The organism is Beijerinckia sp. 28-YEA-48 (genome assembly GCF_900104955.1).
In the GTDB taxonomy this organism is placed as follows: Bacteria; Pseudomonadota; Alphaproteobacteria; order Rhizobiales; family Beijerinckiaceae; genus Terripilifer.
On sequence record NZ_FNSI01000001.1, the window covers coordinates 2,445,271 to 2,502,333 of the forward strand.

General features: G+C 61.3%; 50 protein-coding genes and 3 tRNA genes (1 of these 53 only partly in view). 22 read left to right on the forward strand and 31 right to left on the reverse strand.

What is annotated here, in order from left to right; genetic code table 11:
• The 3 genes in view from BLW50_RS11535 to BLW50_RS11545 are tightly spaced (at most 2 nt apart) and all read right to left on the reverse strand, a layout consistent with a single transcriptional unit that may run on beyond the window.
• Window positions 1-55, reverse strand: the 5' portion of a protein-coding gene (locus BLW50_RS11535; protein WP_090702049.1) for an ABC transporter ATP-binding protein. It extends 659 nt beyond the left edge of the window; 55 of the gene's 714 nt are visible here — the first part of the coding sequence; its start codon is at window positions 53-55; its stop codon lies beyond the left edge, outside the window.
• Between the two features lie 2 nt (window positions 56-57).
• Window positions 58-1,080, reverse strand: coding sequence for a branched-chain amino acid ABC transporter permease (locus BLW50_RS11540; protein WP_090702052.1), 1,023 nt, complete (start codon window positions 1,078-1,080; stop codon window positions 58-60).
• 1 nt (window position 1,081) lies between these two features.
• Window positions 1,082-1,951 (reverse strand): branched-chain amino acid ABC transporter permease, encoded by an 870-nt coding sequence (locus tag BLW50_RS11545; protein WP_090702056.1) that lies wholly within the window; start codon window positions 1,949-1,951, stop codon window positions 1,082-1,084.
• Window positions 1,952-2,124: 173 nt separating this feature from the next.
• Between BLW50_RS11545 and BLW50_RS11550 the strand changes: the two genes are divergently transcribed.
• From BLW50_RS11550 to BLW50_RS11560, 3 genes are all read left to right on the forward strand, one after another.
• Window positions 2,125-2,874 (forward strand): FCD domain-containing protein, encoded by a 750-nt coding sequence (locus BLW50_RS11550; RefSeq protein ID WP_090702060.1) that lies wholly within the window; start codon window positions 2,125-2,127, stop codon window positions 2,872-2,874.
• 45 nt (window positions 2,875-2,919) lie between these two features.
• On the forward strand, window positions 2,920-4,197 hold the full coding sequence (locus BLW50_RS11555; RefSeq protein WP_090702064.1) for an amino acid ABC transporter substrate-binding protein: 1,278 nt from the start codon (window positions 2,920-2,922) through the stop codon (window positions 4,195-4,197).
• A 67-nt stretch (window positions 4,198-4,264) separates the two neighbouring features.
• On the forward strand, window positions 4,265-5,326 hold the full coding sequence (locus BLW50_RS11560) for a CDP-6-deoxy-delta-3,4-glucoseen reductase (RefSeq protein WP_090702067.1): 1,062 nt from the start codon (window positions 4,265-4,267) through the stop codon (window positions 5,324-5,326).
• 50 nt (window positions 5,327-5,376) lie between these two features.
• On the opposite strand, the gene BLW50_RS11565 is transcribed toward BLW50_RS11560, so the two are convergent.
• Entirely contained in the window at window positions 5,377-5,598 is a 222-nt protein-coding gene (locus BLW50_RS11565) for a toxin-antitoxin system YwqK family antitoxin (protein ID WP_090702070.1), read from the reverse strand.
• 231 nt (window positions 5,599-5,829) lie between these two features.
• Here BLW50_RS11565 and gnd point away from each other — a divergent pair, with 231 nt between their 5' ends.
• The 3 genes from gnd (at window position 5,830) to pgl (ending at window position 9,712) form a co-directional block, all read left to right on the forward strand.
• The gene (gene gnd / locus BLW50_RS11570; protein ID WP_090702073.1) at window positions 5,830-6,825 is read left to right on the forward strand and encodes a phosphogluconate dehydrogenase (NAD(+)-dependent, decarboxylating); all 996 of its coding nucleotides are present in this window, start codon (window positions 5,830-5,832) and stop codon (window positions 6,823-6,825) included.
• A gap of 82 nt (window positions 6,826-6,907) precedes the next feature.
• The gene (zwf, locus tag BLW50_RS11575; protein WP_090702075.1) at window positions 6,908-8,428 is read left to right on the forward strand and encodes a glucose-6-phosphate dehydrogenase; all 1,521 of its coding nucleotides are present in this window, start codon (window positions 6,908-6,910) and stop codon (window positions 8,426-8,428) included.
• Window positions 8,429-8,440: 12 nt separating this feature from the next.
• Complete coding sequence (gene pgl, locus BLW50_RS31050; protein WP_090702078.1) at window positions 8,441-9,712, forward strand: 6-phosphogluconolactonase; 1,272 nt, start codon at window positions 8,441-8,443, stop codon at window positions 9,710-9,712.
• A gap of 106 nt (window positions 9,713-9,818) precedes the next feature.
• Here pgl and BLW50_RS11585 read toward each other — a convergent pair whose 3' ends face one another.
• From BLW50_RS11585 to BLW50_RS11595, 3 genes are all read right to left on the reverse strand, one after another.
• Window positions 9,819-9,989 carry a Flp family type IVb pilin gene (locus tag BLW50_RS11585; RefSeq protein ID WP_210186069.1) on the reverse strand — a complete coding sequence of 57 codons (171 nt, stop codon included), beginning with the start codon at window positions 9,987-9,989 and terminating at the stop codon, window positions 9,819-9,821.
• 289 nt (window positions 9,990-10,278) lie between these two features.
• Window positions 10,279-10,355, reverse strand: a tRNA-Asp gene (locus BLW50_RS11590).
• Window positions 10,356-10,440: 85 nt separating this feature from the next.
• Window positions 10,441-11,142 (reverse strand): COG3904 family protein, encoded by a 702-nt coding sequence (locus BLW50_RS11595; RefSeq protein WP_139267577.1) that lies wholly within the window; start codon window positions 11,140-11,142, stop codon window positions 10,441-10,443.
• 198 nt (window positions 11,143-11,340) lie between these two features.
• On the opposite strand from BLW50_RS11595, the gene nadC reads away from it, so the two are divergent.
• Window positions 11,341-12,198, forward strand: coding sequence for a carboxylating nicotinate-nucleotide diphosphorylase (nadC, locus tag BLW50_RS11600; RefSeq protein WP_090702088.1), 858 nt, complete (start codon window positions 11,341-11,343; stop codon window positions 12,196-12,198).
• Window positions 12,199-12,205: 7 nt separating this feature from the next.
• On the opposite strand, the gene BLW50_RS11605 is transcribed toward nadC, so the two are convergent.
• The 5 genes from BLW50_RS11605 to BLW50_RS11625 are packed head-to-tail and all read right to left on the reverse strand — an operon-like array spanning window position 12,206 to window position 17,280.
• Window positions 12,206-13,048: an ABC transporter ATP-binding protein gene (locus BLW50_RS11605; protein WP_090709008.1), complete on the reverse strand. Its 843-nt coding sequence runs from the start codon at window positions 13,046-13,048 to the stop codon at window positions 12,206-12,208.
• 10 nt (window positions 13,049-13,058) lie between these two features.
• Window positions 13,059-14,147, reverse strand: coding sequence for an ABC transporter substrate-binding protein (locus BLW50_RS11610; RefSeq protein ID WP_090702092.1), 1,089 nt, complete (start codon window positions 14,145-14,147; stop codon window positions 13,059-13,061).
• Between the two features lie 36 nt (window positions 14,148-14,183).
• Window positions 14,184-15,260, reverse strand: a complete 1,077-nt coding sequence (locus BLW50_RS11615) for an ABC transporter substrate-binding protein (protein ID WP_090702096.1) — start codon at window positions 15,258-15,260, stop codon at window positions 14,184-14,186.
• A gap of 34 nt (window positions 15,261-15,294) precedes the next feature.
• Window positions 15,295-16,149, reverse strand: a complete 855-nt coding sequence (locus BLW50_RS11620) for an ABC transporter permease (RefSeq protein ID WP_090702099.1) — start codon at window positions 16,147-16,149, stop codon at window positions 15,295-15,297.
• A gap of 57 nt (window positions 16,150-16,206) precedes the next feature.
• Complete coding sequence (locus BLW50_RS11625) at window positions 16,207-17,280, reverse strand: ABC transporter substrate-binding protein (RefSeq protein ID WP_090702102.1); 1,074 nt, start codon at window positions 17,278-17,280, stop codon at window positions 16,207-16,209.
• A 153-nt stretch (window positions 17,281-17,433) separates the two neighbouring features.
• On the opposite strand from BLW50_RS11625, the gene BLW50_RS11630 reads away from it, so the two are divergent.
• On the forward strand, window positions 17,434-18,309 hold the full coding sequence (locus BLW50_RS11630) for a type 2 periplasmic-binding domain-containing protein (RefSeq protein WP_170850115.1): 876 nt from the start codon (window positions 17,434-17,436) through the stop codon (window positions 18,307-18,309).
• 18 nt (window positions 18,310-18,327) lie between these two features.
• Here BLW50_RS11630 and BLW50_RS11635 read toward each other — a convergent pair whose 3' ends face one another.
• The 3 genes from BLW50_RS11635 to BLW50_RS11645 are packed head-to-tail and all read right to left on the reverse strand — an operon-like array spanning window position 18,328 to window position 21,000.
• Entirely contained in the window at window positions 18,328-18,840 is a 513-nt protein-coding gene (locus BLW50_RS11635; RefSeq protein WP_090702108.1) for a MarR family winged helix-turn-helix transcriptional regulator, read from the reverse strand.
• A complete protein-coding gene (locus tag BLW50_RS11640) occupies window positions 18,840-20,057 on the reverse strand; it encodes a Gfo/Idh/MocA family oxidoreductase (protein ID WP_090702111.1) in 1,218 nt (405 codons plus the stop codon). Before BLW50_RS11640 ends, BLW50_RS11635 begins: the two co-directional genes overlap by 1 nt.
• Before the next feature lie 7 nt (window positions 20,058-20,064).
• Window positions 20,065-21,000, reverse strand: coding sequence for a PDR/VanB family oxidoreductase (locus BLW50_RS11645; RefSeq protein WP_090702115.1), 936 nt, complete (start codon window positions 20,998-21,000; stop codon window positions 20,065-20,067).
• 229 nt (window positions 21,001-21,229) lie between these two features.
• Between BLW50_RS11645 and BLW50_RS11650 the strand changes: the two genes are divergently transcribed.
• Complete coding sequence (locus BLW50_RS11650; protein WP_090702117.1) at window positions 21,230-22,546, forward strand: Rieske 2Fe-2S domain-containing protein; 1,317 nt, start codon at window positions 21,230-21,232, stop codon at window positions 22,544-22,546.
• A gap of 112 nt (window positions 22,547-22,658) precedes the next feature.
• Window positions 22,659-23,645 carry a substrate-binding domain-containing protein gene (locus BLW50_RS11655; protein ID WP_090702121.1) on the forward strand — a complete coding sequence of 329 codons (987 nt, stop codon included), beginning with the start codon at window positions 22,659-22,661 and terminating at the stop codon, window positions 23,643-23,645.
• Window positions 23,646-23,654: 9 nt separating this feature from the next.
• Here BLW50_RS11655 and BLW50_RS11660 read toward each other — a convergent pair whose 3' ends face one another.
• Window positions 23,655-24,470, reverse strand: a complete 816-nt coding sequence (locus BLW50_RS11660) for an IclR family transcriptional regulator (RefSeq protein WP_090702124.1) — start codon at window positions 24,468-24,470, stop codon at window positions 23,655-23,657.
• 178 nt (window positions 24,471-24,648) lie between these two features.
• On the opposite strand from BLW50_RS11660, the gene BLW50_RS11665 reads away from it, so the two are divergent.
• From BLW50_RS11665 to BLW50_RS11675, 3 genes are all read left to right on the forward strand, one after another.
• Window positions 24,649-25,683: an aromatic ring-hydroxylating dioxygenase subunit alpha gene (locus tag BLW50_RS11665; RefSeq protein WP_090702127.1), complete on the forward strand. Its 1,035-nt coding sequence runs from the start codon at window positions 24,649-24,651 to the stop codon at window positions 25,681-25,683.
• Window positions 25,684-25,769: 86 nt separating this feature from the next.
• Window positions 25,770-26,909 carry a 5-methyltetrahydropteroyltriglutamate--homocysteine S-methyltransferase gene (locus BLW50_RS11670; protein WP_090702131.1) on the forward strand — a complete coding sequence of 380 codons (1,140 nt, stop codon included), beginning with the start codon at window positions 25,770-25,772 and terminating at the stop codon, window positions 26,907-26,909.
• Between the two features lie 139 nt (window positions 26,910-27,048).
• Window positions 27,049-27,681 (forward strand): glutathione S-transferase family protein, encoded by a 633-nt coding sequence (locus BLW50_RS11675; protein WP_090702134.1) that lies wholly within the window; start codon window positions 27,049-27,051, stop codon window positions 27,679-27,681.
• 1 nt (window position 27,682) lies between these two features.
• Here the strand turns inward: BLW50_RS11675 and BLW50_RS11680 are convergent, their stop codons facing one another.
• The gene (locus BLW50_RS11680; RefSeq protein WP_090702137.1) at window positions 27,683-28,297 is read right to left on the reverse strand and encodes a hypothetical protein; all 615 of its coding nucleotides are present in this window, start codon (window positions 28,295-28,297) and stop codon (window positions 27,683-27,685) included.
• A gap of 123 nt (window positions 28,298-28,420) precedes the next feature.
• Between BLW50_RS11680 and BLW50_RS11685 the strand changes: the two genes are divergently transcribed.
• The gene (locus BLW50_RS11685; protein WP_090702140.1) at window positions 28,421-29,893 is read left to right on the forward strand and encodes a benzaldehyde dehydrogenase; all 1,473 of its coding nucleotides are present in this window, start codon (window positions 28,421-28,423) and stop codon (window positions 29,891-29,893) included.
• Between the two features lie 23 nt (window positions 29,894-29,916).
• Here the strand turns inward: BLW50_RS11685 and BLW50_RS11690 are convergent.
• The 7 genes from BLW50_RS11690 to BLW50_RS11720 all read right to left on the reverse strand — a co-directional run bounded on the left by BLW50_RS11690 (window position 29,917) and on the right by BLW50_RS11720 (window position 37,798).
• A tRNA-Val gene (locus BLW50_RS11690) sits at window positions 29,917-29,992 on the reverse strand.
• Between the two features lie 183 nt (window positions 29,993-30,175).
• A complete protein-coding gene (gene lon, locus BLW50_RS11695) occupies window positions 30,176-32,602 on the reverse strand; it encodes an endopeptidase La (protein WP_090702142.1) in 2,427 nt (808 codons plus the stop codon).
• Window positions 32,603-32,914: 312 nt separating this feature from the next.
• Window positions 32,915-34,177, reverse strand: a complete 1,263-nt coding sequence (gene clpX, locus BLW50_RS11700; RefSeq protein WP_090702145.1) for an ATP-dependent Clp protease ATP-binding subunit ClpX — start codon at window positions 34,175-34,177, stop codon at window positions 32,915-32,917.
• 340 nt (window positions 34,178-34,517) lie between these two features.
• A complete protein-coding gene (locus BLW50_RS11705; protein WP_090709011.1) occupies window positions 34,518-35,147 on the reverse strand; it encodes an ATP-dependent Clp protease proteolytic subunit in 630 nt (209 codons plus the stop codon).
• Window positions 35,148-35,298: 151 nt separating this feature from the next.
• Window positions 35,299-36,657 carry a trigger factor gene (gene tig, locus BLW50_RS11710; protein WP_090702147.1) on the reverse strand — a complete coding sequence of 453 codons (1,359 nt, stop codon included), beginning with the start codon at window positions 36,655-36,657 and terminating at the stop codon, window positions 35,299-35,301.
• Window positions 36,658-36,742: 85 nt separating this feature from the next.
• Window positions 36,743-36,827 (reverse strand) — tRNA-Leu (locus tag BLW50_RS11715).
• A 122-nt stretch (window positions 36,828-36,949) separates the two neighbouring features.
• The gene (locus BLW50_RS11720; RefSeq protein WP_170850116.1) at window positions 36,950-37,798 is read right to left on the reverse strand and encodes a TauD/TfdA dioxygenase family protein; all 849 of its coding nucleotides are present in this window, start codon (window positions 37,796-37,798) and stop codon (window positions 36,950-36,952) included.
• A 122-nt stretch (window positions 37,799-37,920) separates the two neighbouring features.
• On the opposite strand from BLW50_RS11720, the gene BLW50_RS11725 reads away from it, so the two are divergent.
• Window positions 37,921-39,333 (forward strand): multicopper oxidase family protein, encoded by a 1,413-nt coding sequence (locus BLW50_RS11725; RefSeq protein WP_090702153.1) that lies wholly within the window; start codon window positions 37,921-37,923, stop codon window positions 39,331-39,333.
• Window positions 39,334-39,371: 38 nt separating this feature from the next.
• Window positions 39,372-39,647 carry a YciI family protein gene (locus tag BLW50_RS11730; RefSeq protein WP_090702157.1) on the forward strand — a complete coding sequence of 92 codons (276 nt, stop codon included), beginning with the start codon at window positions 39,372-39,374 and terminating at the stop codon, window positions 39,645-39,647.
• Here BLW50_RS11730 and BLW50_RS11735 read toward each other — a convergent pair.
• The 3 genes from BLW50_RS11735 to BLW50_RS11745 form a co-directional block, all read right to left on the reverse strand.
• Window positions 39,644-41,149, reverse strand: coding sequence for an NAD(P)H-hydrate dehydratase (locus tag BLW50_RS11735; protein WP_280141535.1), 1,506 nt, complete (start codon window positions 41,147-41,149; stop codon window positions 39,644-39,646). The two genes, BLW50_RS11730 and BLW50_RS11735, sit on opposite strands and share 4 nt — an antisense overlap.
• An 8-nt stretch (window positions 41,150-41,157) precedes the next feature.
• On the reverse strand, window positions 41,158-42,342 hold the full coding sequence (nhaA, locus tag BLW50_RS11740) for a Na+/H+ antiporter NhaA (protein WP_090702160.1): 1,185 nt from the start codon (window positions 42,340-42,342) through the stop codon (window positions 41,158-41,160).
• Between the two features lie 82 nt (window positions 42,343-42,424).
• Window positions 42,425-43,726, reverse strand: coding sequence for a hemolysin family protein (locus tag BLW50_RS11745; RefSeq protein ID WP_090702163.1), 1,302 nt, complete (start codon window positions 43,724-43,726; stop codon window positions 42,425-42,427).
• A 211-nt stretch (window positions 43,727-43,937) separates the two neighbouring features.
• On the opposite strand from BLW50_RS11745, the gene hspQ reads away from it, so the two are divergent.
• Window positions 43,938-44,267, forward strand: a complete 330-nt coding sequence (gene hspQ / locus BLW50_RS11750; protein ID WP_090702167.1) for a heat shock protein HspQ — start codon at window positions 43,938-43,940, stop codon at window positions 44,265-44,267.
• Between the two features lie 101 nt (window positions 44,268-44,368).
• On the opposite strand, the gene BLW50_RS11755 is transcribed toward hspQ, so the two are convergent.
• Window positions 44,369-45,124, reverse strand: a complete 756-nt coding sequence (locus tag BLW50_RS11755; protein WP_090702171.1) for an invasion associated locus B family protein — start codon at window positions 45,122-45,124, stop codon at window positions 44,369-44,371.
• Between the two features lie 262 nt (window positions 45,125-45,386).
• Between BLW50_RS11755 and BLW50_RS11760 the strand changes: the two genes are divergently transcribed.
• The 3 genes from BLW50_RS11760 to BLW50_RS11770 all read left to right on the forward strand — a co-directional run bounded on the left by BLW50_RS11760 (window position 45,387) and on the right by BLW50_RS11770 (window position 49,215).
• Window positions 45,387-47,243, forward strand: coding sequence for an extracellular solute-binding protein (locus tag BLW50_RS11760; protein WP_090702172.1), 1,857 nt, complete (start codon window positions 45,387-45,389; stop codon window positions 47,241-47,243).
• Window positions 47,240-48,373: an AMP-binding protein gene (locus tag BLW50_RS11765; RefSeq protein WP_139267578.1), complete on the forward strand. Its 1,134-nt coding sequence runs from the start codon at window positions 47,240-47,242 to the stop codon at window positions 48,371-48,373. Before BLW50_RS11760 ends, BLW50_RS11765 begins: the two co-directional genes overlap by 4 nt.
• 167 nt (window positions 48,374-48,540) lie before the next feature.
• Entirely contained in the window at window positions 48,541-49,215 is a 675-nt protein-coding gene (locus tag BLW50_RS11770) for a DsbA family oxidoreductase (RefSeq protein ID WP_090709015.1), read from the forward strand.
• A gap of 33 nt (window positions 49,216-49,248) precedes the next feature.
• Here the strand turns inward: BLW50_RS11770 and mfd are convergent, their stop codons facing one another.
• On the reverse strand, window positions 49,249-52,791 hold the full coding sequence (gene mfd, locus BLW50_RS11775) for a transcription-repair coupling factor (RefSeq protein ID WP_090702179.1): 3,543 nt from the start codon (window positions 52,789-52,791) through the stop codon (window positions 49,249-49,251).
• 33 nt (window positions 52,792-52,824) lie between these two features.
• The gene (locus tag BLW50_RS11780; protein ID WP_090709017.1) at window positions 52,825-53,121 is read right to left on the reverse strand and encodes a succinate dehydrogenase assembly factor 2; all 297 of its coding nucleotides are present in this window, start codon (window positions 53,119-53,121) and stop codon (window positions 52,825-52,827) included.
• A gap of 208 nt (window positions 53,122-53,329) precedes the next feature.
• On the opposite strand from BLW50_RS11780, the gene recG reads away from it, so the two are divergent.
• Together recG and BLW50_RS11790 are read left to right on the forward strand one after the other, a co-directional pair.
• Window positions 53,330-55,432, forward strand: a complete 2,103-nt coding sequence (gene recG, locus BLW50_RS11785) for an ATP-dependent DNA helicase RecG (RefSeq protein WP_090702181.1) — start codon at window positions 53,330-53,332, stop codon at window positions 55,430-55,432.
• Between the two features lie 87 nt (window positions 55,433-55,519).
• Window positions 55,520-56,200: an isochorismatase family protein gene (locus BLW50_RS11790; RefSeq protein WP_090702183.1), complete on the forward strand. Its 681-nt coding sequence runs from the start codon at window positions 55,520-55,522 to the stop codon at window positions 56,198-56,200.
• Window positions 56,201-56,235: 35 nt separating this feature from the next.
• On the opposite strand, the gene BLW50_RS11795 is transcribed toward BLW50_RS11790, so the two are convergent.
• Window positions 56,236-56,916, reverse strand: a complete 681-nt coding sequence (locus BLW50_RS11795; RefSeq protein WP_090709019.1) for a DUF502 domain-containing protein — start codon at window positions 56,914-56,916, stop codon at window positions 56,236-56,238.
• Between the last annotated feature and the right edge of the window lie 147 nt (window positions 56,917-57,063).

Here is a 57,063-nt window from a genome sequence, read left to right on the forward strand (position 1 = left end):
CGATGAAGCCGCCGAATTTTTTGGTGATAGCATCGATTTCAAGGAAGGTGGTCATGGCTACCCTCCCTTCGCGATGACGCGCTTGCGTTTCGGCAGCCATCGCTCGAACCAGCCGAGCATGCCGCGAGGCGCCAGCACGACGAAGGCGACGAGAATGACGCCGATCAGCAAAAGGCTTGCCTCGGACGAGATCGTCACCGAAGCGACCTGTTGCAGCGTGCCCAACGACAGACTGCCCAGCAGCGGCCCGAGCCAGCCCGCGGTGCCGCCAACCATAGGCATGGCGATGGCATTGACCGCATAGATCAGACTGAAGGTGGAATTCGGCTCGACATAACCGACGTAATAAGGAAACGGCGCGCCGGCCATGCCCATCAAGGCGCCGCTGATCGTCGTGCAGGCCAGTTTAAGACGCAGGGTCGGCACGCCGGACGCCTCGGCCGCCAGTTCATCGTCGCGGATGCTCGCCAGCCCATAACCGAAAGTCGAGCGCTCGATGCCGCGCGCGACAATGATGCTGATCACGGCGAGCAGCAGCATCAGGCCAAAGAGGTAATGGATGTAATCCATGCCGAAGAGGCTGGTCGTCTGGGGCCGCAGGATGGTGGCGCCGCGCGAGCCGCCGACATAATCCCAATTGACCACCAAGGTTTGCAGCACCACCGCCAGCGCCAGAGTCGCGATGGCGAAGAACACGCCGCGCAGACGCAGGGTCAGATAGCCCATCAACAGGCCGATGACGCCGGCCAAAATGCCCCCGATGAGGATCGCAACCGGAATGGGCAGTGGAAAGATCGCAGCGACGATCTGCGCCACGGCCGGCGAAAAATTATTCTCGCTGTAATTCGGCAGCTTGTGCAGCGCCACGGCGGCGTAGGCGCCAACAGCAAAGAAAGCGCCCGTGCCGAAATTCACATAGCCGCAGTAGCCGCCGAGAATGTTCCAGGCCGTGGCGATAACCACATATTGCAGCACCACATAGCCGGCAAAGAACAGATATTCGTTGCCGAAGGCCAGGAAAGCGGCGAACAGCGCAGCGGCGACGACAAGGGCGATCAAAGAGAAGACAGACATTCGCATGTCAGCGCCCCAACAGGCCACGGGGACGCAAGGTCAGCGTCGCGAGCAAAAAGGTGAAAGAGACCGCCGGCGCCCAGGCGGGGCCATAGTAGGACGACGTCAGGCTTTCGATGACGCCGAGCAGCAGGGCCGCGATCAGCGTGCCGGGCAGACTGCCCATGCCGCCGAGAACGCAGATGGCGAAGACACGGCCGATATATTCGCGGCCGATTGCCGGCTCCACCGGCTGGATCATGATGAGCAGCGCGCCGGCAAGCCCGGCGCTGGCCACCGAAAGCCCGAAGGCGAGCCGCTTGATCCGGCGCGGCCGGATGCTCAGCAGCGAAAGCGCCGAAGGGTCCTGCGAGACGGCGATGATGGCGCGGCCCTGGAACGTGGTCGACAGAAACACCTGCAGGCCGGCGAAAAGCAGCACCGCCACCAGGCTCGGCACCAGCAGGCGCATCGGCAGGTCGACAAAGCCAAGCCGCAGGGTCGAGTTGAGATAACCCGCCTCGACATAACGGAAGTCGACCCCGAAGCTCATGATCAGCACCACTTCGATGATGAACATCAGCCCGAAGAAGAAGGCGAGACCGCTCAGGCCTTCCCGCCCGTGCTGCTCGAAGGCGTGGAAATAGATGTCGTAGAACAGGCAGCCCAGCAGGAAGAACGGGATCATCAACACAAGGCCGCTCAGCAGCGGATCGATGCCGGCGCCCTGGTTGAGAAGATAGGTGGCATAGGAGCCGGCGATGACGAAAGCCGGGTGCGCGATGTTGGCGATGTCGAGAAAACCGAAGGAGATGGAAATCCCGATCGTCACCGCTGCGTAAAAGCAGCCGATCAGCAGCCCCGCGATCAAGGCATTGCTCAGGAACTCGACGCTCATGTGCCGATTGTCTCCCCCCAGGTCGAAACATCTTGCCGGAACGTCGCGCAGTTTCGCGACGCCTTCCCTCCGGAATCGTTAAACTTTGGAATTGATCTTTCAATTTCCAAAATCTGAATTTATGATATTTGAATTCGAAGGGGCGTCAAGCACCGTTCGGTGGGGATAGAAAGATGAAACGCGCGCTGGGGACGGAGGCGATTGGAGACTATCGACGCCCGCCGCCGCGCACGGTCGCCGAACAAGCCTATTGGCTGATCCGCGACGACATTCAGTGGGGACGGCTGGCGCCAGGCTCGCCGCTGCGCTTCGACGAATTGCGCAAACGCTACGACATCGGCATCAGCCCTTTGCGCGAAGCGTTGACGCGATTGGCTGGCGAGCGCCTCGTTACATCTGTCGGGCAAAAAGGCTTCAAGGTCGCAACACTCACCAATGAAGATGTTCTCGACACCACCGCGACCCGGCTGGTGATTGAGCGGGAAGCGTTGCGGCGATCGATCGAAAAAGGCGACGTCCATTGGGAAATGTCGGTTGTCGCGGCCTTTCACGGTCTACTCCACCACTCCCTGCCCTCGCCTGACGACGACGGCGTGAGCTGGCAATATTTCCATCGCGAATTTCACATGGCGCTGATCTCGGCCTGCGGTTCGCGCTGGCAGTTGGAATTCGCAGGCCTGTTGTTCGACCAGGCCGAGCGCTACCGCATCGTGCGCGAACGCATCACACCCGACGATATGCTGGCCCGCGACATCAGGGCCGAACATCAGACGATTTTCGATGCGGTGATGGCGCGCGACGCCGACCGCGCGGTCAAAGCGCTGACCGAACATTATGAAAAAACGGCTCAGGCTGTGGACACTGCGCTCTCGCGCGGTTTCTGCTTCGCCGAGCAAGCAGGGAGCAGCCAGACGAAGAGCTGAACAGATCAGTGCCCGACGAGGCACTGAACAGAGGAGGGAGAGGACATGATTTTGCGAGGCATTGCACGAGCCAACGCTCTTGCCCGGCGCACAGCCAGAGTGCTGTTCGCCGCGGTTGCGATCGCGGGCGCCGCGACCGCCGCCCTGGCTGCCGATCCGATTAAGATCGGTTTCAGCATGGGTCTGACGGGCGCCAACGGCCCCAACGGCAAACAACTCCTCGTGGCGCTCGAAATCTGGCGCGACGACATCAATGCCAAGGGCGGCTTGCTCGGGCGCCCCGTCGAACTGGTCTACTACGATGACCAGACGTCGCCGACGAATGAGGCGCCGATCTACACCAAGCTGATCAACATCGACAAAGTCGATCTCGTGCTTGGTCCTTACGGCACCAATATGATCGCCGCCGCTCTGCCCATTCTGGCGCAACGCAATCTGACCACCATCGGCATTCTCGGCACGGCCGCCAATCACGAGGTCCAATACAAGAATTACTTCTCGATGATTTCGCTGGGCGAGGATCCGATCCGCGAATTCTCGCGTGGCTTCTTCGAAGTGGCGATGGCGCAGAATCCCAAGCCGCAAACCGTAGCGATCGTCGGCGCCGATGCTGAATTTGGCAAGAACTCCACCGATGGCGCCCGCATCAATGCCAAGGCGGCTGGCCTGAAGATTGTCTATGACCAGCGCTATCCACCGACCACGGCCGATCTGACGCCGGTGGTGCGCGCCATCAAGGCGCTCAACCCCGACATCGTCTATGTGGCGTCCTATCCCACCGACACGGTGTTGTTCGTGCGCGCTGCCGCGGAAGCCGGCCTTTCGGCGAAAATGATGGGCGGCGCCATGATCGGTTTGTTGGCGACACCGCTGAAGATGCAGATGGGGCCGTTGATGAACGGCTACGTCAACAATGCCGAAATGTTCGTGCCGGCCCCGAGCTTCAATTTCCCGGGCGTCGATGCGGTACTGAAAGAATATCAGAAGCGGGCGAAGGGCCAGGGCATCGATCCGTTCGGCTATGGCTTCGTGCCCTATGGCTACGCCACCGGCCAGGTTCTGGCCCAAGCGGTTGAAGGCACCAAGTCGCTCGATCACGCCAAGATCGGCGACTATATGCGCACGCAGAACTTCTCGACGGTCGTCGGCGATATCCGCTTCGGCAAGAATGGCGAATGGGCCAAGCCGCGTTCGATCATGACGCAGTGGCGCAATCTCACCGCCAGTTCGCTCGATCAGCTCAACAACCTCAACAACTGGGCGATCGTCTGGCCGCCGGAACATAAATCGGCGGATATTATCTATCCCTATCAGAAGCAATAGCGATCGAGCGGTGCGGGCAAGTCCCGCACCGCCTGTCCCAAAATGCCTTACGAGCGAGCCTTCCGATATGACACACACGATCACATTGCAGCCCAGCGGCCATAGTTTTGAGGTTGAGCCAGGTGAATCGATCCTGCGCGCCGGCCAGGCGGCGGGCTATGCCATTCCCTTCAGCTGTCGTCAGGGCGTGTGCAGCACCTGCCGCGGCAAGATCGTCGAGGGGCAAGTCGATCTCGGCGAGGTGCATCCTGCCTATCTCAGCGAAGCCGACCGCGCCGCCGGCTTCGCGCATCTGTGCCAAGCCAGCGCCCTTTCCGACGTCACCATCGAAATTCGCGAACTCGAAGGCCTTGCCGGCGTCAAGGTGCGCAAGGTGCCCTGCCGGGTCTCGAAGGTCGAGCAAGCGGCCTCCGACGTCACCATCCTGCATCTGCGCCTGCCGATGAATGAGAATATGATGTTCGTTGCCGGCCAGCATATCGAACTCATCCTGCCGGGCGACGTGCGGCGCTGTTATTCGATCGCCAGCAAGCCCAGCGTCGACGGCGTCACCGCCCTCGAACTGCACATCCGCCGCATGCCAGGCGGCTTGTTCACCGATGGCCTGCTGCCCAAACTGAAGGAGCGCGAACTGATGCGCTTCGAGGGACCGCTCGGCACTTTCTCGCTGCGCGAGAATTCGACGAAAGCCATCGTCTTCGTCGCCAGCGGCACTGGGTTTTCCGCCATCAAGGCGATGGCCGAACACGCCTTCGCGCGCGGCATCCACACCAAGCGGCCCATCCATCTCTATTGGGGAGGCCGCATCCGGCAGGATATCTATCACGCCGCTCTGGCGGAAAGCTGGGCGAAGGAATTTCCCGGTTTCCACTTTGTCCCCGTACTCTCGGAAGCGACACCCGCCTGCGCCTGGAGCGGCCGCACCGGTTTCGTCCACAATGCTGTCATGGAAGACTTTCCCACCATGAAGGAGATCGAGGTCTATGCTTGTGGCGCACCGATGATGGTGGAGGCGGCGCGGCGGGATTTCATTCAAGACTGCGGATTGGCGGAAGACAGTTTCTTCGCCGATGCCTTTCTGAGTCAGGCTGATCTCAGCAATCCGGAAGCGACAGCCGCAGCGAGCTGAACGCGTTTTGCATCAAGGCCAGGGTCTGGCAACGTCAGCCCTGTTCCGGCCTATTTCATTGTCGTGACTTTATAGACCGCCCCCTTCTGATCGTAGGTGGTCCACTCACCGATCTGCGCGCCGTTCTCAAAATGGCCGGATCGCAATTTTGTTCCATCCTTTCGGAACCATTCCCAATAGCCAGTCGGAACATCGTCAATCGTCTGGCCTCGCGCCCAGAGACTGCCATCCTTGTGATGTTTCTCGAAAGGCACGCTTTGTCGTTTCGCCATGCTTCTTTCCGTCTGTTCGCCGCGATGATGAAACGCAAGCGTAACCGAGACGAAAATTTCAGTCGATATGCCCCTCAATCTAATGAAAATGCGACTGAATATCGCCGAGGGTCATAGTTGCGACGCGATTGAACCAGTACATTGCGGGTATATTGGCAGGTATCTTGGCGGACACATTCTCGGATATCGTGCTCGGATATCTTGCCTGAACCTCTTGTCATGGAGTCATCGATGCAAATTGGCGTGGTCGGTCTGGGGCGTATGGGCCTCAATATCACGCGCCGGCTGATGAAAGCCGGTCACCAATGCCTTGCCTTCGATGTGAATGCCGAGGCGGTGACGACAGCTCGCGGCGATGGCGCCACCGGTGCGTCGTCGCTCGCCGAACTGGTCAAGTCCTTCGATCAGTCGCCACGCATCATCTGGCTCATGCTGCCAGCCGGCCGCATCACCGATGCCGCCATCGCAACGCTGGCCGAGCTGCTCGCGCCTGGCGATATCATCGTCGACGGCGGCAATACGCATTTCAAGGACGATATCCGCCGCGCCGGCGAACTGGCAAGCAAACGCATCCACTATATCGATTGCGGCACGTCGGGTGGCATCTGGGGCGCGGAGCGCGGCTATTGCCTGATGATCGGCGGCCCTGTCGAAGCCGTCACGCATATGGACCCGATCTTCAGCGCGCTGGCGCCTGGCCCCGGCGATGTCGCGCGGACACGCGGCCGCGCTGGAGAGCCGAGCCAGGCTGAGCGCGGCTATATCCATGCCGGACCGACCGGTGCTGGCCACTTCGTCAAGATGATTCACAACGGCATCGAATATGGCTTGATGCAAGCCTATGCTGAAGGATTCGACATCATGCGCGGCCGAGCTGCGGCGCACCTGCCGGAGGGCCAGCGTTACGATCTCAACCTTCCCGAAATCGCCGAAGTGTGGCGGCGCGGCAGCGTCATCTCTTCTTGGCTGCTTGACCTCAGCGCCTCGGCCCTGCTCACCGATCCGGACCTGAAACGTTTCAGTGGCGAGGTCGAGGATTCCGGCGAAGGACGCTGGACGATCGAGACGGCCATCGAACAGGCGACACCTGCGAACGTTCTCTCCGCTTCGCTCTTCGCGCGCTTCCGCTCGCGGCAGAAATCCTATGCGGACAAACTGCTCTCCGCCATGCGGTTCGGCTTTGGCGGTCATGTGGAAACGAAACCGACCGACGGAAAGGAGGGCTGAAGGCATGAACATATCGCAGCAGCCCATCCAGATACTCGAATCCCCGCCCCGCCGCCGTCCTGTTCAACCCGCTCCCTGCACCATGGTCATTTTCGGGGCGCGGGGCGATCTGACTCACCGCCTTGTCGTTCCAGCCCTCTACAATCTGTTGCGGGCGAAGATGCTGCCCGAAGATTTCCGTCTGATCGGCATCGATCATGGTGAAAACACCACGGAAGGCTGGCGCGGCTCTTTGTTCGAAAAGATCACGAGCATGGCCAACGACAAGGCCGCCGATTTCGAGGCGCACAAGGTCAATGAAGCAGCCTGGACCTTTCTCAGCGAGCGCATGTCCTATCTGCGCGGCGATTTCAACGATCCGGCGCTCTATAAGCAATTGAGCTCGCTGCTACAGACCTGCGAGAACGATGGCCGCACCCAGGGCAATGCGATTTTCTACCTGGCCGTCGCCGACCGTTTCTTCGGCCCCATCATCGATAATCTCGGCGCGGTGGGCCTGGTCAAACAGGCGCGGACCGAGGAAGGCGCACCGAAATGCTGGCGGCGCGTGGTGATCGAGAAGCCATTCGGCCATGATCTCAAGTCAGCTCGCGACCTCAACGAGCGCATCCTGACATCGCTCGAAGAAGATCAGATCTTCCGCATCGATCATTTTCTCGGCAAAGACACGGTGCAGGCCATTACCGCCTTCCGCTTCGCCAATGGCCTGTTCGAGCCTATCTGGAATCGCGACCGGATCGACCATGTCCAAATCACCGTAGCGGAGACGATCGGCGTCGAAGGGCGTGGCCGTTTCTACGAACAGACCGGCGCCTTGCGCGACATGGTGCCCAATCACGTCTTCTCGCTGCTCTCCATGGTGGCGATGGAGGCCCCAACCGGCTTTGACGCCACGTCGATCCGCAACAAGAAAGCCGACGTGTTCGCCGCCATGCCGCCCCTCGATCCGGCTTGCGCCGTGCGCGGCCAATATGGCGTTGGCACCGTGCTCGGCAAAGACGTTGCCGCCTATCGCAACGAACCGAACGTCGATCCGGCATCGGATATCGAGACCTACGTTGCCGTGAAACTCGAGATCGACAATTGGCGCTGGGCCGGCGTGCCGTTCTATTGCCGCACGGGCAAACATCTCTCCCGTCGCAACACCGAAATCGCCATCCAGTTCAAACAGGCGCCCTATCTCGCCTTCCAGGACACGCCGGTGGACGCGCTGCGGCCCAATTGGCTGGTGCTATCGATCGCGCCGGAAGAAGGCATCTCGCTGCAATTCGAGGTCAAGCGTCCCGGGCCCGTGGTCGATCTGTCGGCTGTGCGGATGGAGTTCAGATATGCCGACTGGTTCGCAAAGGAACCCTATGTCGGCTACGAGACCCTGATCTATGATGTGATGATTGGCGACCCGACCTTGTTCATGCGCGCCGACATGGTCGAACATGCTTGGCGGATCGTGCAGCCGGTGATCGACGCCTGGGAGAAGGCCCCACACGATTTTCCCAATTACGATTCGGGCAGCGACGGCCCGGCGGCGGCGGACGAATTGATCGCCCGGAGCGACGGACGCAAATGGCGCCCCGTCGAGCCGCTGAAATCGCCCAAGAGCTAGAGTAAGAGCTAGATGCCAACATCATCACAAGCACCGGCCATCATCGTCGTGATGGGCGTGTCAGGCGTCGGCAAGACGACCATTGGCCAGCTGCTCGCCCAGCGGCTGCACCGCCCGTTTGAAGACGCCGATGCTCTGCACACGCCCGCCAATATCGACAAGATGCGGCGCGGCACGCCGCTCACTGACGACGACCGGCGCGCCTGGCTCGGGCTCGTTGCGCAGAAGATCGAGGCCTGGCAGCGCGACGGACGCGGCGGTGTCATCGCCTGTTCCGCCTTGAAGCACACCTATCGCGAACTGATCAGCCGCGGCCGACAGGATGTGATCTTCGTCTACCTGCATGGCGACAAGGCAACCATCGCTGATCGGCTGGCGGCACGGCAGGGCCATTTCATGCCGGAGCACTTGCTGGCCAGCCAATTCGACGCACTGGAAGAACCGACGCTGGACGAGGACGCGATTTGGGTGCCTGTTTCCGGCACACCGGAGGAGATCGTCACGGCGCTTTTGGCACAGCTCGAAACCCGGCAGAAGGAGGCGCGGATGGCCGCAACGCTTTCCACCACGATCAGTGACGATCCCACGGCCCTGGCGCGGGCGCTGGCCGACTGGTTCGTCCAAACGCTGCGAGACAAATCCGGACGGATTGCGGTGGCGGTGGCTGGCGGATCGACGCCGAAGGCCTTCTACCAATGCCTCGCCGCCCCGCCCTATCAAGCACAAGTGCCATGGTCGCGAGTCCACTGGTTCTTCGGTGACGAGCGGTTCGTCCCGCCCACGAGTGCTTCAAGCAATTATCGGATGTTTGCTGAAGCGATCGCGGCGGAGCGTTTCGTTCCGCCAGAGAATCTCCATGCCATCCCGACAGCCGAAGTGAGCGCCGCGCGGGCCGCGGCACTCTATGAAGAAGAGCTGCGGAGCTTTTACGGCGCCGACCGTCTGAATCCTGACCGTCCGTTTTTCGATGTCACCTTGCTCGGCCTGGGAACCGACGGGCACACGGCATCGCTGTTTCCCGGAAGCACCGCCCTCGACGAGCGGCAGACGTGGGTGCTGCCGAGTGTCGCGCCCGATGGCTCGACCCGGATCACCCTGACGTATCCCCTGCTCGAAAGCAGTGCGCAGACGGCTTTTCTCGTAGCAGGCGCCGAAAAGCAGCCGATCCTGGCTCAGTTTCTGGCAGGCGACCGGGCACTGCCTGCGGCGCGTCTCAGCCCGCACGGCCTTGTGCGGCTCTTTGCGGATCGAGCCGCCTATCCTGGCGGCTCTGCACCGCATTGAGCGGCCTATAGCGCTTTGCCGTTTGATGAAACCATCAAACGGCAAAAAGACGCGTTCAAACAAAGGCTCTAGGCAAAATCGCGTTTCTATCGAAACGCGATTTCCTCTAGGTCGCGTTCAGGTGGTTGGCGATAGCGTTGAACTGAGCGGAGATCTGCGAGCCGGTAAACGTCAGAGCCGTGATGATCGCGACGGCGATCAAGCCGGCAATCAGGCCATATTCGATGGCCGTCGCGCCCGTTTCATTTCGGATAAATTGGAGAATCTTTCCCATCAACACGTCCCCAGTAGGCTGCACCTTCAGCGAGGCGGGATACGTGAGAATACTGGGGTATAAATTCTATAAGAACTTTAAATGAACTCGAAACAACAAGATCAAGTCCTAATACGACAATATTCCTATCTGTTGTGCCGAAGGGACAGGTGCCGCCCTGTTGGGCCGCCAAACGCCCAATTGCTCAGGGTCATCGTCAAACCAAGGGATGAATGGAAACAGGTCACGATCCTGGCCGCTCCGGCGCGCTCAAGCGCCAGATGCAGATCTTTAACCATGCCATTGAAATAAATGGCGAGAGTGACGGGACTCGAACCCGCGACCTTCGGCGTGACAGGCCGACGCTCTAACCAACTGAGCTACACCCCCGCAAACCGTCAGGCGTTGTGCGCCGCTGCGGAGAGCGTCCGGATAGGGCACCACCACATTGATGTCAAGAACGTCTCGCGACTTCTTAGAACTTCTCCGAAGCTAGATGCCAACGGCGGATCTCCGACGGGGTCAGCAGACGGAAAGTTTCCGACGGAGTCTTCTCGGCCGTGTAGACGAGTTCGCGGCTAACACCCATTAAACCCGCGTAATCACCGAGTTTATTGACCATTTCGTCCTGGGCGAAGGTTTTGGTCAGTTTGCTCGTGCCGTCATACTGACCGACACGCTCATAAAGAAACATACGGTGGATACCGACCTTGCTCTGGGGCGGAACAACCCGCTTTTTGGCGCCCATCAGGGCGTAGACGCAGGCAGAATAGCAGCGCCCCGACGCGAATCGCATCTCACCGCCCGCCTCCACCGGCTTGGCGACGACCACCGCGGCACCGGCGCGGCGCAACAGACGACCAAACTCCATCGAGGCCACCACCCGCCCACCGGGCGAATTGATCAGAACCACGGCATAAACATTTTTGCCGAGCTTCTGTGAGCGCAGAAAATCAATAAAATCCCGGGGCGTCTGCTCGACGATCTCGCCCTCGGCGACGATGATCTGCGGGCATTTCACTCCGCAGGTCTGTGGATCGCCCGCCTGGGCGAAACGAAACGACATCGCGGCAGAAGCCGCACCAGTTGTCATAAAAAATCCGCTGGCCACAGCACCGGCCAAGGCGACGATACGCAATACCGACCGACCTACCATCTGCTTCTCCACTCCCGCCATGGATGCTCCGATCCATTTCAACACAAAGGCTACACACTTCCGGTCGGCTTGGCGACGCCTATCCCGACCGGTCGTTAAGGAAGCAAACCGCCTGCCACTCTAGCTCGACAGGGGAACCTCTTACCCTTAAAAGCCGCAGCTGAAGCCATCCTGACTGTCCGGCGAGAAATTGCCAATAAGAGATCGACTGAGGCGTCCATGACCAATTTGTTTCTGAATCCGCTACTTATCGACAAGGTTGTGCGCGCCGCCCTGGAGGAAGATAATGGCCGCGTCGGCGACATCACGTCCCTGGCCTGTATTCCCGAGGGCACCCAGGCCCGCGCCGTCCTGGCGCCGCGCAAGCCCGGCACGATCTCCGGCCTGTCGGTTGCGGAAGCCGCCTTCAAGATCACCGACCCAAGCCTCACCTTCGAATATCTGGCCAAGGACGGCGACGAGATCACCGTGCCGCGCACGCCCGTGGCACGCATCACGGGCGATGCCCGCGCCATTCTCACCGCAGAGCGGACGGCTTTGAATTTCATCTGCCACATGTCCGGCATCGCCACGATGACCGCGAAACTCGTCGCGCTGACCAAGCACACCAAGGCGAAGGTGATCTGCACGCGCAAGACGACGCCGAACCTGCGCGTCTTCCAGAAATACGCCATCCGCTGCGGTGGTGGCATGAACCACCGCTTCGGCCTCGACGATGCCGTGCTGATCAAGGACAACCACATCGCCGTTTGCGGCGGTATCAAGCCGGCGCTGCGCGCCGCCAAAGCCTCCGTCGGTCATATGGTGAAGATCGAAATCGAAGTCGACAACCTCGATCAGCTCAAAGAGGTGATCGAGGAAGGCGCCGACGTGGTGTTGTTGGACAACATGACCCCGGCGCAAATGGCCGAGGGCGTGAAGATGATCGCTGGCCGCATGAAGACCGAAGCCTCCGGCGGCATTTCCGCCGAAACGGCGAAGGCGGTCGCGGAAAGCGGCGTCGATATGCTGTCGTTGGGCGCCCTCACCAATTCGGCGCCGATCCTCGATCTCGGCCTCGACATCGAGATCGGCTGAGCCGACACTAGATTCGGCCAATCGCGACGCTGGCATCCACCACCGGTGCAGACTTCGGCCGCCTCGGGATCATCACATGGGTCGAGGCGCCCATCGCATCGAGGACTTCGCGCCTGATACGCGCGAAGTCGTCGCTGGCGCGATCGCGCGGATAAGGCAGATCGATGGCGATATCGGCGGCGATGCGGCCCGGGTTGGGATGCATGACGATCACCCGCTTGCTCAGATAGATCGCCTCTTCCACATCATGGGTGACGAGAACCATCGTCACCTGCTCGGCTTCCCATATGGTCAGCAGCTCTTCCTGCAGCCTTTGGCGCGTCAATGCGTCAAGGGCGCCGAGCGGTTCATCGAGAAGCAAAACCTCCGGCTTGGTGACAAGCCCGCGCGCGATGGCGGCACGCTGCGCCATGCCGCCTGAGAGCTGGTAGGGAAAGACTTTCTCAAACCCGTTGAGGCCAACGAGATCGAGCAAATCCGCCACCGCCGCGCGTCGCGCCGCGCGCGGCACGTCGGAATTTTCGAGACCCAATTCGATATTGCGCTCGAGCGTCAACCACGGCAACAATCGATGATCCTGGAAGACGATACCGCGCTTCAGGCTCGTCCCGACGATCCGTTCATCATCAAGCTGGATGTCGCCTGCATATTCATCGTCGAGCCCGACGATCAACCGCAGCAAGGTCGACTTGCCGCAGCCGCTCGGGCCGACAATGCTGGTGAATTCGCCGGGCGCGATCGTCAGATCGACATTGTCGAGGACGAGGAGATCCCGCCCGTCGACATCGTACGATTTGCTGACGTGGCGCAACGTCAGCTTGCCAGCCTTAACTGATGGTTCTGCGGCCATTGCTTTGTCCTCAGGCCGCGGCATGTAGATCAGGCTTGGCATGGGCTTCCTCAAGGAAGCTCGCATCGGCCCAATCGGCGAGCGCGAAATCGTTATGTATATAGCCTTCCTGCAGCAGGAAGGCTTTCTGCACATCGACGCCCGCCAGATTGAGCGGCGACAGATTGGGCACGAAGTCGAGATGGCGGGTCACCGCCGCGATATCCTCGGCGCTTGGATAATAGGTGACGCGCGCCAGAATGCTGGCGGCGGCATCGCGATTGGCGTTGGCCCAATGACCGGCGCGCACGGCGGCGCGCAGGAAGGCGACGATGATGTCGCGATTCTTCTTGGCGAAATCGGCGTTGACGGTGATCGCATAGGGGCTATTGGCCACCTGCAAGGTCCAGTCCGGATAGCGCGACAGATCCTCAATCACCTTGAACGCGCCGCTACGTTGCAGCCGCAGGGCCCGCCCTTCGCTGGTATAGACGGCATCAACCCTGCCCTCAGCCAGGGCCTTCACCTCAGGCGTAAAGGCGATCTCGGCGCGGCGCTTGTTGGTCCACAATTCGGAGGGACGACGCGCGCCACCGACAGGCTCTTCATTGATTTCGATATCGACGACGTCAATGTCCCTCCGCGTCAGCCCCGCGAGCCGCAACGCCAGATCCAGGCCACGATGGCCGGTGGCGCGCCACCAATCCACCTTGTCCTTGTTCAGGCTGCGATAGAGGCCGAACCTCTTGCCCGCCAGATCGGCGACGCGATGGATATCGGCGTCCCTATGCACCAGAATGCTGCCGCCATGATGGCCTGCCGTCAGACCGATCAGAAGCGTATCGGTCACATCCGCCCGCGCCGAGATCGAAGGAATATTACCGCCATCGCGGAACAGATGATCAAGCGTATGATTGAAGTGCGGCAACCAGCCGACAGACGGGTCCAGGCCGCGCAGATAGGAAAGCTTGGCGCCGATCCGATGAAACTCTTCTTCGAGCCAACCGAACTCAACCGCGATATGCGAGGCCACGAAGACCGGGCAGATGGTATAATAGGCTTCGCGCGCGCCGACTTTCACACTCTTTGATACAGGCTCGGCGGACAGATGGGCAGTCATGGCAAACTCCACTGCTTGAAAGGGAAATTCTAAATCTCAGCGCAAGGATCGGATGGCTTCTTCGAGATAGCTGGCGTCAGCCCAGGCTGTGACGTCGAAGTCGTTCTTGATGTAGCCACGCTGGAGGAGGAACTCCTTCTCGATCGTCAGGCCAGCGATATTCTGTGGCGACAGATTGGCTTCGAGATCGTAGTGCCGCAGAGCCTTGGCGATTGGCGCGACATCCGGATAGATGGTCGTGCGATGAAAGATCGTGGCGGCAGCATCCGGATTGGCGTTGATCCAACGGCCAGCACGCACCGCGGCGCGCAGGTAAGCGACGATCACATCGCGGTTCTGTTCGGCGAAAGCTCTGGAGACGGTGATGGTGCGGGGCGCATTGGCGATGCGCAATGTCCAATCGGGATAAAGATCAAGATCGTCGATGATCTTGAATTTTCCGGTCCGCTCCAAAAGTTCCGCCGTACCGATCGAATAGTCGTAGATAGCGTCGATGCGCCCCTCAAGCAGAGCCCGCGCTTCAAGCGTGCGCACCTCCGGCTCGTATTCGATCTGCGACCAGATGCCGGCCGGCGTGCGGGCGGGATTCTCGCCGTGCGCATCGCTCTCGGTGATATCGACCCATTCAATATCGTCGCGCCACAAACCATGCAGGGCGAGCACGGCCAGAATGCCGTGTTCCGTCGTGGCGCGGCGATGATCGATCTTGCTCTCTTGCTGGCTGCGATAAATACCGACGCGGCGCCCTTTCAGGTCGGCGACGCGATAGATCGGATCACGCGCCCGCACGATGACCTTGCCGCCAGGCTGCGCCTGGGTAAGGCCGAGCAGGATGGTGTCGTGCAGATCGGCGCGCGCCCACACAGCCGGGCTATTGCCACCGTCGCGGATCAGGCGGTCCGAACCGTGATCATAATGCCATTTCCACGCCGCCGGATCTTGCAACGAACGCAGATATGTAGCGGTCGCGCCGACGCGTTTCAGCTCGTCGTCGATCCACCCCAATTCGAGGGCGACATTGGAAGCGACCAGAACCGGGCAGATTGTGTAAAGCAATTCACGCAGCGGCGTGGCGTTCTTCAGATCATCCGCCAGAGATGTAACAACACCCATGTTGTATTCCTTTTCCAGTTTGTGATTTTCAGGATCAGCCTTCGAAGCCTTGCTTCCAACGCAGCAGATAGCGCTGCAGGTAGTGCATGGATCTATCGATGAAGAAGCCAACGACACCGATGACGACCATGCAGACAAGCAATTGATCGGTCATGAGCAGCGCCTGCGCGCGGAAGATCAGGAAGCCGATCCCCTCCATGCCGCTTAAGCCCTCGGCAACGACAACCAGCGCCCAGGCGAGGCTCGCGCCATAGCGCAGGCCGACGAGAATGCTGGGCATGGCGCCGGGAATGATGACGCGCCGCACGAGCTGGCTGCGCGTCAAGGTCAACACCCGCGCCAGTTCGATGTAATTGCGATCGACCCCGCGAATGCCTTGCAGCGTATTCAGGAAGACCGGAAAGAAAACAGACTTGCCGATCACCACGATCTTGGCGGGCGAGCCGATGCCGATCCACAACACGATGAGCGGCAGCCAGGCGATGCCTGGAATGTGACGGATGCCATCGAGCGTGGGGCCGAAGAAACGCTCGACCGTCGGCGACAGACCAGCGGCAAGACCGAGACCGACGCCCGCCACAGAGCCATAGAGAAACGCCTGCCCGACAATCGAAATGCTGGAGAGGAAATCCTTTTCGAAGTCCTGGCGCAGCACCATGTCGAAGAAGGAATAGAAGGTCTTCAACGGCGACGGCAGAAAGACCTCGGACACCCAATGCTGCTGTGCCGCCACTTGCCAGAGGAGTAGAACCGACAGCGGCAAAATCAGGCCCAACGCCAGTCCAACCGCGTTTCGGCGATTGCCTTTTACTTTCGCTTTAAGCTTGGATCGCGACTTTTGATCGCGCGCGGGCGAGGCGTCGACTGAATCGACGTTTGCTATAGTCATTTCATATTCCTGAATGAGAAGAGCAGCGCGGCGCCTGCAAGCACCGCGCCTCGCCGATTAATTGTAGATGGAGTACTGACCGCCGGCGAAGAAGCGCCGGTCGACGAAGCCCGCGATCATCTCAGGCGAAAGCGAGCGCTCCTTCAGGATCTCGTCGCCATGCTCGACATAGTACTGTTGAAACTTCTCAATCGACGTCTTGGCGTTTTCGGCGTTCGTCTCGCCGGCCATGTATTCGAATGAGGATGGATCGGTGATGCCGAACTTGGCGATGTTGACCGGCATGCGCAGATCCTTGGCGACGATTTCCGATGCTTCGTCGACATTGTCCTTGATCCAAGCCTTGGTACGCTCATGGGCGATCAGAAAGGCGCGGACAGCGCTTGGATATTTGTCGACAAATTCACGCATGGCGAAATAGGAGACGCGTCCGGCGGCGTTGACATAAACGCCGTCCTTCGGACTGCGGCCGATGACTTTCACCTGTCCTGTCGTCACCAGCGCAGCCGCGGACGGCAGAGCCGTATGTGTTGCTGTCGCGGCGATCCGGCCGCTGAGCAGCGCCGCATTGACGGTCGCCGACGAGGTGATCGTCTCATGGCGGACGGAGCCTTCGCGGATGCGCGTCGCCAGGGGAACGCCGGCGGCGTCCAGCGCTTCCTTCGGGGAGGTCCATCCGCAGCCGACGCGGCTTGAGCCGAGCGCCTGCCCTTTCAGGTCCTGCAGATTTTCAAAGGGCGAATTCTTCAACGCCAGGATCGGCGTGCGGTTCTCATCGGAGGGGACCGACATCCAGACGATGACAGCATCAAGCCCGTTGGCGCGGTGAACGGCGGCTGGGTACATCATGCGCTGAGCAATCGCGAGGCCGCCGCGATCCAGCATGGCCGCTTCCGCGCCTGACAGTTCAGCGGTGCCGGGATTGAGCAGGCGAATTTCGGTTGTGCCGATCTTTTCGAACTCTTCTTTCAGGATGCCTTTCTTCAGGGCAACCGCAGTCCAGGCGGCGAGCGGTAGGTTGATCGATTTCAAAACCTCTTCGGCCTGCGCCGGCGCGGCCGAGAGAACAGCGAGAACGCCAAGGCCGAGGCTGGCGTTGCGCCAAGCGGCGCGGAACTTCTGAACTGTCACGGGAATCTCCTCTGAAACTTGCCCTGAGAGACATATTGGCTTTTTATTACATATATTCTATAGAAATTATATTCTATGGAGAAGCCAATGTGGCCGTCAAGCGAATTGTTCAATCATGGGACTGCGCATTGGACTGCGCGCCCGGAGCTTCTGGTGGACCAGCACGCCGCCTTTTTGGCTGAAGCTCGCCCGGGTCGTGCGCTGTCGGTGGCAGCGTTCGGAATCTTTCTGCTGGGCGCTGGTGCCGCGGGCCTGACGCTTTGGAATGAATGGACGGCCAATGCGCCGGACGTGCCGGCAGCTGTTCCTGCAGCGGTGCAAAGAGGCACGCTGAAACTCGGCGTCGAGCGCGTGCCGCGTCCGCCCCGCCCGACCGATTATCAGACCCGCCGCGAGGAAGGTTTCGAGGCGGTGCTGCGTGATGATCTGCAACGCAGGCTCAACGTCGCCGTCGAACTGGTCCCCATCAGACCCGAGGATCAGGCTGCAGCCTTGGCACAACGCCATGTCGATGTGCTGCTCGTCCATCGGCTCGCATCAGCCGATGCGGACGAGGTCGTGGTACGCACCGGCTATGAAAGCGGCCTGACGTTTCTGATGCGGAGCGATACGACGATCCGTTCCTGGGCCGACGCGGCAAAGCGTTCGACCTGCATCGTCGAGGACAACGAGGCAGCGCGCGCCTTCACGCTGCGCGGTGGCGGCTCGCCGCTCGCCTATGCCGATCCCGCCAAGGCTCTGGCGGCGATGCGTGCTGGCGAATGCGATGCGGCCGTGGTCGATTCGACGCTCGCCGCGCAGTTTGCGCCGTTGGAACGATGGAGAAAGTTCGGTGCGACATTACCGGCCCGCGACGTGTCACAACTGGTTTTCAAGACCGCGCCCGGCGACCGGCTGTCAGCCCGCCGCTTGCAACAGATCGCCGATGCTTGGCATCGGCAAAGAAGCTGGCAAGCCTGGACCAAGACCTGGGCAACGGAAGTCGATTTCGAAGCTTACCTCGAACAGGACGCGCCAGACTGCCATTGATCGCGAGCGTGGATCAGTTCAGCCTTCCTCGCGAAGCGCCGACTCGCTTTCTTCGCGCGCCATGTTCTCGATGATCGCCAGCAGAACCTTACGCGTGGTCGCCACTTCCGCTGCCGTCACGCTGCTTACGGCCACCGCGTTGATATGTTCAGCGATCGGCACGAGCTTTTCTTTCAACGCCCGCCCTTCGGGGGTGAGAAAGACGTAGACGTTCTTGCGGCTGTGCGGCAGCTTGCGGCGCTCGATAAAGCCGAACTTCTCCATCGCCGTGAGGGCCGAGAATGTGGTGGGCTCCATCAGGCCCGCTTCTTCGCTCAATTCGCGCTGGGTCAACCCTTCGCGCTCCCACAGGATGCGCAGAAACACCCAATGGCCGAAGGAGACATTGTGGCGGGCGAGACTGATCTGCATCATCCGCGTCAGGCCACGGGCCGCATCGCGGACCAGATGGGCCAGACGATCATTGGGCACCGCATCGCGCCAGCGGCGCAGGATCACTTGGTTCTCGGAGCTTCCCTGCCGGTTCGACATCAGGCGCTCCGCGTCAGTGATGGCGTCGGCACCTGATGATGCAAGATCACATCCCGCCCCTCGCGAGCCGATTGCAGAATCGCAAAGCACACTTCCATCGTCGCCAGGCCCCACACTCCATCGTGAACCGGCGGCACGCCGTCAACGACTGCCGCATACAGTTCGTCGATCACCTCCATGCGCGGCACCGCTCGGACCGGCACATCCTCGAGACGACGCGCGTCGTCGCCATAGATCATCACGCCTTTTGAGGTCGGGCGCAAATCGGCATGGGCGCAGGAGGCGACGAGGAGGCCGAAATTCTGGTGCCAGCGCGTCTGCGGTTTGGTGGACAGCCGGGCATCGCCCTGCCCGTAACGGGGGCCGCCATAGTTGGATTGGGCTTTGATGGCCAGTTCGTCGGCCTGGCTGGCGTGGCCCAGCGCCCGGCGGGCGGCACCATAATTGTCAGGATTTTTGGGCAATCCGCCTTCGTTGATCCAGTCGACCAGTTCGTCCGAATCAAAATGGGCGTAACCGCTATAGGTCAGGCTGGCGACCACGCCGCTGTGGAAGGTCATGAAGGCAGTGTAAGCGCCTTCGGTCGGGCGTGCCGGGTCCATGATCGCCGTCGCGGCGCGCACCGACTTGACCATGCCGCCGCCAATGAGGCGCAGATTGTCGACCTGATGCGGCGCCTGATTGAAGATGACCCCTCCGCCTTGCGCCGTGTCGAGCTCTTCGGGCCGGCGCGGCCGATAGATGAAGTCGGTATAGTTCAGCGCGCTCATCATATGCAGAGCGCCGAAGGCGCCGCTCTCGATGAGTTCGCGCGTGCGGCGTACCGGTGCGTCGAAGGAATGACTGTGGCCGACGACAAGCGCCACGCGCGCCTCGCGCGCCGCGTCAATCATCAGCTGGCATTCCTCGACCGAAAGCGCCATCGGCTTTTCGCACAGAATGTGAAGGCCGGCCTTGGCCGCGGCCAGAACATTGTCGCGATGATACTGATGCGGGGTCGAGACATAGACTGCCTCGACCAACGGATCAGAGCACATCTCCTCGACGCTGGCGTAAGCGCGCCCGGCAAAATCCCGAGAGAACCGCTCGCGCGCCTCAGGGCGCGGATCAGCGCCGGCGACGATCTCGATCCGTTCGTCCTGTACCAAGGTCGGCAGCATCAGACTGAAGGCACGGCCGAGGCCGGCTATTCCAAGGCGCAGTTTACGAACGGTCATGGAGCACTCACAGATCGATCACCACTTCCCCGCCCCGCCCACGCGAGACGCAGACCATGATGTTGGTCGTATACTCATCTGGCGTCAGTACAAAATCGCGGTGTTCCACATCGCCGGAAACAAGCGTGGTGCGGCAGGACCCACAAGAGCCGCTTTGACAGGAGAACGGCACTTCATGGCCCGCTTGGCGCAGCACTTCAAGAATGCTGGTGCCGACGGGCACATCAAGAACCTCACCGGTGTCCACGATACGGACAGTGAAAGGCTCGTCGTTAGGCTGCGGCTGCGAACCATCGACGAAAGCTTCGAAATGCACGGCGCTCGATGACCAATGGCCGGTCATGTCACGCACCGCGTCCATCAGCCCGCGCGGACCGCAGCAATAGATGTGGCCCTTCGGCTTTTCGAGCACTGGCCAAAGATCGTAGCCTTGAGCAGGATCACCGCCATCATGATGGATGATGACTTTGCCGGTGAATTCCGGCGCCTTCAGATCTTCGAGGAAGGCCGACAAGCCGCCATCGCGGGTGAGATAGTAGAGGCGGAAATTGCCCCTGCCCTCGCTGAGGAGATGCCGCGCCATTGAGATGATCGGGGTGATGCCGATGCCGCCGGCGATCAGCACGTAACCAGCCGAGGACGGCACCAACGGGAAATCATTATGCGGCTCGGAGACAGTGATCGTGTCGCCCTCGTGCAGCTGATCGGCCATGCTGAGCGAACCGCCGCGGCCGTTGGCCTCGCGCTTGACCGCGATAACATAGCGGTCCCGTTCAGCCGGATCGTTGCTGAGCGAATATTTGCGCTCCTCGCCGCCAGGCGTGCGTACGATAATGTGGCTGCCGCTGGTGAACGGCGGCAGTTCCCCACCGTCTGGAGCCCGCAGTTCAAACCCGAATATGCCCTCGGCAATCTGCCCGGCGCTGGTGACGCGCAAGTCCATACTTGAATTCCTTGGCCTTTCCCGGGGCCACCGCCCCTCCCAAAATACTTAGACGTCTAATTATATAATTTCAACCCGGCCAGGGCCTATACGCGTCTTGTCCGCTATTCGGAAACTTTTCGCCGATCTAGAATTCCTCCACCTCTCGACAAAGCACGCGGAAGGGTGTAGATTCTTAGAGACCTAACCAATCGGGAGCCGCCTCAAGGCTGCTGGAGGAGAAAGCGCCATGCTGACACAGGACGAAAACGACCTCTTGTGCCGCGTCGAGGGTGACGCGCCGATGGGCCACATCATGCGCCAGCATTGGCTGCCCGCCTGCATGATCGAGGAAGTGGCCGAACCCGATTGCGATCCGCTGAAGGTGCGCCTGTGCGGCGAGGATTACGTCGTGTTCCGCGACACCAACGGCCAGGTCGGCATGCTCGATGAGCAATGTCCGCATCGCCGTGCGTCACTGGCCTTTGGCCGCAACGAGGATTGTGGCCTGCGCTGCCTCTATCACGGCTGGAAGTTTGACGTGAACGGCAACGCCATGGAGATGAACTCCGAGCCCGTCGAAACCGGCCTGCTCAAGAAGATGAAGACGCGCGCTTATCCGGTGCGCGAAGCGGCCGGCTTTGTCTGGTGCTATCTCGGCCCTGTCGAGAGCATGCCGGAATTCGAGCCGCCGGTGTGCCAACCGACGCCCGACACACGCATCTCGATCGCCAAATACAAAGTGCCGGTGAACTGGGCGCAGATTCTGGAAGGCGCGATCGACTCGTCGCATTCCTCGACCCTGCACTCTTCCGACATGGTGCCGGCGCGCGTCGCGGGCGCCCAGGCCAATGAACAGCTGTGGCTGCGCCCTTCGACCGACAAGTCGCCGCGCCTCTATTCGCAGCGCACGCCCTTCGGCTTCCGCTACGCCGCCGTGCGTCGTCCGATCCAGAACGCGCAGACCCACGACTATATCCGCACGACCCTGTTCGTCGCGCCCTATACGGTGCTGATCCCGCCGAACAACAACTACAAAGTCGTGATCATGCATGTGCCGATCGACGACGAGAACACCGACTTTTATTTCTTGGCCTTCGGCGATAATGCGACGACGCCGGGCACGGAAGAATGGCGCAAGTTCCTGCATGCGCAAGTCGGCATCGATGTCGACGAAAGCTATCGCAGCTACCGGACCTTCGAGAACAATTTTAAGCAGGACCGGCAGGCGATGAAGCTCGGTAACTTCACCGGCATTCCGGGCATTCCCAACCAGGACTATGTGATGTGGCTCACCATGGGCAAGATCACCGACCGGACGAGGGAAATCCTCGGCCAGAGCGATCTGGCCATCGTCGAGTTCCGCCGCCAGATGGTTGAAGCCGCACAGTCCTATCAGACTGATGGCACGGTGATCGGGCGCACCGCGCCGCATATCCCGCTCAACAAGCTGCGTTCCTTCGAAGGCGTCGCGCCGAAGACGACCGACTGGCGGGTCGCGGGCCTCGATCAGGAAGAGCTCGATCTGCGCGGTCTCGCGGTGCCGACGACAACGGCGGCTGAATAGGCTCAACGCCTCCATCACACGATCGTAACACACAATTCAACGACGGTCCTGGCCACCATCCCGACACACGGGATGGTGGCCAAAATCAATGTCGCGCCACAGGGACAGAACCATGTCGAAATTGAAACTGACGCTCGGCTGCTGGAACTATGATCGCACACGCGGCCTGCAGGATGGGTCGGTGCAGCCCGATGGCATCGACATCAATTTCCTCGACATGCCGGTGGAGGAAACCTTCTTCCGCATGGCGCGCTATCGCGAATTCGATGCCTCGGAAATGTCGCTGTCGTCCTACTCGGTCTCGTGTCACCGCGATCCGAAACCATTCGTCGCGATCCCGGTCTTTCCGTCGCGCTTTTTCCGCCACTCGTCGATCTATATCAACGCCAAGTCAGGGATCCACGAGCCGAAGGATCTAATTGGCAAACGCATCGGCGTGCCAGAATTCCAGATGACGGCATCGGTGTGGATCAGAGGTATTTTGGCCGACAACTATGGCGTGCCGATGGACAGCGTCTCCTATCATACGGGTGGCGAGGAAGAGCCGGGCCGCATCGAGAAGATCAAGCTCAGCCTGCCTCAAAACATCAAGGTGACGCCGATCCCCGACGACAAAACCTTGGCGCAGATGCTGCGCGACGGCGAGATTGATGCCTTCCATACAGCGCGGAAGCCCTCGACCTATGACGGCGTCAACGTCAAGCGCCTGTTCGAGGACTATCGGCCAGTGGAACTCGACTATTTCCGCAAGACTCGGATTTTTCCGATCATGCACACGATCGCCATCCGCCGTGAGGTCTATGAGGCCAATCGCTGGATCGCCCAATCACTGTTCAAGGCCTTCGTCGAGGCGCAGCGCCGCACCTATCACGACCTGCAGGAAACCGCGGCCTTGAAGGCCATGGTGCCCTGGCTGTCGCATGACATCGAGGAAGCGCGCCGGGAGCTGGGCGAGGACTATTGGCCCTACGGTTTCGACAACAACTACAAAGTGCTCGAAACCTTCCTGCGCTATCACCACGAATGCGGACTGTCGCCGCGCCTGTTGAAGCCGGAAGAACTGTTCGCGCCGGAGACGCTGGAAGCGTTCAAGATCTGACCGCACGCCTCAGGCGCGTGGAAAGCGCTTGTCGTGGGAGGCGCCGAGGTTGAGCGAAATCTGTTGTGCGACGCGCAGCAGCGCTTCGGCATTCTGTCCCTCGGGCCGATCATCGAAAGCAGGCGTATTCGCCACCACCGTCAGGGCCGCAACCGCAACGCCTTCCGCATTCAGGATGGGCGATGCGATGCTGGCAAAGCCCGGAACAACTGCACCGCTGCGCGGACTGATGCCGGTTCGGCGAATTTCCTTCAGCACCGCGAGGATCTGCTCGACCGACGACGCGTGCCAGGGGTCTTCTGGTTGAGAGTCTTTGAGCGCACGCGCGATGACCTCCTTCTGCAGAGGCGGCGGGAAGTAGGCCAGGATGGCGCGGCCCGCAGCACTCAACGGCGGCAGGACGGCGCCGACCTGCAACGTCCAATAGCTTGTCCGCAAACCGGGCAAATGCAGCACGATGATCGGACCCTTGTCGGACCAGATCGACAGGCAGACCGGCGTCCCCAATTCATCTCGTAGAGACTGCATCGGCTCACGGGCCGCTTGCACCGCATCAATATTCGCCAGCGCGGCCAGGCCGAGATGAATTGCCGTAGAGCCGAGCGCGAACGTATTGCCGGCCTCGTTGCGGACCAGAAGGCCGGTTCGCACCAGGCTGACCAGATAGAAATGCAGGCTCGTCGGGCTCATCCCCGCCTTCTCAGCCAGATATCTCAAGGTGAAGGGGCCGGGCGACGCCAGAAATGGCGCAATGACACGGAAGGCGACCTCGACGGATTGGATCCCACGCGGTTCAGCCGCCTTTTTGCTTTGCTTATCAGCCATATACCTCACCCCGATGGGCGCAGACGTTAGCGGAAGCCATGGCGTTCCTCAACATCATGCTCGGTCATCATTGCAAATATCAATTAAAATTGACTAATGCAAAGACTCAGACCTAAGATGCGGTTATCAAAAGCGCTTGGTGAAAAGCGCTCGGCGAAAAGCAGGTGGGAGTGCGACGATGTTTCTGAAGGACTGTTGGCAAGTGGCCGCCTTCGCCAAGGAGGTCGGCCGTAAAATCCTACCGCGGACGCTGGCCGGCGAAGCGGTGATTTTGTATCGCACGACTGCGGGAACGCCGGTCGCCATGCTCGACACCTGCCCGCATCGCTTTCTGCCGCTGTCGTTGGGCACACTGTCAGCCGATGTGATTCAGTGCGGCTACCACGGGCTGTGCTTCAACCGTCACGGCGACTGCGTCAAAATCCCAGGACAAGACCGCATTCCGCCGACCGCAAAGGTCACCGTATTTCCCATCGTTGAGCGTTACGGCTTCATCTGGATTTGGCTCGGCGACGCATCAATGGCGCACGAGAGCACGGTGCCCAATTTCCACTGGATGACCAATCCGGAATGGGTGGTGAGCGAAGGCTATCATCACATCAACGCCCACTATCAGTTGATCAACGACAACCTGCTGGATCTCTCGCATGAGACCTTCGTTCACCCGCACACGATCGGCAATCATGCGGTCGCTGAATCGCCGCTCACCGTCTCCGAAGGCGAAGGCACGGTGATAGCCCACCGCGATATTATGAACTGCGAACCACCGCCGTTCTACGTCAAGGTCGCCGGCTTTTCGACGCGGATCGATCGATGGCACACAACCATCTTCACGCCACCGGGTTTTCTCGTCATCGAGAATGGCTCGGTGCCCGCTGGCATGCCCAAGGGCGAAGCGCGCGAGAAAGGCATTGCCCGCGAGCGGCGCGTCCTCAATCTCATCACGCCGGAAACGGAAACGTCGTCGCATTACTTTTGGGGCATTGCCCGCTGTTACGACCTCGAGGATGTGGAGCTGACGGACTATATCCGGCGCGAAGTTGCCCGCACTTTCGATGAAGACAAACTCGTGCTGGAGGCCCAGCAAAGCCGGCTCGGCGCCAACAAGATCACGCATTTTCCGGTGACGCTCAGAGCCGATGCCGGCGCCGTCAGGGGAAGACGGCTGATCGAAGCCATGCTGCGTGGCGTCTCTGCGGATGCCGCCGAGTAGCGATGCCCACGAAGTGGACTGCCTTTGCCTTTTAAAGGAGATGGCCTAGCATCCTCTCAAGCAGTCACTGCTTGAGGGAGGATGTCATGGCGGCAGATGTATCCGCGACAGGTGTATCGCGGGCCCCATTCAAGGCGGATGTGGTCGGTAGCCTTCTGAGGCCAGCGAAAATTCACGAAGCGCGCGCCAAGCTCGCCGGTGGATCGGCAACGCGCGACGACGTCTGGAAAGTTGAAAGCGACAGCGTCGGCGAGGCCGTGGCCTTACAGAAGGAAACTGGCCTGAAAGTTTGCACCGATGGCGAATATCATCGCCGCCATTGGTTCGTCGATTTTATCGAGAAGATCGATGGCGTCGGTTTCGCCGGGGGCCTACCGACACGCTTCCAGACCGCGGAAGGCTATATCGAATTCTCGCCGCCGAAAGTCATCACCACAGGCAAATTACGCCGGACGAAATCGCTCGCCGTCGATGATTTCAAGGACCTGAAACCGATTGCCGACAAGGCCGGGCTGACACCGAAACAGCCGATCCCCTCGCCCACCTTGGTGCACTTCCGCAGCGGCGATCCCGGCGTCGACAAGAAAGCCTATCCCGACATCGCCGAATATTATCACGACCTCGCCCAGGTCTATCGCGACGAGATCAAAGCGCTCTATGACGCCGGCTGCCGCTACATTCAGATCGACGAGACGAATTTCCCCTTTCTCTGCGATCCCAACATGCATGACCATGTGCGCGCCATCGGCGAGGATCCGGTGAAGCTGCAAGTGAAGTACAAAGATCTGCTCAATGCGGTCACCAAGGGACGCCCGGCCGATCTCACCATCGCCATGCACATGTGCCGCGGCAATCATGAAAGCGCCTGGGCCGCCTCCGGCGCCTATGACTTCGTCGCGGAAGTGGCATTCGGCGAACTCGATATCGACGCCTTCTTCCTCGAATATGATACGGAGCGCGCTGGCTCCTTCGCGCCGCTGAAACATATGTCGAAGAACAAGACCGCCGTTCTCGGCCTCGTCACGTCGAAGAAGCCGGAGCTGGAAAGCAAGGATCTGTTGAAACGACGGATCGATGAAGCGGCGAAATTCATACCGCTCGAGCGCCTCGCCCTGTCGCCGCAATGCGGCTTCGCCTCGACCATCGGCGGCAATAAGCTGACCGTCGATGAAGAAAAGGCAAAGCTGCGCCTGGTCGTCGAAACGGCGAGGGAAGTCTGGGGATGAGCCTCTAAATGTCATTCCCGACGCGCGAAGCGCGAGCGGGGATCCAGAGCAACCACTTCTATGTTAATCGTTCTACCGCTGGCTCTGGATCCCCGCTCACCTGCTGCGCAGGTATCGGGGATGACATGATGGAGTTTCAATGACCATCGAATTACATACGTGGGATACGCCCAACGGTCGCAAGATCAGCGTCGCGCTAGAAGAGATGGGCCTGCCCTATACGGTGAAGCCGATCGACATCAGTAACAATGGCCAGTTCGATCCGGCCTTCCTGAAGATCAGTCCCAACAACCGCATCCCAGCTATCATTGACCCTGAAGGGCCGGAGGGACAGCCTGTCAGCGTGTTCGAATCCGGCGCTATCCTGATTTACCTGGGCGAGAAGACCGGCCAATTTCTGCCCAGCGCTGGCGCGGCGCATATCGCCACGCTCGAATGGCTGATGTTCCAGATGGGCGGCTTTGGGCCGATGCCGGGACAGGTGCATCACTTCCTCGCTGTCGCCAATGAGGCCGACCAACGCTACGGCCTCGCGCGCTACACCAAGGAAACGCTGCGCCTCTATGGCGTGATGGATCGTCGGCTGGCCCTGGTGCCCTATTTCGCCGGCGCCGAGGTTTCGATCGCCGATTTCGCCATTCTGGGCTGGGCCTGGCGGCACGAACGCCACAAGGTTGACCTGGCAACCTACCCTAACGTCAAACGCTGGTATGAGGCGATGATGGCGCGGCCGGGCGTGCAGCGGGGATTTGCCGTCAGTCTAACCGGATAGATCACTTCAAGAGATCGAGATCATCGCGCGGCGGCGGTGGCGGGTCGGACAGCATGTCATTGGCGATCGTTTGAAACGCGCCAGCGGCACTTTTCCAATCTGCCTCAGGCAAGAACTCAGACCGTGGTCCGGGGCCCAGCCGCAAAGCTGCCTGCGTGATCCGCTCGTTTTCGTCGCCCCAGATATAGTTATGGAGAACGGCGATGCCGTAGTCGTCCGACTGGAGAAATACTGCCGCGCCACGCGCCACCGTTAGGAAAACGACGAAGTCCATCAGGTTCTCGGAATAGGTGAGAGAGCCGACGACATATTCTCGCGCCTTGGCATCATAGGCACTGCGCGACAGATGGGGCGCTTCAGCACTCTTCAAAATTCCGCGCAAAGCCGAACGATTGGTCTGCTTGCCGAGACGGGCATCGCAATCGTCGATAACTTCCTTGAGTTCAGCATCGGACGCCTGCTGAATGTCTTTGACGTCTCCGCCAAAATACCACTGCCCTCCGAGGGATCGCCAATCCTGCCAAGTCGAAGCCAAAGGCGTCGGACTGTCGAGCCATCGCACGAGAGGCTCCCGTCCAATTTGCAGCTTGAGAAATGCGGCATCTGGTTCGGACATGGCTGCTCCGTATCGTCAAAAAGTACCATTCCCTCGGTCTCTATATCCATATGAATATAGAAATAACTATGCCAATCTGATGACTGACGGCTCAAGAAGGCAACCTTTCTCAGGGAGATCACGATGAATGCACCGCATCCAAAGTTCATGATCGAGTCCACATGGAATGGACGCATCTTCTCCTCGGGCTGGAAGCAACCCAAAGGCCACGTGCTTGATGTGCTTGAGCCCGCGACGGGCTCCATCCTCACACGCGTCGGCAATGCGACAGCCGAGGACGTGCGGCTCGCGGCTGCGGAAGCCAAGAAGGCACAACCCACTTGGGCCGCGACGCCTTATGAACAGCGCGCTGCGATCATGCGCAAAGCCGCGGCGTTGCTGGAAGAACATCAGGAAGAGCTCGCCTATTGGATCGTGCGTGAGACAGGCGGTATCGCGCCAAAGGCCGGTTTCGAAATTCACACGGTCGCCAACATCATTCATCGCGCTGCATCGATGGTCACCGAGCCACAGGGCCTCATTCTGCCGAGCGATCCTGGCCGCATCAGCATGGCGCGGCGCGTACCGCGCGGCGTGATTGGCGTGATCTCGCCGTTCAACTTCCCACTCATTCTCTCAGCCCGCGCCGTCGCACCTGCCCTTGCTCTTGGCAATGCTGTTGTTCTGAAGCCCGATCCCCGCACCGTACTGTCCGGTGGCTTTGTGCTTGCCCGCATTTTCGAAGAAGCCGGTTTGCCGGATGGCGTTCTGCAAGTCCTGCCGGGCGGAGCCGATGCCGGCGAAGCTATGTGCACTGATTCGAACATCGCCATGATCTCCTTCACCGGCTCAAGTCACGTCGGGCGTCGCGTCGGCGAGCTTGCCGGCAAGCATCTTAAAAAGGTGCAGCTCGAACTCGGCGGCAAGAACGTGGTCATCGTGTTGGAAGACGCGGACCTCGACAGCGCCGCATCGGCGATCGCCTTCGGCGCCTGGTTCCATCAGGGGCAGATCTGCATGACCACCGGCAATGTTCTGGTGCATGAGAAAATCGCCGCGGCGTTGACAGCAAAACTGGTCGAGAAAGCGCAGCATCTGCCCGTTGGCAATCCAGCCGGCGGCAATGTCGCTCTGGGTCCGGTGATCAATGCGAGCCAGGCGGAGCGTATCCACGCCATCGTCAAGGATACGGAAAAACAGGGCGCCGCGATCGCGGCTGGCGGCACCTATGAAGGTCCATTCTATAAGCCGACCGTGTTGACAGGCGTGAAGCCCGGCATGCGCGCGTTTCAGGAAGAAGTGTTTGGGCCGGTGGCATCCGTTGTCACTTTCAAGACCGACGACGAAGCCGTCGCGCTCGCCAATGACAACGAATACGGCCTATCAGCTGGCGTGTTCTCCGCCTCGAGTGGACGCGCCATGGCCATTGGCAATCGGTTGAACACCGGCCTGCTTCACATCAACGATCAGACCGTGGCCGACGAACCGCACATTCCCTTTGGCGGCAACGGCGCTTCGGGAAATGGCACCCGCATTGGCGGACCAGCGAATTGGGAAGAGTTCACCCAATGGCAATGGGTCACCATCAAGGAGAAGCCGGGCCCTTATCCGTTCTAAATCGGTGGCCTGAGAGAAAGGGATGGTGGGCGGTGACGGGCTCGAACCGCCGACATCCTGCGTGTAAAGCAGGCGCTCTACCAACTGAGCTAACCGCCCGAAGCCTCAAGGCGCCCCTATCTACGGACCTCGACGCGAGGACGCAAGAGTGGCGGGCCGAATCGCCGCCAAGGCCTGTGTAAGGCCCCAGCGGCCTCTACGTAAGACCTTGGAAAAACACGAAAGACCAAAAGAAACGGGCCGCCCGAAGGCGGCCCGAACCTATTTCTAACGGTCGCCCTGTTAGTGGGCGATCACGCCGGGGGCATCGTCGCCCGTGGCACGGCGAGCGGCAGCGGCCGCCTTTTCCTGGTCCCATTCGATCGGCGTCGGCTGACGCACGAGCGCATGTTTCAGGACCTCTTCCATCCGCGCCACTGGAACGATTTCCAGCGCGTTCTTCACGTTATCCGGAATCTCCGCCAGATCCTTGGCGTTCTCTTCCGGGATCAGCACCTTGGTGAGGCCACCGCGCAGAGCCGCGAGCAGCTTCTCCTTCAGACCGCCGATCGGCAACACACGGCCGCGCAAGGTCACCTCGCCCGTCATGGCGATGTTGGCGCGCACCGGAATGCCGGTGAGGATCGAGACGATGGCCGTCGCCATGGCGATACCGGCGGACGGACCGTCCTTCGGTGTCGCGCCCTCGGGCACGTGGACGTGGATGTCCTGGCGCTCGAATGACGGCGGCTCGATGCCGAAATCGACAGCGCGGGAGCGGACGTAAGACGCCGCAGCCGAAATCGATTCCTTCATCACGTCCTTCAGGTTGCCGGTGACGGTCATGCGGCCCTTACCGGGCATCATGACACCCTCGATGGTCAGCAGCTCGCCGCCCACCTCGGTCCAGGCCAAGCCTGTCACCGCACCCACCTGATCCTCAGTCTCAGCCTGGCCGAAGCGATACTTCTGCACGCCCAGGTATTCGGCGACCGCCGCTTCGTTGACAGCGACCTTCTTCTTCTTGGTCTTGAGAATTTCCTTCACAGCCTTGCGGATGAGATTGGAAATCTCGCGCTCAAGATTACGAACGCCGGCCTCGCGGGTGTAATGCCGCACGACGTTCAGCAGAGCCGCATCGTCGATCGACCATTCCTTCTCCGTCAGGCCGTGCTTCTTGACGGCCGCCGGGATCAGGTGCTTGCGCGCGATCTCGAGCTTCTCATCCTCGGTGTAACCGGCAATACGGATGATCTCCATACGGTCCATCAAAGGACCGGGGATGTTCAGCGTATTGGCCGTCGTCACGAACATCACGTTCGAGAGATCGTAGTCGACCTCAAGATAGTGATCGTTGAAGGACGAGTTCTGTTCGGGGTCGAGTACCTCGAGCAGCGCCGAAGACGGATCGCCACGGAAGTCCTGGCCCATCTTGTCGATTTCATCGAGCAGGAAGAGCGGATTGGACGTCTTGGCCTTACGCATCGACTGGATGATCTTGCCGGGCATCGAGCCGATGTAAGTCCGCCGATGACCGCGGATCTCAGCTTCGTCACGCACGCCGCCCAGCGACATACGCACGAAGTCACGACCCGTCGCCTTGGCGATCGAACGGCCGAGCGAGGTCTTGCCGACGCCCGGAGGGCCGACGAGGCACAGGATCGGTCCAGTCAACTTATTGGCGCGCTGCTGCACGGCGAGATATTCGACGATGCGCTCTTTGACCTTGTCGAGGCCAAAGTGATCGGCGTCGAGAATATCCTCGGCGAGGTTCAGATCCTTCTTGACCTTGGAAGGCTTCTTCCACGGGATCGACAGCAACCAATCGAGATAGTTGCGCACGACCGTGGCTTCCGCCGACATCGGCGACATCTGACGCAGCTTCTTCAGCTCCGCCATCGCCTTGTCACGGGCTTCCTTGGTCAGCTTGGTCTTCTTGATGCGCTCTTCCAGTTCGGCCGCTTCGTCACGGCCATCTTCGCCGTCGCCGAGTTCCTTCTGGATCGCCTTCATCTGCTCGTTGAGATAATATTCGCGCTGGGTCTTCTCCATCTGGCGCTTGACGCGCGAGCGGATGCGCTTCTCGACCTGAAGGACCGAGACTTCGCTTTCCATCAACCCCAAGCACTTCTCCAGCCGCTTCGCGACCGAGGTCATCTCAAGGATTTCCTGCTTGTCGCTGATCTTCACCGCGAGATGCGAGGCGATCGTATCGGCAAGCTTGGAGAAATCCTCGATCTGCGTCACGGCGGCGACGACTTCCGAAGAGACCTTCTTGTTGAGTTTAACGTAGCCCTCGAATTCCGAAACGGCGGAACGCGACAAAGCTTCGACCTCGACCTTGCTGCTGATCTCGTCAGCGAGCGACTCGGCCTCGGCCTCGTAATAATCTTGGGTGTGGGCGTAGGACTTCACGCGCGCGCGCGTCAGCCCCTCGACCAGAACCTTGACGGTGCCGTCGGGCAGTTTCAGCAACTGCAGCACGGTCGCCAGAGTACCCGTCGTGAAAATGGCCTCGGTCGCTGGATCATCATCAGCGGCGTTTTTCTGCGTCGCCAGCAGAATGAAGCGCTCATTCTTCATCACCTCTTCGAGGGCGCGAATGGACTTCTCGCGGCCAACAAAAAGCGGGACGATCATGTGCGGGAAGACGACGATGTCACGGAGCGGCAACACCGGATAGGTGTGCACTTCGCCGGGCTTCGCGGGGGTACGCTTTTCTGAGCTCATTTCATCATTCCTTTCCTCGCACAGGCTACGCCTTACGGCCGCGGCCTCTGCAGGACCCTCTCCCGTCGCGAAGCAAATTCGTTGCCGACTGCTTCTTCGGGATCGGATCCCCGCCTAGAGCCCATCATGGCGCTCCGGCTGTTCTTGCATCAGGAGAGGGATGATTCGAACATCGCCCCCCTCCGTTGAGTAAAGAGATGGCGCTTGCGGCGGCGACTTTCAAGCCGCCGCCTGGGACACGCCACAGCTCAATTGGCTACAGCCAAAACGCCGGACGCAGGTACGAGAGTCACGCAAGAAAATCACCGCGAATCAGGCGCTAGCACCTTTTTCCGCGCGGTCAGAATAGATGTAGAGCGGCCGAGCGCGACCATCGACAACCTCGGGTCCGATGACGACCTGCTCGACCCCTTCGAGGCCCGGCAAATCATACATCGTATCGAGCAAGATGCCCTCCATGATCGAGCGCAATCCACGCGCGCCAGTCTTGCGCTCGATGGCCTTGCGGGCAATCACGTTCAGCGCCTCGTCCTGGAACGTCAGGTCGACATTCTCCATCTCGAACAAGCGCTGGTACTGTTTGACCAGTGCATTGCGCGGCTCGGTGAGAATCTTCTTGAGCGCCTCTTCATCGAGATCCTCGAGGGTCGCGATGACTGGCAGACGGCCGACGAATTCGGGAATGAGGCCGAAGCGCAGCAGATCCTCGGGCTCGACCTTACGGAACACTTCGCCCGTGCGCCGCTCATCCGGCCCTTCGACGCGCGCCGCGAAGCCGATCGATGTGCTCTTGCCGCGCTGGGAGATGATCTTCTCCAGGCCGGAAAAGGCGCCACCACAGATGAACAGGATGTTGGTGGTGTCGACCTGCAGGAATTCCTGCTGCGGATGCTTGCGGCCACCCTGCGGGGGAACGCTGGCAACCGTGCCTTCCATGATCTTCAGCAAGGCCTGCTGCACGCCTTCGCCCGAGACGTCGCGGGTGATCGACGGATTGTCGGACTTGCGCGAGATCTTATCGATTTCGTCGATGTAGACGATGCCGCGCTGCGCCCGCTCGACGTTGTAGTCGGAGGCCTGCAACAGCTTCAGGATGATGTTCTCGACGTCCTCGCCGACATAGCCGGCTTCGGTCAGCGTCGTCGCATCGGCCATGGTGAACGGCACATCGAGGATGCGCGCCAGGGTCTGCGCCAGCAAGGTTTTGCCGGAACCGGTCGGGCCGATCAGCAGGATGTTGGACTTGGCCAGTTCGACGTCGTTGTGCTTCGACGAGTGGTTCAGCCGCTTGTAGTGATTGTGGACGGCGACCGACAGGACGCGCTTGGCCTGCATCTGACCGATGACATAGTCATCGAGCACCTTGCAGATCTCGCGTGGTGTCGGGATGCCCTCGCGGCTCTTCACCAGGGAGGATTTCGACTCCTCGCGGATGATGTCCATGCACAGTTCGACGCATTCATCACAGATGAACACGGTCGGGCCGGCGATCAGCTTGCGGACCTCGTGCTGGCTCTTACCGCAGAAGGAGCAGTAGAGCGTATTCTTCGAGTCGCTGCCGCTGACTTTGCTCATTTCGTTCTCCGTTAGGCCAAGGCCCGCTTCCGCGCGACTCGGCCAGTGTCAACGATATCTGCGTCGGTCCTAATAAAACGTAGCCAGCAACTGGCTGAAACCGAGCACATTTCTTCATATAAGGCCGAAAATGCGGCCGAAAAGCCCACAACGAGTGGACCGAAAGTAGAAAACGCTGATTGCTGCGATGCAATCATGCGATCGCCTGTCGATCAAGCAAGGAAGCCAAAATCACTGCCAGAACGAAGTCGGTGTCGCATGATTGCAACAATTTTCAAACATTCTGGCTAATCTTGGGCCGAAACCGGCGCGATATCAGGAATACCGCGCCGAAAATCAACTATTTGGCCTCGCCTTCGTCCGGGCGCTTGTCGAACACCTGGTCGATCAGACCGAAAGCTTTGGCTTCTTCTGCCGACATGAAGTTGTCACGGTCAAGCGCGCGCTCAATAGCGTCGTAATCCTGACCGGTGTGCTTCACATAGATTTCATTCAGCCGGCGCTTAACCTTGAGTATATCTTCGGCGTGGCGCTGGATGTCCGATGCCTGGCCTTGGAAGCCACCGGAAGGCTGATGCACCATGATGCGCGAGTTCGGCAGGCTGAAGCGCATGCCAGGCTCGCCGGCCGACAGCAGCAAGGAGCCCATGGAGGCGGCCTGACCGATGCAGAGGGTCGAGACCTTCGGCTTGATGAACTGCATGGTGTCGTAGATCGACAGGCCAGCGGTCACCACGCCACCCGGCGAGTTAATATAGAAGGAGATGTCCTTCTTGGGATTGTCGGCTTCCAGATAGAGAAGCTGCGCCACCACCAGCGTGGCGACCTGATCCTCAACCGGACCGGCGAGGAAAATAATCCGCTCCTTCAGCAGGCGCGAAAAGATGTCGTAGCGATACGAACCGCGCGAGGTAACTTCCTCGACGCTGGGAATGACAAACGAGTTATAGACGTCGACGGGATCGCGCAGCATGTGGCTCTCTGTCTGGGGGAATCAATTAGGTTCCCCAACATAGTCATCGAAACCGCTGGTGCAATGGGAAGGCCGGAGCCCGCCCCGCGGGTCCCCGGCCTTCCTGATTCAATGTGAATTTCCGGTTGAGGCTACAGACGCTTGAGCGTCAGACCTTGGCGGAATCCTCTTCAATCGGCTTCAGCAGTTCTTCTTTGGAAACGGTCTTGTCGGTGACCTTAGCCTTGGAAACGACCACGTCGATGACCTTTTCCTCGAACAAAGGCGCACGAATCTGGGCGGCCACGGCGTCGGGGTTCTTCTGGTAGTAATCCCAGATCGCCTTTTCCTGACCACGGTACTGGCGGGCGCGCTCGATGATCGCCTGCGACAGTTCCTCGTTGGTAACCTCGACCTTGGCCTGCTCGCCAACTTCTGCCAGCACCAAACCGAGGCGCACGCGGCGCTCGGCAATGCGCTGGTAATCAGCCTTAGCGGCCTCTTCCGTCGTGCCTTCGTCCTCAAAGGTCTTCTTGGTGCGCTCCTGCTCGGACTTCACCTGGCCCCAAATGCCGTTGAATTCCTGTTCGACCAGGCCCGGCGGCAGTTCGAAGCTGTATTTCTTGTCGAGGGCGTCGAGCAGCTCGCGCTTCAGCTTCTCGCGGGAAATCTGGTCGAATTCGCGCTTGATGTTGTCGCGGATGGCTTCCTTGAGCTTGTCGAGGCTCTCAAGACCCAGGGTCTTCGCGAATTCGTCGTCGAGCTTCAGCTCGCCCGGCGCCTCGACACCCTTCACGGTGACATCGAACACGGCTTCCTTGCCGGCCAGATGCGGGGCCTGGTATTCGGCCGGGAACGTCACCTTGACGGCGCGCTCGTCGCCCTTGGCAGCGCCTTCGAGCTGGTCTTCGAAGCCCGGAATGAACTGGCCGGAGCCCAGCGTCAGCGGCGTATCGGTGCCGGTACCGCCTTCGAACGCCACATCGTCGATCTTGCCGACGAAATCGATGGTCACTTTGTCGCCCTTGGCGGCAGCGCCTTCCTTGGCGACGAACGGACGGCTCTGTTCGGCCATGCGGTTCAGCGCGTCGTTGACCTCATCTTCGCCCGGCTCGACGACCAGGCGCTCAACGGCCACGTCATCGAACGAGCCGACTTCGAATTTCGGCAGCACTTCGAGATTGACGGTGAAAGCCAAGTCGCCCTGGACTTCGATGGCCTTCTTCACGCCCTCGTCGCCGCCTTCGATGTCGATCTTCGGCTCGCCGGCGAGGCGAATCTTGTGCTCTTCGACGATCTTGCGGTTCACCTCGTTGACGGCGTCCTGCAACACGTCGGCCATCACCTGGCGGCCGTACATCTTCTTCAGGTGATCCAGCGGCACTTTGCCCGGACGGAACCCGTTGATGCGGACCTTGTCCTTCATCTCGACAAGCTGGCTGTCGAGGCGACGGGCGAGGTCGTCGACCGGAAGGACCACCTTATAGGCGCGCTTCAGGCCTTCGGAGAGGGTTTCTGTCACCTGCATGTTTAACTACCTTCTTACACTGCAACCTGACCGGGACCGACATCCCGCGGCCGACGAATTCTCTTGAAACGGCGAACGATCGGCGTGGTGCGGGCGGAGGGACTCGAACCCCCACGCCTTGCGGCGGTGGAACCTAAATCCACTGCGTCTACCAATTCCGCCACGCCCGCCCAGACGCGGCTGCGCCTTCACGGCCCGAAAGTCTCGCCGTTCGGGTGGCGGCTCTATAGCAATGGGTCCGCCCGGACGCGAGGGAAAAATCACGCCCGATCAGCGCTCAAAACGGCCAAGCTCAAAACCGCATGGCCTGCCCTTCGATGGTCAACCGGCGCATCAAACGAGGTTCTTCGCGGGGAAAATCCTTACGGGCGTGAATCGAGCACCAATTATCCCAGATGACCAGGTCGCCAATCCGCCAATGATGCTCGTAAATCAGCGACGAATCCTCGGAAATATCGAACAGAGCGGCCAAGGCGGCCTCGCTCTCGTCCCGGCTCAGCCCTTCGATCCGGGCCGACATCAGCCTTGAAACATAGAGCGCTTTTCGCCCCGTGGCCGGGTGGGTGATAAAAATCGGCTGTTCCATATGCCTGATCTTGGCAATATCGACAGCCTCGAGATCGAGCCGTTCGCGCCGCTTATAGTCGTGGATTTGCAACACCTTGCGCCCCTCCAGCCGATCTCGCAGGGAGCGGGGAATCAGGTCATAGGCCCGGTAGAGGTTGGAAAAGCAGGTCTCGCCGCCCCAGGAGGTGAGCTTGAGTGCATAGAGCAAGGTCGCCCGGTGCGGCTCGGGATAATAGCTGGTGTCGTGGTGGAACCACATTTCGCCGTCGCCGAAGGACCCGATCGGCTTGCCGTCCTCGACAATATTGGTGACCAGCATGAACGGCGTGTCGAAATCGCCGCCCGGCCCGGCGCCGCTCACCGGACGGCGGCGCATGGCGACCTTGCCAAAGAGCCCGGCGGCAGCGAGCTGGGCTGGCTCATCGAGCTGCTGGTCGCGAAACACCAAGACGGCGTGATCCTCGAAGGCGCGGCGAATCACTGCCGCGGTTTCCGAATCGACCGGTTTCGACAGATCGACGCCCTGCACTTCAGCCCCGATCGTCGGATGCAGTTTCTGGACGGAGATGGCCATGTCGTTTCCTCTCGTAATTTTTGTATTTCTGTTTTGTGTTTTCATACGCCTCGATCAGGCCGACAGAAAGACCTATTGCAACAAGGCTCGCCGCGCCGGGGCCGTTCTTCTATAGAGAACATATGAACCTCACCCGGCGACACGTTCTCCTCGGCACCGCTTCAAGCGCCCTCCTCCCCACATTCGCCCACGCACAAGGTGAGTTTCGCCAGGACGAGTTTCACACCGTCGAAGCCCGCGCCGGCAAGCTGCGCCTGACCGATACGGCCGAGACCGATATCATCGGCTGTGACGGACAAGCCCCCGGCCCGCTGCTGCGCGTCAAGCGCGGCAAGGAATTGCGATTGCGGCTCGTCAACAAATTGAATGCGCCGACGTCGCTGCATTTTCGCGGCATGCGGGGACCCAATGCTTTCGATGGCGTGGCGCCGCTGACGCAGAAGGCCATCGCACCGGGCACTTCCTTCGATTATCGCTTCACGCCGCCGGACGCCGGCGCCTTTCTCTATCATGCCCATGCGGATGCGAATTTCGCCGAGCAGACAGAGCGCGGCCTGCACGGCCTGTTGATCGTCGACGATCCGGACACGCCCGAGCACGACCATGAAGTGATCGCCGTCATCGCCGATTGGAAGCTTGATGGCGCGGCGCAATTGTCCGCTTGCTCGGCGGTGAAGGGACGCGAGGCTTTTACCTCTGTCGAAGACGCCGGAGGCGCGGGGCGGATTGGCCCTCTCGTCACCATCAACGGCAAGCCGGCGCCGCAGGCGCATGTCTTCTCGCCGGGCGCACGCATCTGGCTGCGGCTAGCGGCTGCGACCACAGCGCGGCTGATGGCGCTGACCTTCGAGGGCGCGCAACCGATGATCACCGCCATTGATGGGCAGACCTGCGACGAATTCGAACCCGTTCAGCGCAGCATTCCCGTTGGCCCCGGTGCCCGTTTCGATGTCATGTTCGATATGCCCGCCGAAGGTCAGGAGATGAAGATCATCCTGCGCGGTGGCGCTTTGGGCCTGGCGGGCGAAACCGACAGAACCATCCTCAGTTTCGCGGCGAAGGGCGAAAAGACGAAGCCGCGCCCGCCGATCAAATCCGCGCCGCTCAACCCGCTGGTGCGGCCCGTCATCCCGCTGCAGAACGCCAAGCGGCTCGATCTCATCATCGAACGCGTGCCGGCGCCGCGCAATGCCACGTGCCTGACGTCTGAGATGGCGCTGTGGAAACTCAACGGCAAAATCATGCGCGCCAGCGACCCGCCGCTGTTCTCCGTCAAACGCGGAACACCGGTGACGCTGGGCTTTCTCAACCAATCCAACGTCGCCCATGTCATGCGCCTTTACGGCCATGTGATGCGGCAATTGCATCTGCTCGACGATGGTTGGGAGCCTTATTGGCGGGACAGCGTCATCGTCGCGCCCGGACGCACGGTGCGGATTGCCTTCGTCGCTGACAATCCAGGACGCTGGCGCCTGGGCAGCGGCATTCTCGATCATGCGGTGGCTGGCCTTGGCGGCTGGTTCGAGGTGACGTAAGCAGGTCACCATTCACTCGAAACGCTTCAGGAGTTGCAATGCTCATCGTTAGATTGGCCTACAATGCGCCCGGCAAGGAAAACGAGCGCGCTCAGAATCTCGCCGCCCATTCGGCGCATCTGCGCTCCGGCATGGCGAAACTCCTGCAGTCAGGGCCGATCTATGCTGCCGATGGCGAACGTGTTGGCGCGTTGATCGTCTTCGATGCGCAAGACTTCGCGGAAGTGGAAGCGTTCAGCGCCGCCGATCCCTTCGTCAGCAGCGGCGTCTATAACGAGGTCCGCCTGATGCGTTGGGAAAAGACGATCGGTTAGAGCTCGGCCAGCTCTTTCCACACAACGGGCATCGCCTCTGGCAGATCCTCGGCGATCAGTCCCTCGCCCGCGACACGTGCGGCGGCGCCATGGAGCCAGACGGCGGCGCAGGCGGCTTCGAACGGAGGCATGGCCTGCGCCAGCAATCCGCAGATCAGACCCGCCAGCACATCGCCGGAACCAGCGGTGGCAAGCGTTGGCGGCAGATCGCAGGCGATCGCGGCGCGCCCGTCTGGATGCGCAACGACCGTGTCTGCCCCTTTGAGCAGAACGATCGCGTGGCTTTGCCGCGCCGCCTGTCGCGCTCGCTCGAGCTTGCTGCCTGCACCAGAGAATAGACGCGCGAATTCGCCCTCATGCGGCGTCAGCACCACCGGCCCGTCGTGCGCGGCGATCGCCTCGAACAACACATGTGGCGCTTCGGCGAAAACCGTCAGGGCATCGGCATCGAGAACGACGGCACGGCTGCCGCCGGAGGTCAGCGCCGCAAGCACGAGATCGCGCGTCAGCGGCGTTACGCCCATGGCCGGCCCGAGCACTACCGCGTTAATGCGAGGATCGGCGAGGATCTCGCGCAACTCGCGCGCATTGTCGCAAGGCGTGAGCATCACGGCGGTGAGATGGGCCGCATTGACCGCGAGCGCCGCGCGTGGCGACAGCAAAGTTACGAGCCCTGCCCCGGCCCGTAGCGCCGCACGGACCGACAATCGCGCCGCGCCGGTGCGATGCACGGCGCCCGAGAAGGCCAGCGCATGGCCACGGGAATATTTATGCCCCGCCACCTGCAAGGATGGCAGCGCCGCGCGCCACAGCGCCGGCAGATTGATGTGGGCAGCGGGCTTCACGGTCGCCAGCACCTTAGGTTCGATGCCGATCTGCGCCAGCGTGATCTCGCCGCACAAGGCCCGGCCGGGCAGCAGAAGATGGCCGGGCTTTAGGCGGAAGAACGTCACCGACGCATCGGCTTCGACAGCGACGCCCCGCACAGCGCCGGTTGCACCATCGACACCCGAGGGTACATCGACCGCGACGACTTTGCGGCCATGGGCGCTGCGCCAGGCATTCAGGCGCTCGACGATGGCCCGCGCCCGGCCATCAAGATCGCGCGACAGGCCTGCGCCGAACAGCGCATCGACCACCAGATCGGCTTCATCGAGTTTGACGAGCCCGGCCGACATCAAGCGTCCCGTCCACGCCTCCGCCGCCAGGCGGGCATCGCCCGCCAGTTTCGCGCGATCGCCGAGCAGGCCGACGGTGACATCGAACTCCGCTTCGCGCAGCAGACGCGCGGCGACGAAGCCATCACCGCCATTGTTGCCGGGCCCGCAGAGGATGACGATGCGACGCGCGCCTGTGGGCAGCACGCGCCGCACCTGATCAGCCACCGCGCGGCCAGCCGCTTCCATCAGCACGATGCCGGCGGTGCCGGCCGCGGTCGCCAGCTGGTCGGCGCGCGCCATCTCGTCCGGCGTCAACAGTTCGAGCTGATCGGCCAGCGCCACGAACACGGTCAGGCCGCCGGCGCCGGCTTGGCGGCGATCAGGATCACAGCGCCGAGAACACCCGAGGCGATAGATCCCATCAGCACGCCGATCTTCACCGCCGTCGCAAGATCGGCGGCATCAGGGAAAGCCAGCAAGCCGATGAAGAGGCTCATGGTGAAGCCAATGCCGCACAGGACACTGACGCCATAGACTTGCATCGTCGTCGCATTCTGCGGCGGCTCAGCAAGCCCGAGCCGGACCGCCAGTCTCGTCGCGGCGAAGACGCCCAGCTGCTTGCCAATGAACAGGCCCGCGGCGATGCCGAGCGTGATCGGATGAAACAATTTCTCAAAGCTGAAGCCGCCGAGCGGGACGCCGGCATTGGCGAAGCCGAACAGCGGCACGATGAAGAATGCGACCGGCACGTGCAGCAGATGTTCGAGCTCCTGCAACGGCGCGTGTTCCTCTTCCGCTTCGCCACCGCCGGGAATGGTCAGCGCCAGCAGCACACCCGCCAATGTCGCATGCACGCCGGATTCATGCATGAACACCCACAGTACGACGCCCAGCACCAGATAGGCCCACAATTTCTTGACGCCGAACATGTTCAGCGCCACCAGCACGGCCATCGTCACGGCGACGCCGCCGAGCGCCCAGAGCGACAATTGCGATGTATAGAACAGCGCGATAATGACCACGGCGCCGAGATCATCGAGGATCGCGAGAGCGGCGAGAAAAATTTTCAGAGACGGCGGCGCGCGAGAGCCAAGCAAGGCGAGAACACCAAGCGCGAAGGCGATGTCGGTCGCCGCGGGAATAGCCCAGCCGCGCAAGGTCGCGGGCGTCTGCCAGTTGAAGGCGACATAGATGAGTGCGGGCACGATCATACCGCCTGCCGCCGCCACGCCTGGCAGAGCGCGGCGTGGCCATGTCGCCAATTCGCCGCCAGCGAACTCGCGTTTGATTTCCAGGCCGACGAGCAGGAAGAACACCGCCATCAGCGCGTCGTTGATCCAGTGCAAGACCGAGAGGCCGGCGAGCTTGCGCGCCAATGTGTCGAAATACAGCGGCGCGAACGCCGAATTGGCGACGATCATGGCGAGCACCGCCGTGATCATGAGAATCACGCCACCCGCCGCTTCGCTTTGCAGAAATTGACGCAAGGCTCCGGCGCGTCGCGGCCGCGATGACGTGGCATTTTCCTTGGTCAAAGGCTCTCACTCGCTGTTGCCGGACTCGCTTACGAGCCTGCAATTTAAACGAGTTTAGCGCTGCAGCAACCGCAGAACCACGTCAGCCATCTTCCTGTTCGCTCGGATCCGGCAATTTGGCGGCCAGCACTTTATCAACGCGGCGGCCGTCAAGGTCGACGACCTCGAAGCGCCAACCATGCGCTTCGACAAACTCACCTGTCGTCGGCAGACGCTGCAAGGCGCTGATGATGAGGCCGGCGACCGTTTCATATTCGCGCCGCTCGGGCAGGCCGATATGCAGCAATTCCGCCGCTTCGTCAGCCGGCATCCAGCCGGCCAGCAGCCAGGAACCATCCTCACGCAGGACCGCTTCGGGATCGTTCGATCCTTCATCGGAGCGGAAGGCGCCGGCGATCGCATCAAGGATATCGGCTGGCGTCACGATGCCATCGAAATGACCATGCTCGTCATGCACCAGCGCCATCGGCACTTCCGCCTGGCGCAAGGCCTGCAATGCGTCGAGCGCGTCAAGCACGTCGGGAAACTCAGGCGCCTTGCGGACATGGGCGCGAGGGTTGAACGCTCCGCCGGTCAGCATCGGCGCCAGCAGTTCGCGCACCTGCAAGACGCCGATCATCCTGTCGGGAGAGCCCTCGCCGACCGGCAGGCGCGAATGCGTGGTACTGGCGAGCACGGTGCGAATTTCGTCGTCGTCGAGGTCGAGATCGAGCCATTCGACATCGGTACGCGGTGTCATGACCGCGCTGACGTGGCGATCGCCCAGACGCAGAACGCCGGTGATCATGCGCTGCTCATCGCTTTCGATGACGCCAGCGTCCGCCGCTTCCTCGACAAGGGTCTTGATCTCTTCTTCGGTGGGCGCTGCTTCTTGCAGCGCCGTGACGCCGAATATTTTGAAGATGGCGCGTGTCGACAGATCGAGCAAATAAACCAGCGGCGCCGCCAGTTTCGACAGGCCGTACATCACCGGCGCCATGGTGCAGGCGATGCCCTCGGCATTGCGCAAGGCAATCTGCTTGGGCACCAGTTCACCAACGACAACCGACAGATAGGTGATGGCGCCGATCACAAGGCCGTAGCCAAGCGGCTCGACCAAGCCGTCCCAAACGCCATGCTGGCGTAGCCAGAGCGTGACTTGAGCGCCCAGCGCCGCGCCGGAAAAAGCACCCGCGAGGATGCCCACGAGCGTGATGCCGATTTGGACCGTGGAAAGAAAACGCCCAGGATTCTCGGCCAGATCCAGGGCCAGAGCGGCACCGGAACGTCCGGCGTCCGCCAGAGTCCTCAGACGCGCCTTACGCGCTGAGACAATTGCGAATTCCGATAAGGAAAACACTGCGTTAAGGGCTATCAACCCAACCGCTATGATGAGTTCGAACACGAGTTAATTTGGCCGGCGGCCTGTCGCGCCCGCACCCCTTCTGTGAAATTCGTCAATTCACCATGCGCTAACGGCGGGGCTGGGTCAATGATCGCCTGTGGGTCGCCCGGGAGCAAGACTACGGCAATGTGAACACATTTCGCCCGAATTTCACATTATTGACAGGTTATCGGGCCGCGCGTACCCAGACGCCCAGTCGAGATAGAGAAAAATGCCCTACCGAAACGCAAAATTTGGAATCGGCGACGTGGTCCGCCACCGGAAATATGCTTTCCGGGGGGTGGTCTTCGACATCGATCCGGTCTTCGCCAATACCGATGAATGGTGGATGTCGATCCCCGAAGAGGTCCGGCCCAACAAGGACCAGCCGTTCTACCACCTTTACGCGGAAAATGATGAAACCGAGTATGTCGCCTATGTCAGCGAGCAGAACCTGCTGCCTGACATGACGGGCGAACCGGCACGCCATCCGCAGGTCGCCGAAATGTTCGTGCGCCGGGATGATGGCAATTACCGCATGAAAGTGACGCGCCCAAACTGACAGGGTTAGCGCGCCATCGCCGACAGCGTTTCGATCTCACATGCACCAAACAAAAACGCGGAGCCGAAGCTCCGCGTTTTGCATATTGAAGACAGATTGCCTTAGCGCGGGGCGGCAGGTGCTGCCGGAGCCGCCGGGGCTGTCGCGCCACCGGTGCCTTCGAGGCGCTTACGCTCGTCCTCGGCGCGCTTCTGCAGTTCTTCCTGGAGCTGCTTCTGCTGCTCTTCCAGAACCTTCGGATCGATCGCGGCGCCGTCGAAGGCCTTGCCGAAATCAGCCATGGGAACGACGAAGACCACTTCGTTGTTCATCTGGTTCTTGACGACGATGTTGAGGGTGGTCGCCTTCTTCATCGTGTCGAGCTGTGCCTTGCCGATCCGCGATTCAGCGAAACAGCCGTTCGGGAAGCAGATTTCATAAGTGCCTTCCACCATCGCGCCCTTGTCGAGCGAGAAGCGGAAACCCGGCTTCAGCAACAGGCCCACCGGCAGGAGCAGGCGAACGATGCGCTGCTCGTCGCCCTTCACGTCATAGACGGCGACCGCCAGCACGGGCTGCTGATCGGCTTCCTGGCCGAAATCGCGGGTGGTGTAGCAAATTTCCTTACCGGCGGCCTGGTCCTTGCCGCACACCTTGGTCCAATCCGGCTGGGTCGGCTTGAGTTCGACCCGGTTGCTGGCCGGCTGCTGACCCTGCTGCGCCTGGGCGGGCTGCTGCGCGGGCGCCGGCGCCGCCGGCTGGGCGGGACGCTGCGCCGGCCGCTGAGCCGGCTGACCTTGCGCCAGCGCTTGCGCGCCGACAAACATCACGCCGACTGCCATCGCAACCGCACCGATGCGGCTTTTAAACATTGCCATAGAGGGTCCTTTCGCTAAACAGTCGCGCGTTCGACCGGGCGCGCCGCTGTCGCGGCATGATACCAACCAGACGCGTATCCGCGTCCGTGTCGGCTCTTCGCCCGCGAATGCGGCGAGATGGTGACTTGCGCCTCATAGCCGTTTCCTTTTGCCAAGGCCAGCGGCGAAATCCCAGGAAACAGGGGATGGCCAAGAAAGACCACGATGCCCCAGAAGGATGGCCCCCAATGACTGCGAACGCCTGATTCAATAGATTGTTCCCATGAAACGGCAAACGATTCGGCCAACCGGCCCGCAATTGCGACGCAGGGACGTTCTCGCCCTCGCGGCGGCGGCCGGATTTGCGCCCGTTTTCGCCGGACGCCCGGCTCTGGCCAGCACCGGCCCGCAACACGGCATCGCCATGCACGGCGCCCCCGCCCTGCCGCCCGATTTCGCCGCCCTGCCCTATGCCAATCCGGCCGCGCCGAAAGGCGGCCGCCTAGCCATGGGCTTCCAGGGCACATTTGACAGTCTCAATCCGTTCAATCTGAAGGCCGGCTCCACGGCGCAAGGTCTCAACACCAATGTGTTCCAGACCTTGATGACGCGCTCGACCGACGAGCCCTTCACGCTCTATGGCCTGATCGCGGAAACTATCGAGACCGACACGGACCGCTCGTTCGCCACTTTCCGGATCAATCCGCTGGCGCGCTTTTCCGACGGACAGCCGATCACCTCCGCCGACCTCGCCTTTTCCTTCGATCTGTTGAAGCGCAAGGGCCGGCCGCAACATCGAGGCGCCTTTTCACTGGTCAAATCGGTCGACGTGCCGGACGAACGGACGATCCGTTATGATCTGACCGGCATTGGCGACCGCGAATTGCCTCTGACTCTGGCGCTGATGCCGGTGCTGGCGAAGCATCGCACTGACTCCGATCGGTTCGACGACGCCAATCTCGACATTCCCACCGGCTCTGGCCCCTATCGCATCGATCAGTTGCGCCCCGGCGAATTGCTGCTGTTGAAGCGCAATCCCGACTATTGGGCGAAAGACCTGCCGATCCATCGCGGCCTGTTCAATTTCGACGAAATCCGTGTCGAGTATTTCCGCGACGGCACGACGTTCTATGAAGCGGCGAAAGCGGGCATTCTCGATTATCGCGAGGAAACCAATCCGACGCGTTGGATCAGCGGCTACGACTTTCCCGCGATCAACAGCGGCCAGATCAAGAAGGCCGCCCTGCCGCTTGGTGGCGCCAAAGGCATGATCGGCTTTGCCTTCAACACGCGGCGCGAACTTTTCGGTGACGTGCGCGTGCGCGAAGCGCTCGGCTATATGTTCGACTTCGAGTGGATCAATGCCAATCTCTTTGGCGATCTGTATCGCCGCACCAAGAGCTTTTTCGACGAAAGCGAATTGAGCTGCAGCGGTATTGCCGCGAGCCCCGAGGAGCGAGCTCTGCTGGCGCAGTGGCCCGGCTGCGTGCGCGACGATATTCTCCAAGGACGTTGGACACCGCCGCGCAGCGACGGCTCGGGCCGCGACCGCGCCAATGCCCGTAAGGCACTCGATCTGTTCGCGCAGGCCGGCTGGCGCATTCAGGATGGCGCGCTGAAACGCGCCGGGCGTCCCTTCATTTTCGAAATCATGGTCACGGATCGCAACCAGGAGCGGTTGTCGCTGAATTTCGCGCAGTCGTTGCAGCGCATCGGCGTCGACACGCACGTGCGCTACGTTGATGAAGTGCAATACCAGCGGCGGCGGCAGAAGTTTGATTTCGACATGATGATCGGCACCTGGACGGCGTCGAACTCGCCAGGCAATGAACAGCGCAACCGCTGGTCGTCGGCGAGCGCCAAAATGGAATCGTCCTTCAATCTCGCCGGCGCCTCGCAACCGGCACTCGACGAACTGATCAACAAAATTCTGTCCGCCAAGAGCAAGACGGATTTCGTTACCGCCGTGCGCGCCTTCGACCGCGTGCTCTTGTCAGGCTTCTACATCATTCCGCTCTACCATTCGCCCAATCAGTGGATCGTGCATGCGCGCGACATCATCTATCCCGAGCACCTGCCGAAATTCGCTTCGCCGCTCTTTGGCGCAACCCTCGACAGCTGGTGGAGGCCCGGCGCATGATTTCAACTCCCGGCGCCGCCTCACACCCGGTCGCTGATGCGCTGGTCGGCTTCGACTTCACCAAACTGGTGGCCAGCGCGGCGAAGCTGCGGCCGGATCGGCCAGCGCTCTGCGACAGCGCCTTGCCGAGCGGCCTGGGACTGACTTTCGCCCAGTTGGAACGCGCAGTGCTGCATAGCGCCGCCTTATGGCGCGACCTCGGTGTACCGCAGGATGCACGCGTGCTGATCGTCGCTGGCGCGCGGGTCGCGCCTGTGGTCGCCATGCTCGGCGCCTTGCACGTCGGGCTCGATGTGGTGCTGGCGTCCGCGCATCTGACGGCGAGCGAGTTCGTTGACATCGCCGAGGCGACGGGCGCGGTGGCGCTTTGCGGCGAGGCGGCCAACGGCGGCATCGATATCGCCGACGCCCTTTTCTCCGCCGCTGCCCTGTCGACACAGGTCCGTTATGTGGCGATGCTGACAGACACGCCAGTCGACGGCGCCGCGACGATCGATATCAAGACGTTGCGCGATCAGCCGGTGGACAGGCCGATGCCGATGGTGGCGCGCAAAGGTGCGATCCTCACGGTCGCGCCCGACGGTCAGGTGATCAGTCATTCGCAGCATGCGCTGATGGCGGCCACGGTGGACTTTATTGCTGAAGCCCGCATCGGCATGCGCCAGCCTGTCATCTCCACCCTTTCGGTGGCGTCCTTCGCCGGCCTCGTGGCGGGGCCGTTGGCCGGCTTCATGTCCGGCGCGCAGGCCTTTTTGCACGGTCCGTTCGAGAGCAAAGGTTTTCGCGAACTCCTGTCTTTTGGGCGACAGGCCAATGTGGTCATTCCCGCCGCCGTTGCGCAGGCAATCATCGATGCCGGGCTGGTCGCCGGGCCGGAGATCGGCGCTCTCATCCCATTGATGCGGTGCAACGAGAACCAGCACGCTGAAGAGGCTTGCGGACCATCCCTGCAACTTCCACGCGATTGCAGCCTCTCTATCATTGACATTTTTGCCTTTGGCGAAAGCTCCCTCGCCACAAAGCGGCGTGCCAGCGAGGCTTCAGCGCTCGTGCCACCCGCAACTGGCCGGCCGGTGCTCAAGCCGCTGTCTTTTTCCTCCCCTCAATCACGGCGCGCAGGCGCCATCTGAGATTTTGCCAAGCCGAAGTCCTTCCCATATTGTGCGGGCACGGTGCGGACCGCGCTCAAGCAAATCGCGTTTTGGTGGAAACGCAATTTGCTCTCATTTTTTGACGCGTCTTTGTGGCGTTTGACTGCGGTCAAACTGCAAAACGCTATCGCGATGAAAGGCAAATCATGACGTCAGCAAACGGAACAGGTGACGATCGCAAATCCGTCACCATCGACGTCGTCGCCGACGTCGTCTGCCCCTGGTGTTTTGTCGGTCGCAAACGGCTGGAAGAAGCCTTGGAACTGGCCGCCGATATCAACGCCGACGTGCGTTGGCGACCCTATCAGCTCGATGCGACGATTCCGAAAGGCGGCATCAGCCGCAAGGAATACATGGAGCGCAAGTTCGGCCCCGATCGCGCCACGAGCATGCATGAACGGCTTGAAGAGGTCGGCTACGAGGTTGGCATTCCCTTCGCCTTCGACAAGATCGAGCGCTCGCCCAACACGCTCGATGCGCATCGCCTGCTGCATTGGGCCCAGACCGCCGGCACCCAGGATGCCGTCGATGAGGAATTGTTTCGGCTCTATTTCGTTGAGGGCAAGGACATCGGCGATCCCGAAGTTCTCGCCGATATCGCAGCCAAGCACGGTCTCGACCGCGAGGTGGTAAAACGCCTCTTGGCCGGCAATGCCGACGAAGCGGAAGTGCAAGGCGAGATCGATGCCGCCCAGCGCATCGGTGTCACCGGCGTACCGTTCTTCATCTTCAACGGCCGGCTCGCTGTTTCCGGCGCGCAGCCCGCCGACGTGCTGCTGTCGGCCATGCGCCAGGCGGTGGAAGAGCCAGCCGTCGAATAGAGTACCAAGCGGCGGACGTTCCGCCGCTTGCTCCTACGCTGCCTTTTTGCCCTTTTCCGCGATCGCCACGAGGGTGCGCATGATGAGCCGCGTGCCCTCAAGCCGCTCGCTGGCATTGTCGAAATCGCGCATGAAGACGATGCGCATGTCGGGCCGCACTTTCGCCTCCGACCCCTGCTCCGCGACATAGCGCACCAATCCTTGCGGATTGGAGAAGGAATTGTCGCGGAAGGCGATGATAACGCCCTTCGGGCCGGCGTCGACCTTCTCGACATGAGCGCGTCGGCATAGGGTCTTGATCGAAATCAGCTTCATCAGCTGCTCGACCTCTTCCGGCAGCGGACCGAAGCGATCGATCATCTCGGCCGCGAAGGTCTCGATTTCCTCTTCGGTCTCGAGCCCGGTCAGACGGCGATAGATGCCAAGGCGCAGGGTGAGATCGGCGATGTAATGTTCCGGGATCGTGACCGGCGTGCCCATGCTGATGGTCGGCGACCAGGCTTCCTCGACCGGCGCTTCGATGCCGGCCTTGAGCGCGACGACCGCTTCTTCCAGCATCTGCTGATAGAGTTCGTAGCCGACTTCCTTGATATGACCCGACTGTTCGTCGCCAAGCAGATTGCCGGCACCGCGAATGTCGAGATCGTGGCTGGCGAGCTGGAAACCGGCGCCGAGTGTGTCGAGCGATTGCAGCACTTTCAGTCGCCGCTCCGCCTGCACGGTCATGGTGCGGCGGGCCGGCACGGTGAACAGCGCATAGGCGCGGGTTTTCGAGCGGCCGACACGGCCACGCAGCTGATAGAGCTGGCCCAGGCCGAACATGTCGGCGCGGTGGACGATGAGCGTATTGGCTGTGGGAATATCCAGCCCGGATTCAACGATCGCCGTCGAAACCAGGATGTCGTATTTGCCGTCGTAGAAAGCCGACATCCGCTCTTCCAGATCGGTCGCCGCCATCTGACCGTGGGCGATGACGAATTTAGCTTCCGGCACATGCTGGCGCAGGAAGGCGGCCGCCTCGTCCAAGTCTTCGATGCGCGGGCAGACATAGAAGGACTGACCGCCGCGATAACGTTCGCGCAGCAGCGCCTCGCGCACGATCAATTCGTCGAACGGCGTGACGAAAGTGCGCACCGCCAGACGATCGACCGGCGGCGAGGCGATGATGGAGAGTTCGCGCACGCCCGTCAGCGCCAGCTGCAGAGTACGAGGGATCGGCGTTGCCGAGAGGGTCAGCACATGCACCTCGGCACGCATCGTCTTCAACCGTTCCTTATGGTTGACGCCGAAATGCTGCTCCTCATCGACGATGACGAGGCCGAGATCGCTGAACGACACAGTCTTGCCGAGCACCGCATGGGTGCCGACGACGATTTCCACCGTGCCGTCGGCAAGCCCCTGCTTGGCCACGCGCTGATCGGCGGTAGAGACCATGCGCGACAATTGCGCCACTTTGACCGGTAGACCAGCAAAGCGCTGGCTGAAGTTGCGATAATGCTGGCGCGCCAGCAGGGTTGTCGGCACGACGACCGCCACCTGCTTGCCATTGATCGCCGCGGTGAAGGCGGCGCGCAACGCCACTTCCGTCTTGCCGAAACCGACGTCGCCGCAGACGAGGCGATCCATCGGCCGACCGCGCGCCAAATCTTCCAGCACCGCGTCGATGGTGTTCTGCTGGTCCTCGGTCTCGTCATAAGGAAAGCGGGCACAGAATTCGTCGTAAACGCCTTCCGGCGGCGCCAGCTTCGGCGCCTCTTGCAACATACGCTGGGCGGCAATGCGGATCAGTTCGTGCGCGATCTCGCGGATGCGCTTCTTCATCCGCGCCTTGCGCGTCTGCCAACCGGCGCCACCGAGCTTGTCGAGCTGAACGTCGGTGCCCTCGGAGCCGTAGCGCGACAGCAATTCGAGGTTCTCGACAGGCAGGAACAGTTTATCGCCGCCAGCGTAATGCAGTTCGAGGCAATCATGCGGGACGCCCACCGCCTCGATCACCTTGAGGCCATGGAAGCGCGCGATGCCGTGATCGACGTGGACGACGAGATCGCCCGGCGTCAGCGCCGCGACCTCGGTGAGGAAATCCTGCGCCCGCTTGGTTCTGCGGCGGTTGCGCACGAGCCGGTCGCCGAGAACATCCTGTTCGCCGACAACGGCGATGTCGCCGGCCTCGAAACCAGCCTCAAGACCAATCACGGCCAAGGCCACGCGTTCGCGCGGCAACGCCAAGGCTTGAACGAGATTGCCGACGACGTCAGTGGCCTTCAGGCCATGTTCGGCAAGAACGCCGGAGAGACGCTCGCGCGAGCCGTCCGACCAGGCCGCGACAATAACGCGACGGCCCTGCCCTTGCAGCTCGCGAATATGAGCGACCGCGACCTCGAAGACATTGATGGCTTCATTGGTGCGCTCGGGCGCGAAATTGCGGCCGGTGTGGCCAGCACAATCGATGTTATTGCCCGCGCCCCCTTCCGGACTGGCGAAAGGAGAAACATGGGCGACCGCCGACTTGCTCAGACGCGTGCGCCACTCGTCCGGCGTCATATAGAGCGCGTCGGGCCGCAGTGGCTTGTAGATCGACTCCTGCGGATTGAGATCATGCTGCGCCTTGCGCGCGTCGTAATAATCCTTGATCTCGCCGAGGCGCTCGCCAGCAGCATCCTCGATCAGCGCATCGAGCATGAGCGGCGCGTCCGGCACATAGTCGAACAATGTGCTCGTCTCGCCATAAAACAGCGGCATCCAATGTTCGATGCCGGGATGGCGGCGGCCTTCGCTCACCGCCTCATAGAGCGTGTCGCCACGGGTCGCCGCGCCGAAGGCCGCGACATAGGCCTGGCGGAAGGCGCGCATCGTGTCCGAGGTCAACTGCACCTCGCTCATCGGCACCAGATCCAGTGCCCGCAACTGGCCGGTGGTGCGCTGGCTTTCCGCATCGAAGGCGCGGATCGATTCCAGTGTGTCGCCGAAGAAGTCGAGCCGCACCGGCAGCGGTTGCCCCGGCGGCCACATGTCGAGAATGCCACCACGCACCGCATATTCGCCGGTATCGCGCACGGTGGACGAGCGCATGAAGCCGTTGATCTCCAGCCAGTTGACCAGCGAATCCATCGGCACCGCATTGCCCGGTGCAGCGGAAAAGCTCTGCGTGGCGAGCCAGCGCAGCGGTGGGACACGCTGCAGGAGCGCGTTGATCGTAGTGCAGATGATGCGTGGCTGCTCAGCCGATGAACGGGTGCGGGTCAGGCGCGACAGAACCGTCATCCGCCGCGCGGCGGTGGCGGCATTGGGCGAGACGCGATCATAGGGCTGGCAATCCCAGGCCGGAAACTCCAGCACCTCGACCTGGGGCGCGGCGAAGGCCAAAGCCTCCATGAAGGCGCGCGAGCGCTGACCGTCGCGCGCCACATGCACCAGAACGGCTGCGGTATCGCCCGCCGTCGCCGACAGAGCGCGCGCCAGATCCGCGGCGACAAAAGCATCAAAGCCGTCGGGAACACTGGTGAGGGTGACGGACTTGCCGCCAGCGAGCGCGGCAATGGCGCGGTTCAAACCCGCGATCGTAGAGGCGACAGTCATATCAGTTCCAATAAGCGGCGAGCGGACCAGCGATCACGAATGGATCGGCCGATCATGGGTGTGAAAGAGCTTGATCTTGCGGAAGACGGCGGTGTCGAGATTGGCTGGCACTGGGCGTTCGCCGACAAACCAGGCGAAAATGTCGCGATCGGGACATTCCATCAGAGCTTCGATATCGTCGAGCTCCGCCGCCTCAAGGCCGGCGATATGGGCGTCGGCGAAGCTGCCCAGCAGAATGTCGACCTCGCGCATGCCGCGATGCCAGCAGCGGTAGAGCACCCGGCGACGGCGCGGGTCGAGATCGGCGCTGCTGCGCTGGCTTTCGGGCATGATCACTCCATCACAGAAGCAGTTCGCAAAAGAAGCGGTTTGCAAAACAAGCGGTTCGGCAAACAAAGGCACCCGCCGGTCCAAAATGGACCGCGGGTCGGCAGCCGTCATATAAAGCCTCGGGACGGGGATGTCAGGCCCAATTGCTTGTGCGGCCCGAGACTGCTGCCAACTTGTCGACACCGGAGAGCGCGGCTACACCCGGAGGATGCGCCCCGCCCTTCTCAATCCCCTGTTCGCGCCCGTCCGTTCCCTGAGCGGCATCGGGCCAAAAACAGGAAAACTGTTCGATCGCCTGCTGGTTGACGACCAGGGCGAGGCACGCATCGCCGACCTCTTGTTTCATCTGCCAAACAGCACGATCGACCGGCGGGCGCGGCCGAAAATCCGCGACGCGGAGCCCGGCACCATCGTCACCCTCGAAGTGCGGGTGGCGGAACATCGGCCGCCCGGCGGGCGAAATTCGAAAGCACCCTTTCGTGTCATCGTCGAAGACGACACCGGCGATGTCGAACTCGTCTTCTTTCTCGCCAATCACCAATGGATCGAGCGGATGCTGCCGCTCGGCGAAACGCGCTGGGTGTCGGGCAAGCTCGAATTGTGGGAGGGGCATCTGCAGATGGTCCATCCCGATCGGGTGCTCGATGCGGCGGGCCTCGCCAAACTGCCGCCGGTCGAACCGGTCTATGGCCTGACCGAAGGCCTGTTCCAGCGCAATGTGCAGCGCGCCGTCGAAGGCGCCTTGAATCTGCTGCCAGCCCTGCCGGAATGGAACGATCCAGCCTGGATGAAAGCGCGCGGCTTTTCCACTTTCGACACGGCGCTGCGCAGCGTCCACTACCCACAAAATCCACAGGTGATCGAGCCGACCTCACCGGCGCGCATGCGCCTGGCTTACGACGAATTGCTCGCCAGCCAGGTGGCGCTCGGCCTGGTGCGTTCGCGCATGCGCGAGACACGCGGACGCGCCAGCGTCGGCGACGGCCGTATTGCCGAGCGCATCATCGCGGCATTGCCGTTCACGTTGACGCCGTCGCAACAGCGCAGCGTCGAGGAAATCCGCGCCGACCTGTCGTCGGACAAGGGCATGCTGCGGCTGCTGCAGGGCGATGTCGGCGCCGGCAAGACGCTGGTCGCGCTGCTCTCCATGGCGCATGTGGTCGAGGCAGGCCGGCAGGCGGCGATGATGGCGCCGACGGAAATCCTCGCCCGCCAGCATTACGAACGGCTGATGCCGCTGGCGGAGGCCGCCGGCCTGCGGCTCGGTGTTCTCACCGGCCGCGACAAAGCCTCCGAACGCAACCGCACTTTGAAGGCACTCGAAGCCGGCGAGATCGATATCGCCATCGGCACCCATGCGCTGTTCAGCGAGAATGTGGTGTTCCGCGATCTGGCTTTGGTCGTCATCGACGAACAGCACCGCTTTGGTGTGCATCAACGCCTGGCCATCGGCCGCAAGGGCGACGCTGTCGACATGCTGGTGATGACGGCGACGCCGATCCCGCGCACGCTGGTGCTGACCTATTTCGGCGACATGGACACATCGACCCTGCGGGAAAAGCCCGCCGGCCGCTCTCCCATCGACACCCGCGCCCTGCCGCTCGATCGCATCGACGACGTGGTGAATGGATTGGAGCGGGCGCTGGCGAACGGCCAGCGCGTCTACTGGATCTGCCCGCTGGTCGAGGAAAGCGAATTGCTCGACGTGGCGGCGGCGCAGGATCGCTACGAAACTCTGCACCAAATGTTCGGCGATCGCGCCGGGCTTATCCACGGCAAGATGAAGCCACGCGAAAAAGACGAAGCCATGGCGCGCTTCCAGCGTGGCGAAACCCAGGTTCTGGTCTCGACCACGGTGGTGGAAGTCGGCGTTGACGTGCCGGAAGCCAGCATCATGGTGATCGAGCATGCGGAGCGCTTCGGCCTGGCGCAATTGCATCAGCTGCGCGGCCGTGTCGGGCGCGGCAGCGCCAAATCCTCCTGCTTGCTGCTCTACAAAACGCCGCTCGGCGAAACCGCCAAGGCGCGCATAGAGATCATGCGCCAGACCGAGGATGGTTTCTTGATCGCCGAGGAAGACCTGCGACTGCGCGGTGAAGGCGAGGTGCTGGGCACACGCCAATCGGGCATGCCCGGCTTCCGTCTGGCGCAGCCGGAAGTGCATGGCGAGCTATTGCAGGCGGCACGCGACGATGCCCGCCTGATCATCACGCGGGACCCGGAGCTGGCCTCGCCACGCGGTGAAGCGCTGCGGATCCTGCTCTATCTGTTCGGACGCGACGAGGCCATCGGGCTGATGAAGGCGGGTTGACGCATTGCTGTGCCCGCCTGGCGAATGCTAAAGCCTAGGTTCTCCAAGGGCAGAGATAGTGCCGCAAAACAGTAAGGTTCACGCCAGATGCATCAGGTGTCCATCCGTCAGGAAATCATCGACCGGGTTGTCGCGCGCCGTGGCCGTCTGCGTTGGTTCGACACGCTCGATGCGAAGCGCACCGCGCTCATCGTCATCGATATGCAGGACACGTTCTGCGCGCCAGGCAGCCCGGCGGAAGTCGCGGCATCACGCGACATCGTCGCGCCGATCAATGTGGTGGCGCGAGGCCTGCGCGAGCGCGGCGGCAAAGTGATCTTCGTGCTGCATGCCAATTCGCAATTCGGCGAACGCAGCGATTGGGAATTGTTCTTCAATCACGTGGTCGGTGGCGGCGTGCGCCAGAAAACCATCGAAAGCCTGTCGCCTGGTCGTCAGCAGGTTTGGCGTGATCTCGATCGCTCCAACGACGACATCACCGTGTTCAAGAACCGCTACAGCGCACTGATCTCCAACGCCTCCAACCTGGAGCGGATCCTGCGCAATCTCGACATCGACACTGTGCTCATCGCCGGCACCAAGACCAATGTCTGCTGCGAGTCGACGGCGCGCGACGCGATGATGCTCGACTTCAAGGTGGTCATGCTGTCGGACTGCTGCGCCACCCTCTCCGACGACGAGCATCGCGCCACGCTCGAAACCATCATCCAACAGTTCGGTGATGTGATGACTGGGCCGGAAGCTCTCGCCGCGATGGATCGCCCCTAGAACAAAATTGCGTTTCCAACGAAACGCAATTTGCTCTAGCCCGGCATTACTTCCAGCGTTTTGCCTTCGACTGCCATGGCCGCCAGTTTCGCCTGGCCTTCGGGCTGGATGAGACCAGCGGACATGATCAGTTTCGCCGCCTCGTCGGGGCTCAGCGACACTTCGATCACTTCACTCACCGGCAGATAGAAATAGAAACCGGTGGTGGGGTTGGGCGTACAGGGCAGGAAGACCGAGATATAATTGACATCCGGCGGCAGTTTATCGGCGACCGAACTCGATGGCGGCGTCGAGATGAACACCACCGACCACATGCCCTTAGCCGGATATTGCACGAGACCCACTTTACGAAAGCCGGTGCCCGACTGCGAGAACACCGTTTCGAAAATCTGTTTCACGCTCTTGTAGATGCCGCGCACGACCGGCATGCGGTCGAGCATGTATTCACCCATGCGCAACAGGGTGCGGCCGGCGAGATTGGCTGTGAGGAACCCGAGCAGGGTCAGGCCGACGAAAGCCATGATGACGCCGACGCCGGGAATTTCTACCGGCATGTAAGTGTCGGGCCAGAAGTACTGCGGAACCAGCGGCTTCACCCAGCCATCGATCGTCCGAACGAACCACCAGACGATCCAGGCCGTCACCGCCAGAGGCCCCGCGATGATGAGGCCGGTGAGGAACCAGGTGCGAATCCGGGCCCCGAAGCCAGACCGCATCACCACCGGTGGCGGCAGCGGCGGCGGAAAAACGCTGGATTCTGTCGAAATAGGCGTCGGCGAGGCTTTTTCGGTCATCCGCATCACAATCTGGTTCCGGACAATCTGGATTACGCGCCGGACCGCGCGCGACCATGCCCCGGCGCC

Bases quoted from the DNA above. Each gene is read 5' to 3' on its own strand.
- BLW50_RS11540 (WP_090702052.1), bottom strand. From the start codon at position 1,080: ATGCGAATGTCTGTCTTCTCTTTGATCGCCCTTGTCGTCGCCGCTGCG.
- BLW50_RS11545 (WP_090702056.1), bottom strand. From the start codon at position 1,951: ATGAGCGTCGAGTTCCTGAGCAATGCCTTGATCGCGGGGCTGCTGATC.
- BLW50_RS11550 (WP_090702060.1), top strand. From the start codon at position 2,125: ATGAAACGCGCGCTGGGGACGGAGGCGATTGGAGACTATCGACGCCCG.
- BLW50_RS11555 (WP_090702064.1), top strand. From the start codon at position 2,920: ATGATTTTGCGAGGCATTGCACGAGCCAACGCTCTTGCCCGGCGCACA.
- BLW50_RS11560 (WP_090702067.1), top strand. From the start codon at position 4,265: ATGACACACACGATCACATTGCAGCCCAGCGGCCATAGTTTTGAGGTT.
- BLW50_RS11565 (WP_090702070.1), bottom strand. From the start codon at position 5,598: ATGGCGAAACGACAAAGCGTGCCTTTCGAGAAACATCACAAGGATGGC.
- gnd (WP_090702073.1), top strand. From the start codon at position 5,830: ATGCAAATTGGCGTGGTCGGTCTGGGGCGTATGGGCCTCAATATCACG.
- zwf (WP_090702075.1), top strand. From the start codon at position 6,908: ATGGTCATTTTCGGGGCGCGGGGCGATCTGACTCACCGCCTTGTCGTT.
- pgl (WP_090702078.1), top strand. From the start codon at position 8,441: ATGCCAACATCATCACAAGCACCGGCCATCATCGTCGTGATGGGCGTG.
- BLW50_RS11595 (WP_139267577.1), bottom strand. From the start codon at position 11,142: ATGGCGGGAGTGGAGAAGCAGATGGTAGGTCGGTCGGTATTGCGTATC.
- nadC (WP_090702088.1), top strand. From the start codon at position 11,341: ATGACCAATTTGTTTCTGAATCCGCTACTTATCGACAAGGTTGTGCGC.
- BLW50_RS11605 (WP_090709008.1), bottom strand. From the start codon at position 13,048: ATGGCCGCAGAACCATCAGTTAAGGCTGGCAAGCTGACGTTGCGCCAC.
- BLW50_RS11610 (WP_090702092.1), bottom strand. From the start codon at position 14,147: ATGACTGCCCATCTGTCCGCCGAGCCTGTATCAAAGAGTGTGAAAGTC.
- BLW50_RS11615 (WP_090702096.1), bottom strand. From the start codon at position 15,260: ATGGGTGTTGTTACATCTCTGGCGGATGATCTGAAGAACGCCACGCCG.
- BLW50_RS11620 (WP_090702099.1), bottom strand. From the start codon at position 16,149: ATGACTATAGCAAACGTCGATTCAGTCGACGCCTCGCCCGCGCGCGAT.
- BLW50_RS11635 (WP_090702108.1), bottom strand. From the start codon at position 18,840: ATGTCGAACCGGCAGGGAAGCTCCGAGAACCAAGTGATCCTGCGCCGC.
- BLW50_RS11640 (WP_090702111.1), bottom strand. From the start codon at position 20,057: ATGACCGTTCGTAAACTGCGCCTTGGAATAGCCGGCCTCGGCCGTGCC.
- BLW50_RS11645 (WP_090702115.1), bottom strand. From the start codon at position 21,000: ATGGACTTGCGCGTCACCAGCGCCGGGCAGATTGCCGAGGGCATATTC.
- BLW50_RS11650 (WP_090702117.1), top strand. From the start codon at position 21,230: ATGCTGACACAGGACGAAAACGACCTCTTGTGCCGCGTCGAGGGTGAC.
- BLW50_RS11655 (WP_090702121.1), top strand. From the start codon at position 22,659: ATGTCGAAATTGAAACTGACGCTCGGCTGCTGGAACTATGATCGCACA.
- BLW50_RS11660 (WP_090702124.1), bottom strand. From the start codon at position 24,470: ATGGCTGATAAGCAAAGCAAAAAGGCGGCTGAACCGCGTGGGATCCAA.
- BLW50_RS11665 (WP_090702127.1), top strand. From the start codon at position 24,649: ATGTTTCTGAAGGACTGTTGGCAAGTGGCCGCCTTCGCCAAGGAGGTC.
- BLW50_RS11670 (WP_090702131.1), top strand. From the start codon at position 25,770: ATGGCGGCAGATGTATCCGCGACAGGTGTATCGCGGGCCCCATTCAAG.
- BLW50_RS11675 (WP_090702134.1), top strand. From the start codon at position 27,049: ATGACCATCGAATTACATACGTGGGATACGCCCAACGGTCGCAAGATC.
- BLW50_RS11680 (WP_090702137.1), bottom strand. From the start codon at position 28,297: ATGTCCGAACCAGATGCCGCATTTCTCAAGCTGCAAATTGGACGGGAG.
- BLW50_RS11685 (WP_090702140.1), top strand. From the start codon at position 28,421: ATGAATGCACCGCATCCAAAGTTCATGATCGAGTCCACATGGAATGGA.
- lon (WP_090702142.1), bottom strand. From the start codon at position 32,602: ATGAGCTCAGAAAAGCGTACCCCCGCGAAGCCCGGCGAAGTGCACACC.
- clpX (WP_090702145.1), bottom strand. From the start codon at position 34,177: ATGAGCAAAGTCAGCGGCAGCGACTCGAAGAATACGCTCTACTGCTCC.
- tig (WP_090702147.1), bottom strand. From the start codon at position 36,657: ATGCAGGTGACAGAAACCCTCTCCGAAGGCCTGAAGCGCGCCTATAAG.
- BLW50_RS11720 (WP_170850116.1), bottom strand. From the start codon at position 37,798: ATGGCCATCTCCGTCCAGAAACTGCATCCGACGATCGGGGCTGAAGTG.
- BLW50_RS11725 (WP_090702153.1), top strand. From the start codon at position 37,921: ATGAACCTCACCCGGCGACACGTTCTCCTCGGCACCGCTTCAAGCGCC.
- BLW50_RS11730 (WP_090702157.1), top strand. From the start codon at position 39,372: ATGCTCATCGTTAGATTGGCCTACAATGCGCCCGGCAAGGAAAACGAG.
- hspQ (WP_090702167.1), top strand. From the start codon at position 43,938: ATGCCCTACCGAAACGCAAAATTTGGAATCGGCGACGTGGTCCGCCAC.
- BLW50_RS11755 (WP_090702171.1), bottom strand. From the start codon at position 45,124: ATGGCAATGTTTAAAAGCCGCATCGGTGCGGTTGCGATGGCAGTCGGC.
- BLW50_RS11760 (WP_090702172.1), top strand. From the start codon at position 45,387: ATGAAACGGCAAACGATTCGGCCAACCGGCCCGCAATTGCGACGCAGG.
- BLW50_RS11765 (WP_139267578.1), top strand. From the start codon at position 47,240: ATGATTTCAACTCCCGGCGCCGCCTCACACCCGGTCGCTGATGCGCTG.
- BLW50_RS11770 (WP_090709015.1), top strand. From the start codon at position 48,541: ATGACGTCAGCAAACGGAACAGGTGACGATCGCAAATCCGTCACCATC.
- mfd (WP_090702179.1), bottom strand. From the start codon at position 52,791: ATGACTGTCGCCTCTACGATCGCGGGTTTGAACCGCGCCATTGCCGCG.
- BLW50_RS11780 (WP_090709017.1), bottom strand. From the start codon at position 53,121: ATGCCCGAAAGCCAGCGCAGCAGCGCCGATCTCGACCCGCGCCGTCGC.
- recG (WP_090702181.1), top strand. From the start codon at position 53,330: ATGCGCCCCGCCCTTCTCAATCCCCTGTTCGCGCCCGTCCGTTCCCTG.
- BLW50_RS11790 (WP_090702183.1), top strand. From the start codon at position 55,520: ATGCATCAGGTGTCCATCCGTCAGGAAATCATCGACCGGGTTGTCGCG.
- BLW50_RS11795 (WP_090709019.1), bottom strand. From the start codon at position 56,916: ATGCGGTCTGGCTTCGGGGCCCGGATTCGCACCTGGTTCCTCACCGGC.